General features: G+C 62.9%; 55 protein-coding genes (2 of these 55 only partly in view). 32 read left to right on the plus strand and 23 right to left on the minus strand.

All coding sequences use genetic code 11. From position 1 onward, the window contains the following. The 3 genes from EN859_RS06505 to EN859_RS06515 form a co-directional block, all read left to right on the plus strand. A protein-coding gene (locus EN859_RS06505) for a sugar phosphate isomerase/epimerase (RefSeq protein ID WP_127852376.1) crosses the window boundary here: on the plus strand, positions 1–40 show its end. The gene continues 1,016 nt to the left of window position 1, outside the view; the window shows 40 of its 1,056 coding nt (coding positions 1,017–1,056); its start codon lies off the left edge, out of view; the stop codon is at positions 38–40. Positions 41–195: 155 nt separating this feature from the next. Then, positions 196–1,383, plus strand: a complete 1,188-nt coding sequence (locus EN859_RS06510) for a Gfo/Idh/MocA family oxidoreductase (protein WP_127852375.1) — start codon at positions 196–198, stop codon at positions 1,381–1,383. A 34-nt stretch (positions 1,384–1,417) separates the two neighbouring features. Continuing rightward, a complete protein-coding gene (locus tag EN859_RS06515; protein ID WP_127852374.1) occupies positions 1,418–2,269 on the plus strand; it encodes a sugar phosphate isomerase/epimerase in 852 nt (283 codons plus the stop codon). A gap of 13 nt (positions 2,270–2,282) precedes the next feature. Here the strand turns inward: EN859_RS06515 and phnE (EN859_RS06520) are convergent, their stop codons facing one another. From phnE (EN859_RS06520) to phnG, 12 genes are all read right to left on the minus strand, one after another. Next, on the minus strand, positions 2,283–3,653 hold the full coding sequence (gene phnE / locus EN859_RS06520) for a phosphonate ABC transporter, permease protein PhnE (RefSeq protein ID WP_127852373.1): 1,371 nt from the start codon (positions 3,651–3,653) through the stop codon (positions 2,283–2,285). Positions 3,654–3,655: 2 nt separating this feature from the next. Further along, a complete protein-coding gene (gene phnE / locus EN859_RS06525) occupies positions 3,656–4,612 on the minus strand; it encodes a phosphonate ABC transporter, permease protein PhnE (protein ID WP_127852372.1) in 957 nt (318 codons plus the stop codon). Between the two features lie 68 nt (positions 4,613–4,680). Continuing rightward, positions 4,681–5,589 carry a phosphonate ABC transporter substrate-binding protein gene (gene phnD / locus EN859_RS06530; protein WP_127852371.1) on the minus strand — a complete coding sequence of 303 codons (909 nt, stop codon included), beginning with the start codon at positions 5,587–5,589 and terminating at the stop codon, positions 4,681–4,683. Between the two features lie 90 nt (positions 5,590–5,679). Further along, positions 5,680–6,540, minus strand: a complete 861-nt coding sequence (gene phnC, locus EN859_RS06535) for a phosphonate ABC transporter ATP-binding protein (RefSeq protein WP_127852370.1) — start codon at positions 6,538–6,540, stop codon at positions 5,680–5,682. Between the two features lie 180 nt (positions 6,541–6,720). Beyond that, on the minus strand, positions 6,721–7,431 hold the full coding sequence (locus EN859_RS06540) for a DUF1868 domain-containing protein (protein WP_127852369.1): 711 nt from the start codon (positions 7,429–7,431) through the stop codon (positions 6,721–6,723). Between the two features lie 77 nt (positions 7,432–7,508). Then, positions 7,509–8,123, minus strand: a complete 615-nt coding sequence (locus tag EN859_RS06545; protein ID WP_127852368.1) for a DapH/DapD/GlmU-related protein — start codon at positions 8,121–8,123, stop codon at positions 7,509–7,511. Beyond that, the gene (phnL, locus tag EN859_RS06550) at positions 8,120–8,827 is read right to left on the minus strand and encodes a phosphonate C-P lyase system protein PhnL (protein ID WP_127852367.1); all 708 of its coding nucleotides are present in this window, start codon (positions 8,825–8,827) and stop codon (positions 8,120–8,122) included. Before phnL ends, EN859_RS06545 begins: the two co-directional genes overlap by 4 nt. Before the next feature lie 211 nt (positions 8,828–9,038). Then, a complete protein-coding gene (phnK, locus tag EN859_RS06560) occupies positions 9,039–9,818 on the minus strand; it encodes a phosphonate C-P lyase system protein PhnK (RefSeq protein WP_127852366.1) in 780 nt (259 codons plus the stop codon). After that, the gene (locus EN859_RS06565; RefSeq protein WP_127852365.1) at positions 9,815–10,708 is read right to left on the minus strand and encodes an alpha-D-ribose 1-methylphosphonate 5-phosphate C-P-lyase PhnJ; all 894 of its coding nucleotides are present in this window, start codon (positions 10,706–10,708) and stop codon (positions 9,815–9,817) included. Before EN859_RS06565 ends, phnK begins: the two co-directional genes overlap by 4 nt. Continuing rightward, positions 10,705–11,817, minus strand: a complete 1,113-nt coding sequence (locus EN859_RS06570) for a carbon-phosphorus lyase complex subunit PhnI (RefSeq protein WP_127852364.1) — start codon at positions 11,815–11,817, stop codon at positions 10,705–10,707. The genes EN859_RS06565 and EN859_RS06570 overlap by 4 nt, the downstream gene beginning before the upstream one ends. Position 11,818: 1 nt before the next feature. Next, entirely contained in the window at positions 11,819–12,430 is a 612-nt protein-coding gene (gene phnH, locus EN859_RS06575) for a phosphonate C-P lyase system protein PhnH (RefSeq protein WP_127852363.1), read from the minus strand. Beyond that, a complete protein-coding gene (phnG, locus tag EN859_RS06580) occupies positions 12,430–12,891 on the minus strand; it encodes a phosphonate C-P lyase system protein PhnG (protein ID WP_127852362.1) in 462 nt (153 codons plus the stop codon). The genes phnH and phnG overlap by 1 nt, the downstream gene beginning before the upstream one ends. 131 nt (positions 12,892–13,022) lie before the next feature. On the opposite strand from phnG, the gene phnF reads away from it, so the two are divergent. Then, positions 13,023–13,772 (plus strand): phosphonate metabolism transcriptional regulator PhnF, encoded by a 750-nt coding sequence (gene phnF, locus EN859_RS06585; protein WP_127852361.1) that lies wholly within the window; start codon positions 13,023–13,025, stop codon positions 13,770–13,772. A gap of 49 nt (positions 13,773–13,821) precedes the next feature. Here phnF and EN859_RS06590 read toward each other — a convergent pair whose 3' ends face one another. The 6 genes from EN859_RS06590 to EN859_RS06615 form a co-directional block, all read right to left on the minus strand. Next, positions 13,822–14,841 carry a zinc-binding alcohol dehydrogenase family protein gene (locus EN859_RS06590; protein ID WP_127852360.1) on the minus strand — a complete coding sequence of 340 codons (1,020 nt, stop codon included), beginning with the start codon at positions 14,839–14,841 and terminating at the stop codon, positions 13,822–13,824. 69 nt (positions 14,842–14,910) lie between these two features. Then, entirely contained in the window at positions 14,911–15,876 is a 966-nt protein-coding gene (locus EN859_RS06595) for an ABC transporter permease (protein WP_127852359.1), read from the minus strand. Further along, complete coding sequence (locus tag EN859_RS06600) at positions 15,873–17,426, minus strand: sugar ABC transporter ATP-binding protein (protein WP_127852358.1); 1,554 nt, start codon at positions 17,424–17,426, stop codon at positions 15,873–15,875. Before EN859_RS06600 ends, EN859_RS06595 begins: the two co-directional genes overlap by 4 nt. A gap of 149 nt (positions 17,427–17,575) precedes the next feature. Beyond that, entirely contained in the window at positions 17,576–18,571 is a 996-nt protein-coding gene (locus tag EN859_RS06605; RefSeq protein ID WP_127852357.1) for an ABC transporter substrate-binding protein, read from the minus strand. Positions 18,572–18,912: 341 nt separating this feature from the next. After that, positions 18,913–19,911, minus strand: coding sequence for an aldo/keto reductase (locus tag EN859_RS06610; protein ID WP_127852356.1), 999 nt, complete (start codon positions 19,909–19,911; stop codon positions 18,913–18,915). 61 nt (positions 19,912–19,972) lie between these two features. Continuing rightward, positions 19,973–21,478, minus strand: a complete 1,506-nt coding sequence (locus EN859_RS06615) for an altronate dehydratase family protein (RefSeq protein WP_127852355.1) — start codon at positions 21,476–21,478, stop codon at positions 19,973–19,975. 276 nt (positions 21,479–21,754) lie between these two features. Here EN859_RS06615 and EN859_RS06620 point away from each other — a divergent pair, with 276 nt between their 5' ends. The 6 genes from EN859_RS06620 (at position 21,755) to gndA (ending at position 27,713) form a co-directional block, all read left to right on the plus strand. Next, positions 21,755–22,657 (plus strand): GntR family transcriptional regulator, encoded by a 903-nt coding sequence (locus EN859_RS06620; protein WP_127852354.1) that lies wholly within the window; start codon positions 21,755–21,757, stop codon positions 22,655–22,657. Between the two features lie 221 nt (positions 22,658–22,878). Further along, on the plus strand, positions 22,879–23,229 hold the full coding sequence (locus EN859_RS06625) for a hypothetical protein (protein WP_127852353.1): 351 nt from the start codon (positions 22,879–22,881) through the stop codon (positions 23,227–23,229). A gap of 104 nt (positions 23,230–23,333) precedes the next feature. Continuing rightward, positions 23,334–23,873 carry a copper chaperone PCu(A)C gene (locus EN859_RS06630; RefSeq protein WP_127852352.1) on the plus strand — a complete coding sequence of 180 codons (540 nt, stop codon included), beginning with the start codon at positions 23,334–23,336 and terminating at the stop codon, positions 23,871–23,873. Between the two features lie 31 nt (positions 23,874–23,904). Next, complete coding sequence (locus EN859_RS06635) at positions 23,905–24,423, plus strand: YcnI family protein (protein WP_127852351.1); 519 nt, start codon at positions 23,905–23,907, stop codon at positions 24,421–24,423. A 59-nt stretch (positions 24,424–24,482) separates the two neighbouring features. Then, entirely contained in the window at positions 24,483–26,117 is a 1,635-nt protein-coding gene (locus EN859_RS06640) for a copper resistance CopC/CopD family protein (protein WP_127852350.1), read from the plus strand. 168 nt (positions 26,118–26,285) lie between these two features. Further along, complete coding sequence (gndA, locus tag EN859_RS06645; protein ID WP_127852349.1) at positions 26,286–27,713, plus strand: NADP-dependent phosphogluconate dehydrogenase; 1,428 nt, start codon at positions 26,286–26,288, stop codon at positions 27,711–27,713. Here gndA and EN859_RS06650 read toward each other — a convergent pair. Next, entirely contained in the window at positions 27,710–28,750 is a 1,041-nt protein-coding gene (locus EN859_RS06650) for a LacI family transcriptional regulator (RefSeq protein ID WP_127852348.1), read from the minus strand. The genes gndA and EN859_RS06650 overlap by 4 nt on opposite strands. A 418-nt stretch (positions 28,751–29,168) precedes the next feature. Between EN859_RS06650 and EN859_RS06655 the strand changes: the two genes are divergently transcribed. The 8 genes from EN859_RS06655 to EN859_RS06690 all read left to right on the plus strand — a co-directional run bounded on the left by EN859_RS06655 (position 29,169) and on the right by EN859_RS06690 (position 37,200). After that, complete coding sequence (locus tag EN859_RS06655; RefSeq protein WP_127852347.1) at positions 29,169–30,407, plus strand: ABC transporter substrate-binding protein; 1,239 nt, start codon at positions 29,169–29,171, stop codon at positions 30,405–30,407. 85 nt (positions 30,408–30,492) lie between these two features. Next, positions 30,493–31,386, plus strand: a complete 894-nt coding sequence (locus EN859_RS06660) for a sugar ABC transporter permease (protein WP_127852346.1) — start codon at positions 30,493–30,495, stop codon at positions 31,384–31,386. Next, positions 31,379–32,314: a carbohydrate ABC transporter permease gene (locus tag EN859_RS06665; protein ID WP_127852345.1), complete on the plus strand. Its 936-nt coding sequence runs from the start codon at positions 31,379–31,381 to the stop codon at positions 32,312–32,314. Before EN859_RS06660 ends, EN859_RS06665 begins: the two co-directional genes overlap by 8 nt. Positions 32,315–32,316: 2 nt before the next feature. Continuing rightward, positions 32,317–33,417: an ABC transporter ATP-binding protein gene (locus EN859_RS06670; protein WP_127852344.1), complete on the plus strand. Its 1,101-nt coding sequence runs from the start codon at positions 32,317–32,319 to the stop codon at positions 33,415–33,417. Between the two features lie 42 nt (positions 33,418–33,459). Next, positions 33,460–34,206: a sugar phosphate isomerase/epimerase gene (locus EN859_RS06675; RefSeq protein ID WP_127852343.1), complete on the plus strand. Its 747-nt coding sequence runs from the start codon at positions 33,460–33,462 to the stop codon at positions 34,204–34,206. 11 nt (positions 34,207–34,217) lie between these two features. Continuing rightward, positions 34,218–35,369 (plus strand): Gfo/Idh/MocA family oxidoreductase, encoded by a 1,152-nt coding sequence (locus EN859_RS06680; protein ID WP_127852342.1) that lies wholly within the window; start codon positions 34,218–34,220, stop codon positions 35,367–35,369. Positions 35,370–35,526: 157 nt separating this feature from the next. Beyond that, a complete protein-coding gene (gene mgrA / locus EN859_RS06685) occupies positions 35,527–36,573 on the plus strand; it encodes an L-glyceraldehyde 3-phosphate reductase (protein ID WP_127852341.1) in 1,047 nt (348 codons plus the stop codon). Positions 36,574–36,795: 222 nt separating this feature from the next. Continuing rightward, on the plus strand, positions 36,796–37,200 hold the full coding sequence (locus EN859_RS06690; RefSeq protein ID WP_127852340.1) for a Fur family transcriptional regulator: 405 nt from the start codon (positions 36,796–36,798) through the stop codon (positions 37,198–37,200). 165 nt (positions 37,201–37,365) lie between these two features. Here EN859_RS06690 and polA read toward each other — a convergent pair whose 3' ends face one another. After that, positions 37,366–40,317: a DNA polymerase I gene (polA, locus tag EN859_RS06695; protein ID WP_127852638.1), complete on the minus strand. Its 2,952-nt coding sequence runs from the start codon at positions 40,315–40,317 to the stop codon at positions 37,366–37,368. Positions 40,318–40,724: 407 nt separating this feature from the next. Between polA and EN859_RS06700 the strand changes: the two genes are divergently transcribed. From EN859_RS06700 to EN859_RS06735, 8 genes are all read left to right on the plus strand, one after another. After that, on the plus strand, positions 40,725–42,110 hold the full coding sequence (locus EN859_RS06700; RefSeq protein ID WP_127852339.1) for a M20/M25/M40 family metallo-hydrolase: 1,386 nt from the start codon (positions 40,725–40,727) through the stop codon (positions 42,108–42,110). Between the two features lie 80 nt (positions 42,111–42,190). Further along, the gene (locus EN859_RS06705; protein ID WP_127852338.1) at positions 42,191–42,811 is read left to right on the plus strand and encodes a ribonuclease D; all 621 of its coding nucleotides are present in this window, start codon (positions 42,191–42,193) and stop codon (positions 42,809–42,811) included. 101 nt (positions 42,812–42,912) lie between these two features. Then, positions 42,913–43,161, plus strand: coding sequence for a hypothetical protein (locus EN859_RS06710; protein WP_127852337.1), 249 nt, complete (start codon positions 42,913–42,915; stop codon positions 43,159–43,161). Between the two features lie 150 nt (positions 43,162–43,311). Further along, positions 43,312–43,566: a GlsB/YeaQ/YmgE family stress response membrane protein gene (locus tag EN859_RS06715; RefSeq protein ID WP_127852336.1), complete on the plus strand. Its 255-nt coding sequence runs from the start codon at positions 43,312–43,314 to the stop codon at positions 43,564–43,566. Between the two features lie 126 nt (positions 43,567–43,692). Next, complete coding sequence (locus tag EN859_RS06720; RefSeq protein ID WP_127852335.1) at positions 43,693–43,839, plus strand: hypothetical protein; 147 nt, start codon at positions 43,693–43,695, stop codon at positions 43,837–43,839. A gap of 226 nt (positions 43,840–44,065) precedes the next feature. Continuing rightward, complete coding sequence (locus tag EN859_RS06725; protein ID WP_127852334.1) at positions 44,066–44,452, plus strand: hypothetical protein; 387 nt, start codon at positions 44,066–44,068, stop codon at positions 44,450–44,452. Between the two features lie 465 nt (positions 44,453–44,917). After that, on the plus strand, positions 44,918–47,170 hold the full coding sequence (locus EN859_RS06730; RefSeq protein ID WP_127852333.1) for a transglycosylase domain-containing protein: 2,253 nt from the start codon (positions 44,918–44,920) through the stop codon (positions 47,168–47,170). 53 nt (positions 47,171–47,223) lie between these two features. Continuing rightward, positions 47,224–47,976: an SDR family oxidoreductase gene (locus EN859_RS06735; RefSeq protein WP_127852332.1), complete on the plus strand. Its 753-nt coding sequence runs from the start codon at positions 47,224–47,226 to the stop codon at positions 47,974–47,976. Between the two features lie 67 nt (positions 47,977–48,043). Here EN859_RS06735 and EN859_RS06740 read toward each other — a convergent pair whose 3' ends face one another. Next, on the minus strand, positions 48,044–48,493 hold the full coding sequence (locus EN859_RS06740; protein ID WP_127852331.1) for a host attachment family protein: 450 nt from the start codon (positions 48,491–48,493) through the stop codon (positions 48,044–48,046). A 419-nt stretch (positions 48,494–48,912) separates the two neighbouring features. Between EN859_RS06740 and cysG the strand changes: the two genes are divergently transcribed. The 6 genes from cysG (at position 48,913) to EN859_RS06770 (ending at position 54,597) form a co-directional block, all read left to right on the plus strand. Continuing rightward, entirely contained in the window at positions 48,913–50,364 is a 1,452-nt protein-coding gene (gene cysG, locus EN859_RS06745; protein ID WP_127852330.1) for a siroheme synthase CysG, read from the plus strand. Then, entirely contained in the window at positions 50,361–50,666 is a 306-nt protein-coding gene (locus EN859_RS06750; RefSeq protein WP_127852329.1) for a DUF2849 domain-containing protein, read from the plus strand. Before cysG ends, EN859_RS06750 begins: the two co-directional genes overlap by 4 nt. A 47-nt stretch (positions 50,667–50,713) precedes the next feature. Beyond that, positions 50,714–52,384 carry a nitrite/sulfite reductase gene (locus tag EN859_RS06755; protein WP_127852328.1) on the plus strand — a complete coding sequence of 557 codons (1,671 nt, stop codon included), beginning with the start codon at positions 50,714–50,716 and terminating at the stop codon, positions 52,382–52,384. Continuing rightward, positions 52,359–53,123, plus strand: coding sequence for a phosphoadenylyl-sulfate reductase (locus EN859_RS06760; protein WP_127852327.1), 765 nt, complete (start codon positions 52,359–52,361; stop codon positions 53,121–53,123). Before EN859_RS06755 ends, EN859_RS06760 begins: the two co-directional genes overlap by 26 nt. Before the next feature lie 173 nt (positions 53,124–53,296). Then, positions 53,297–53,833 carry a DUF934 domain-containing protein gene (locus tag EN859_RS06765; RefSeq protein WP_127852326.1) on the plus strand — a complete coding sequence of 179 codons (537 nt, stop codon included), beginning with the start codon at positions 53,297–53,299 and terminating at the stop codon, positions 53,831–53,833. A 143-nt stretch (positions 53,834–53,976) separates the two neighbouring features. Continuing rightward, on the plus strand, positions 53,977–54,597 hold the full coding sequence (locus tag EN859_RS06770; protein ID WP_127852325.1) for a DJ-1/PfpI family protein: 621 nt from the start codon (positions 53,977–53,979) through the stop codon (positions 54,595–54,597). Between the two features lie 47 nt (positions 54,598–54,644). Here EN859_RS06770 and EN859_RS06775 read toward each other — a convergent pair whose 3' ends face one another. Together EN859_RS06775 and EN859_RS06780 are read right to left on the minus strand one after the other, a co-directional pair. Continuing rightward, the gene (locus EN859_RS06775) at positions 54,645–55,667 is read right to left on the minus strand and encodes a fatty acid desaturase (RefSeq protein WP_127852324.1); all 1,023 of its coding nucleotides are present in this window, start codon (positions 55,665–55,667) and stop codon (positions 54,645–54,647) included. 140 nt (positions 55,668–55,807) lie between these two features. Beyond that, positions 55,808–55,851, minus strand: the end of a protein-coding gene (locus tag EN859_RS06780; RefSeq protein ID WP_127852323.1) for a hypothetical protein. It continues 169 nt past the right edge of the window; the window shows 44 of its 213 coding nt (coding positions 170–213); its start codon lies beyond the right edge, outside the window; it ends in the stop codon at positions 55,808–55,810.

Genomic DNA, 55,851 nt, shown 5'->3' on the forward strand with positions numbered 1-55,851 from the left:
GACCGACAAGAAGGTGCTGCGGCGCATGATGGGGATCTAGCACCGCTTTCCCTCCCCTTGAGGGAAGGGTGGCCCGAAGGGCCGGTGGGGTCGGTTCATGCCGAGCTCTATCTCCGCAACCCCACCCGGATCCGCTCCGCGGATCGACCCTCCCCTCAAGGGGGAGGGAAATCTCAGCTAACGAGGGAGAAAAGCATGGTCGGCGCATCAAAGTCGGAAACGGGAGGCGGCCCGATCCGCTATGGCATGGTCGGCGGCGGGCAAGGCGCCTTCATCGGTGCGGTGCACCGGATCGCGGCACGCATGGACAACGAGTTCGTGCTGGTCGCCGGCGCATTGTCCTCGGATCCGGCGCGTGCAACAGCCTCGGCCGCCGAGCTTGGGCTCGATCCAGCGCGCAGCTACGGCTCCTTTGCCGAGATGGCCAAGGCGGAGGCCAAGCGGCCGGACGGCATCGAGGCGGTGGCCATCGTCACACCCAACAATGTGCACGTGCCGGCGGCGAAGGCTTTCCTCGAAGCCGGCATCCACGTCATCTGCGACAAGCCGCTGGCGACAACGCTGGCCGAGGCGAAGAGACTGGCGGCACTGGTCGAAAAGACCGGCAAGGTGTTCGTGCTCACCCACAACTACACCGCCTATCCGATGGTGCGGCAGGCGCGCGAGATGGTGGCAAAGGGGCAACTCGGCGACATCCGCATCGTGCAGTCGGAATATCCGCAGGACTGGCTGACCGAAGACCTTGCCGCCACCGGCCAGAAGCAGGCGGCCTGGCGCTCCGACCCCAAGCAGGCCGGCGCCGGCGGTGCGCTGGGCGACATCGGCACGCATGCCTACAATCTCGCCCGTTTCGTCTCCGGGCTGGAACTCGATTCGCTGTCGGCCGATCTCGACGCGTTCGTGCCGGGGCGGCAGCTCGACGACAATGTCAACGTGCTGCTACGCTTCAAGACGGCCGGCAAGTCGCATCCGGCCAAAGGCATGATCTGGGCAAGCCAGGTGGCGCCCGGCCACGAAAACGGGCTCAAGCTGCGCATCTACGGCTCGAAGGGCGGGCTTGAATGGGTGCAGGCCGACCCGAACTATCTCTGGTACACGCCATTCGGCCAGCCGAAGCAGTTGATCACCCGAAATGGCGCCGGCGCGCTGCCGGTCGCGGGACGTGTCAGCCGCGTGCCATCGGGCCATCCGGAAGGTTATCTCGAAGGCTTTGCCAACATCTACCAGGAAGCGGCGCGCGCCATCCGCGCGGCGCGCCGGAAAGGCGGCAAGCCGGCTAAGGATGTGGTCTTCCCGACCGTGCAGGACGGCGTCGAAGGCATGGCCTTCATTGAGGCCTGTGTGAAATCGTCGAAGAAGAACGGGGCCTGGACGAAGCTCTGACAAAAACGCCGGGGAACTGGCGGGGGAGGTGTCGATGAAAATCGGCATGTGCATGTTGTTGTGGACGACAGCTGTGTCAAAAAAACACGAGCCGCTGCTTCGGGATATCAGGGCCACCGGCTTCGACGGCGTCGAGGTACCGATCTTTGCCGGCACGCCTGACGATTACGAGAAACTCGGCGCGCTGCTCGACCGCATCGGGTTGCAGCGCACCGCCGTCTCGGCGATGGGCGATCCGGCGGTGAATCTGATCTCGGCGGAAGTCAGCGTGCGCCGGGCCGGTATCGACTACATGAAATGGGCGATCGACTGCGCTGCTGCACTCGGCGCGAGCACATTGAGCGGTCCGCTGCATTCGACGCTGGGCGCCTTCTCCGGCAACGGCCCGACCGCAGCCGAGAAAAAGCGCTCGGTCGCCTCGCAACGTGCCATCGGCGACCATGCCGGCAAGAGGAACGTCACCATCGGGCTTGAGGCGCTCAACCGCTTCGAATGCTACCTGTTCAACACGATGGACGATCTGTCGGAGCACATCGATGCGATCGACCGGCCGCACATCAAGGCGATGTATGACACCTTCCATGCCAATATCGAGGAAGCAGACCCGATCGGCGCCTATACGCGTAACCGCAAGAACGTCGTCCATATCCATATTTCGGAAAACGATCGCGGCGTGCCGGGGCGCGGCCACGTCCCATGGCAGGAGACGTTCTCAGCCATCCGCAACAGCGGCTATGACGGTTGGCTGACGATCGAGGCTTTTGGCCGCTCGCTGAAGGATCTTGCGGCGGCAACCAAGGTCTGGCGCGATTTTTCGGAAAGCCCGGAAGCCGTCTATCGCGACGGCTACAAGCACATCAAAAACGGGTGGAAAAAGGCGGCATAACTTACTGCCGCTGTCATTGGTTTTGAGCCGCCTGGATCCTGTTGTAGTCATGAATCGTGCGGCTCAGCCGGCGGCGCAGGAAATTGGAAATATTGTCGAAGATGAAGACGACGAGCAGGATCAGCAGAACCATATAGAAGACGTTGGCCCAATTGGAATTGGTGCGCATCGCTTCCCACAGCTTCAGGCCGATACCGCCGGCGCCGACGGCGCCGATGATGGTCGCGCCCCTGGTGTTGGATTCCCATTGGTAGAGTGTCTGGCTGATGAAAACGGGAATCACCTCCGGCAGCACGCCGTAGCGTTGCACCAATAAGCCGTTGGCGCCGGTCGATTTGATCCCCTCGCGCGGCTTGTCGTCGATGTTCTCGAGGCCCTCCGAATAGACTTTGCCGAGTGTGCCGATCTCGGTAAAGAAGATCGCGGCGCTGCCGGCCAGCGGACCGGGGCCGAAGGCGCGGGTGAAGAACAGCGCCCAGATCAGCATATCGACCGAGCGCATGAAATCGAAGAAGCGCTTGAGCACCTGGCTGAGCAGCCCGCTGGGGGTGATGTTGCGGGCGGCGAAGAAGGCGAGCGGGAACGCGACGACGCCGCCGAGCAAGGTGCCGAGAAACGCCATGACGATGGTCTGCAAAAGCTTCGTCCACACGTCGCCATGCTGCCATTGGGCGTTGTTCCAGACGTTGTCGGCAGCCAGCGCAATGTTGGATGTGCCCGGCTTGAGCTCGGGTCCAGAGACCAGCAGCGAGGCGACCTCGCCCGGCGACTTGCCGAAGAAGGGCGAGCGCGTGTCGAAAACGAAGTTCGCCCAGCCGAGGAAGCGCTTGCGGACCTTGACGCGGTCGACGGTTATGCGGACCTCGCCGGCAAAGCCCATCCTGGCGACGACCTCGTCGTCATGCGCGGAGATCCAGTCGGGCACCGGGCCCGATATCACGGGCTTGCCGCTGATCAGCGATACCGGCACCGTCTGGCCATTGGCGACCAGCGTCGCCTCGGCCTTGTCGAAGGTGACGGATTTGGCAGGGCCATCGACCAGGATTGTGAAGGAGCCGTCCGCATTGGTGATGACCCAGTCGGGGTGAGGGTCGTCGCCAAGGGCGGAGAAACGCGGGTATTTGGGCGTGATTTCGGGCTGGTCGAGGCGGAATTCGGGCTGCAGGTCGTAGCTGATCCACTGCGTCAGGAAGAGCGGCAGGCGTTCCCAATGAGATTCCCTCAGCACTTGCGGCAGGCTGAAGAACCACAAGGCATAGACGAGGTAGAGCAGCGTGCCGGCGAACAGGAACAGTGGGCCGAAGCGCTTGTAGAGCGGGCGCCGGAACACATCCGGATAGCGCTTCTCGATCGACTGCATCTCGTCGGCGGTCATCGCAGCCATGGTCAGGCGCTCATCAGGAATGCCTGCTCGCCGACCAGCTTGCGGCGAAGCCAGGCGGAGAACTGGTCGACGAGGAAGATCGTCGTGAACAGGAGCAGGACCAGCGCCAGCGTCTTGGCGCCGAAGCCGCGCGAGATCGAAAGCTTCAACTCCTCGCCGATGCCACCGCCCCCGACAGCGCCGATGATGGTCGAGATGCGGACATTGATCTCGATTCGGAGCAGCGTATAGGACATGAAATTGGGTAGCACCTGCGGCAAGCCGGCGAAGCGTACCCGCTCGAACCAGTTGGCGCCGACCGCCCTTAGTCCTTCCTCGGCGCGCATGTCGATGTTCTCGTTGACTTCGTAGAAGAGCTTGCCGAGCGCGCCGATCGAATGCAGGCCGATGGCGATGATGGCGGCGACCGGGCCGATCGAGACAATCGCCGCGAACAGGCCGGCAATGACGATCTCGGGGAAGGCGCGCAGCAGCTCCATGAAGCGCTTAACGACGAGCCTGAGTGCGGGGCTGGGCGTCAAATTGCGCGCCGCAATGAAGGAGAACGGCACGGCAAAGATGAAGCCGATGAAGGTGGAGACCAGCGCGACGTTGAGGGTAGTGAGCATCAGCTCGAAATATTCGGGTATGTAAAAACCACCCCAGACATGGACCCGGCCGAGCGGAAAATTGAATTCCTGGGTGCCGGTGTCATGCGGCGACGCCACGTCGAACAGCGCTCGCCAGACATCGTTCCAGTCCTTGGGGACGAGCCAGCTCAGGAAATCGAGAATATGCGGAAGCCGGTCGAAAAAATGGCCAGCATTTGCTTCGTCGGCAAACCACATGGTGCCGCACAGCGTTGCAAGCAGCAGACCGATGCCGATTGCGGTATAGAGCCGGCGCAAGGACGACTGGCGCCGCCAGGCGTCCGCCGCCTGGCCAGCCGCGTCAGACTGGATTGTTGCTGACAATGTCATGATTGGGGTCATGATCGGGACATGAAAAAAGGGCGGCGCTGGAAACGCCGCCCTTTTTTCAATTGCCGTCAGCCACCGATTGCGGCTTTGCGGGCTTCAACGATGACGTTGTAGAAGTCTGGCTTGACCGGAACGTAGCCAGTGAAATCGCCGCCCTCAATGCCCTCGAAGCAAGCCTTGTCCTTGGTCGGCAGGCTGGTGAAGAAGTTGGCGAGCTTGGCGGTCGTGTCGGCGCCGAGCGCGGTACGCACGACCAGCGGACCATTCGGGATCAGGCCGGAGCGCCAGACTTCGACGAAGTCGTTGGGGTCGACGGCGCCCTTGGCGACTTCCTTGTGGAAAGTGCCGGAGGTGTAGCCGTTCTTGAAGTCGCCGATGCCGGAGGAATCGTCCACCGCGACGTCGACCTTGCCGTCGCGGACGGCGAGGACGTTGTTTTCATGGCCGCCATTGAACTGGGTCGAGGCGAAGAAGGCTTCGTTCGAGGCGCCGGTGTCCTTTGGGATCTGGGTCAGCGGGATCAGATAGCCCGAGGTCGAGTCCGGGTCGGCATAACCGAGCTTCTTGCCCTTGGCCGACTTGATGTCGGTAATGCCGGAAGACTTGAGCGCCAGGCCGATCGAGTAATAGCCGGTAGCGCCGTCGGTCTGCTGGGTGGTGAGGATCGGAGTAACCGCGTTCGGGTCCTTGAGATAGACGCTGGCATAGCCGGAAGCGCCAAGCTCGGCGAAGTCGAGCGTGCCGCCGAGCAGGCCCTGGATGACGCCGTCATAGTCAGCGGCCGGGAACAGCGATACCTTCTCGAAGCCGAATTCGGTCTTCAGATGATCGGCGAGGCACTGCCAGTTGCGCAGCCGATCGGCCTCGTTCTCGCCGCCAAGGATGCCGACGCGGAATTCCTTGATATCCTGGGCGTGAGCGGCACTTGCGGCTATGGCGAGCAACGAAACGGCGCCAAAAACCATCTTTCTAAACATTGATCTCTCTCCTGTTGGTTCCGGCTTCGCGCCGGTAGCATTCGAATTTTTGACAGATGCCTTTGACGCGGGCGGGCGATCCGAGCGCTCTCAGTACCCAGGAAAAGCTGGCTCGAGCGGTCCGGCGGATGCAGCGATCTTGGGTTTTCTCACGTTGACACTGGTCGAGGTGATGGCCTCGGAGATTTCGCCGCCATTGCTGTCGGCGCCATAGACCATGCGCACGGCTTCGCGGTTGAGGTCTTCGGGCGGGCCGTCGAACACAACCTTGCCGGCGGCCATGCCGATGATGCGGTTGCAATAGGTGCGCGCGGTGTCCAGCGTGTGCAGATTGGTAACGACGGTGATGCCTTGGCGCAGGTTGATGTCCTGCAGCGAATCCATCACCACCTTGGCGTTGAGCGGATCGAGCGAAGCAATCGGCTCGTCGGCGAGCAGCACTTTCGGCTGCTGCATCATGGCACGGGCAATGGCAACGCGCTGCTGCTGGCCGCCGGAAAGCGTGCCGGCTGGCTGCAGCGCCGTGCGGGCGATGTCGAGGCGCTCGAGTGCCGCGACCGCCTCGGCACATTCGGTGCGGGAGAACACGCCGAACAGGTTGGACAGGGTCGAGCGGTGGTTGAGCCGTCCGAGCAGCACATTGGTCAGCACGTCGAGGCGCGGCACCAGGTTGAACTGCTGGAAAATCATGGCGCAGTCGCGCTGCCAGCGCCGGAGCGGCGAGCCGCGCAACTGGGAGACTTCGGCACCGTCGAAGAAGATCGATCCCTGGCTGGGATCGATGAGGCGATTGATCATGCGCAGAAGGGTCGATTTGCCGGCGCCGGAGCGACCGATGATGCCGACCATCTGGCCTTGCGGGATCGAGATATCGACATTGCTGACGGCGGTGTTCTTGCCAAACCGGCGGCTAATGCCGCGGATTTCGAGCGTGGCTGACATTACTGACATGGGCAGGTTCCAGTCCAGTCGCAGTTGAAGGTCTGTTAACCCTCGCTAGCGCAGCCGCGTGAACCTGCGGTGTCGGATTGATGTCAGTTTTGTTACCGCCCACAGGCGCGGGAAAAAGTCCTTTGCTTATGCATGTCGTTGTCCCAAAACCGCGCGCACTTTTGGGCGGCATGCATAGGATCACCCGAGGACCAGCAGCTCCTCGAATTGCCTCATGTCCCTGAAGCCGCAGAATGCCGGAGGCCGCAGATCGATAACCGGAGCCTGACGAGCGAGCAGCGACAGGCAGTCGTCGAACAGGTCCTGCCATTGCGGCGCCCTGTCGTCGTCAAGACGCCAGATCTGATAGGCGAAGGTGATGTGGAACGCATAGTTGTCGTGGTCGGGGTGCCGATATCCGAACGGCACCGACAGAGCATCGCGCCATGCGCGCATGATGCGCTCATCCTCGTCCGAGGCGCCGGCAACGGTCAGGCCAGTCGGCACGACATCGATAACCCTGATCTTGAACGCGCCGCGGCCTTTGAAGCCGTTCAGGCGCTCCAGATAGAGGCGGGTCATGTCGTCGATGCTGGTGTCGAGAGGCACGTCCTGCGGCCAGTAGGGAAACCGGCGGCGATATTCGATGATGCCCTGGAACAGCGTCATATGCAGGCTGGAGACCGGGGTGAAAGCCAGACGGTCGGCATCCGGCATCGCGCGCATCCGTTCGCGCACGTCGAGGACCACCGCTTCGGACGCCGAGCCGCCGACGAGATGGCAGACGACCGTGTTGCCGGGCTCGATAAGAAAATCGCCCGTGGCATCATAGCGCGTGCCGAGATGCACGTGAGGGCTCGGATTCGAGCCCGTGAAGAATCCGGCGAGCGACGATTTGGCGGAGTGAAGCATTGCGATCTCCAGTGAAAGACCGCGTCCTGTCCGAGTCATGCGTCAGGGGCATGAAACGAGCGTGCTCGCCGTAGCGTTCAACCGTATTTTTCCAGAAACGCCTCGGCAGAAAGCTCGCGGAAATCGTCGAGCGCGGCGCGCAGCCGGGCATGGTCCCAATCCCACCAGGCGAGCGCCTGATAGCGCTCGGCGGTGCGGCGGTCGAAGCGCTCGCGGATCGGCTTTGCCGGCACGCCGCCGACGATGGTGTAAGGCGCGACATCCTTCGACACGACCGCGCCGGCACCGACCGCGGCGCCATCCCCGACGGTGACGCCGGGCAGGATGGTCGAGCCGTGGCCGAGCCAGGTGTCGTGGCCGATGGTGACGCGCTTGGCGCGACGCTGGGCGAAGAATTCTGTTTCGTGCTCGGCGTCGTCCCAATAGTCCGAGGCGCGATAGGTGAAATGGTGCAGCGTCGGCCGCCAGGTCGGGTGGTTGGTGGCGTTGACGCGCACGCTGGCGGCAATGTTGGCGAACTTGCCGATCGTCGCACACCAGACGGCGCAGTCCTGCATCATGTAGGAATAGTCGCCGAGGCTGCTTTCCGAAACTCGGCAGCGCTCAGCGATCTCGGTCCAGCGGCCGAGCGTCGAGTCCTCGACTTCCGCCGTCGCGTGGACCAGCGGCGCTTCCGACAGTTTCCTGGTCATGCAGCGATTTTTCCAGCGGCGAAGGCGGTTACGTCGATGATGCGGCCGGCAACTGCCTCGCGCACGTCGTGATCGTGGAAGATACCGAGCAAGGCGACGCCCGCAGCTTTCTTGGCGGCGATCAGTGCAATCACCACATCGCGGTTCCTGGCATCGAGCGAGGCGGTCGGCTCGTCGAGCAGCAGGATCGGATGTTCGGTGATGAAGCCGCGCGCGATGTTGACACGTTGCTGCTCGCCGCCGGAAAACGTAGCCGGCGGCAGCGCCCAGAGTTTTTCCGGCAGGTTTAGCTGCGCCAGGAGGGCGCGTGCCTTGCCGCGCGCATTTTCGCGCTCCTCGCCGCGTTCGACCAGCGGTTCGGCGACGACATCGAGGGCGGAGACACGCGGCACGGTGCGCAGGAACTGGCTGACATAACCGATCGTTTGCCGGCGCACGGCAAGCACGGTGCACGGGGTGGCCGAGGCAAGGTCGATCAGCCCGTCCTCGTGCTGGACGATGATCTGGCCCTCGTCGACGGCATAGTTGCCGTAGAGCATCTTCAGGATCGAGCTCTTGCCGGCGCCGGAAGGGCCGCCGAGCACGGCGCATTCGCCGGCCCTGATCGAGAACGACACACCGGCGACCACCGGCAGCTTGATGCTGTCGCGCAGATGCATGGTGAAGCTCTTGGCGACATCGGAGACAACGAGCGGGGTGGCCATCAGAAAATACTCCAATCGTCATTCGTTTGCGGGCCAACACCCCCCTCCGGCGTGCCGGCCATCTCCCTCTCAAGGGGGGAGATCGGCTGTCGCATTCGGTTTCGCCTTTCTCCTACGTCACAAAACGGGCGGGACATAAAAGCTGCCAATCTCTCCCCTTGAGAGGGAGATGGCCGGCACGCCAGAGGGGGGTACGCCGGAGCAAACATCGTCAAACCTGTAGTATCGAGGATACAAGCAACTGCGTGTAGGGCGCGCGCGGATCGTCGAGCACGCGGTCTGTGAGGCCGCTTTCGACGACGCGGCCGTCCTTCATCACCATCATGCGCTGCGACAGCAGGCGCGCCACCGCAAGGTCGTGGGTGACGACGATGGCCGACAGGCCGAGATCGGTGACAAGGCCGCGCAGCAAGTCGAGCAGGCGCGCCTGCACCGAGACATCGAGACCGCCGGTCGGCTCGTCCATGAACACCAGCCGCGGCCCGGTTACGAGATTGCGGGCGATCTGCAGGCGCTGGCGCATGCCGCCGGAAAAGGCGCGCGGCTCGTCGTCGATGCGGTCCTCGTCGATCTCAACCCGTGACAGCCAGTCGACTGCGGTGGCGCGGATTTTTCCATAGTGGCGGTCGCCCACCGCCATCAGCCGCTCGCCGACATTGGCACCGGCCGAAACCGTCATGCGCAATCCATCGGCGGGGTTCTGGTGGACAAAACCCCAGTCGGTGCGCATCAGGAAGCGGCGCTCGGCCTCGCTCATGCGGTAAAGCTCGCGGAACTGTCCGTCGCGCATGCGGTAACTGGCGGTGCCGGAGCTTGGCAGCAGCCGGGTCGACAGGCAATTGAGAAGCGTCGTCTTGCCGGAACCGGACTCGCCGACCACCGCCAGCACCTCGCCCGGCCACAGGTCGAAGGTGACGTTCTCGCAGCCGACGCGCGAGCCGTAGAATTTCGACAGCGCGGAAACGCGCAGCAGCGGTTCGTCGTCAGTCATTGCGCCGGCTCCATCGTCTCGGGCGCAAGGTGGCCGCGATGGCCTTCCGCCCTCCGCTTCTCGCAATGATCTGTGTCGGAGCAGACGAACATGTGACCGCCAAGGTCGTCGAGGATGACCTCGTCGAGATAGACGTTCTCGGCCGCGCACAGAGCACAGGGCTGGTCGAAGGTCTGCACCTCGAATGGATGGTCCTCGAAGTCGAGGCTGACCACCTCGGTGAACGGCGGCACAGCATAGATGCGCTTTTCGCGGCCGGCGCCGAACAACTGCAAAGCCGGCGAGCGGTGCATCTTCGGATTATCGAATTTCGGCGTCGGCGACGGGTCCATCACGTAGCGGCCCTCGACCTTGACCGGATAGGCATAGGTGGTGGCGATGCGGCCGTGCCTGGCGATGTCCTCATAGAGCTTGACATGCATGAGGCCGTATTCCTCCAGCGCATGCATTTTGCGCGTTTCGGTCTCGCGCGGCTCGAGGAAGCGCAGCGGCTCGGGGATCGGCACCTGGTAGACCAGCACCTGGCCCGCTGTCAGCGGATGTTCGGGAATGCGGTGGCGAGTCTGGATGATGGTCGCTTTTGCCGTCTCGGTGGTCACGGCGACATTGGCGACCTTCTTGAAGAAGGCGCGGATCGAGACCGCATTGGTGGTGTCGTCGGCGCCCTGATCGATGACCTTCAGCACGTCGTCAGGCCCGATGATCGAAGCGGTGACCTGGACGCCGCCGGTGCCCCAGCCATAGGGCATCGGCATCTCGCGCGAGGCGAACGGCACCTGATAGCCAGGAATGGCTATGCCCTTGAGGATCGCGCGGCGGATCATCCGCTTGGTCTGCTCGTCGAGATAGGCGAAGTTGTAGGCGGCGATGTCGGTTGGTTGTGCGGTCATTCCGCGGCCTCCCTTTTTTCTTCGGCCCTACCGGCGCGTTCGCGGGCGTCGTGCTCGGCGCGCATGCGGCGCACCAGGTCGAGCTCGGCCTGGAAGTCGACATAGTGCGGCAGCTTCAAATGCTCGACGAAGCCGGTCGCCTGGACATTGTCTGAATGCGAGATGACGAACTCCTCGTCCTGCGCGGCGGCGACGACATCTTCGCCGAATTCCGAGGCGCGCAGTGCGCGGTCGCACAGCGCCATGGCCATCGCCTTGCGCTCACTCTGGCCGAAGACGAGACCGTAGCCGCGGGTGAATTGCGGTGGCGCCTTGGCCGAACCCTTGAACTGATTGACCATCTGGCATTCGGTGACGCGGATTGAGCCGAGCGGCACGGCGAAAGGCAGCTCCGGCACTTCCAGTTCCAGCTCGACCTCGCCGATGCGGACTTCGCCGACAAAGGGGTGGTTGCGGGCATAGCCGCGCTGGGTGGAGTAGCCGAGCGCCAGCAGAAAGCCCTCATCGCCGCGCGACAGCGCCTGCAGGCGGATGTCGCGCGCCATCGGAAATTCCAGCGGCTCGCGGGTGATGTCGCCGGGGACATGATCCTGCGGCATGTCGCCGTCGGGCTCGATCAGGCCTTCGCGGGCGAGGATCGCTGAAACGCGCGGCATGACTTCGGAATCGCCAGCGCGCTGCAGCGGCTCTGCGACATTGCCGCCGGCGGCAAGCTCAGGATCGAGCAGGCGGTGGGTGTAGTCAAAGGTCGGGCCGAGCAACTGGCCGCCGGGCAGGTCCTTGTAGGTCGCCGAAACGCGCCGCTCGGCCAACATCGCGCCGGTGTCGATCGCCCTGGTGTAGCCGAAGCGTGGCAGCGTTGTGCGATAGGCGCGGACCAGGAAGATCGCCTCTATCATGTCGCCGCGTGCCTGGACGATGGCGAGTGCCGCCAATTCGCGGTCATAGAGCGAGCCTTCGCTCATCACCCGGTCGACGCCGAGTGCCAGCTGCTCGACGATCTGGTCGAGGCGAAGCGCCGGCACGGAACGATCGCCGCGCCGGCGATCGGCGAGCAGTCTGTGGGCATTGGCGATGGCAGCTTCGCCGCCTTTTACCGCGACATACATTCTACGTCTCCATCGTCTTGATGTGCGTCGTGCGCGGTAGGCAGGCGACGCCGTCAGGGCCGGCAAGGATGATGTCGACGCCGCGCGGAAAGCGCTGGTTGTTCTGCTTCCACTGTTCGACGAAATGACGCGGCATCTGAGCCGGCGCGATCGTCATTGTCAGTTCAATGCCGGGGCCTTCGAGCAACAGAGGCGTGCCAGAGACGAAATCGCTGACCTGCAGGATCAGTGTGGTGGAACGGTCGGGATAATCCTGGGTGCCTTGCGAAAAGCCGTCGAGCGCCATCATTTCGGCCGGCGAGGCAATCAACGCGAAATGGGCATCGGCCGGCGTATTGGCCAATGGCGCACCGGTGTGGAAACCAAGCCAGGATTTGACCGCAGGGGAGGCCTGCAAAGCAGGGTCGAGCCAGTGCGGCGTGTCGTTGTCGCAAAGCGCCAGCACGATAGCGCCGGTGGTGGCCGACAGCGGCGCCGGCGGGCGGGCAAACACCGGCAGGGGCTGCAGCGTTCCGGGCCGCGCCATTGCATCCATGACGGCGCGAAACACCATCTGCGCATTGAACACCGGATCGGCGAAGCCGCCTTCGATCGATTGCGTTGCGATGTCCATCAGTCTTCTCCGCGCACCATGGTGAAGAAATCAACCTTCGTTGCCGCCGTCTCGGCCCGACGCTGCTCACGCGCCTTGGCCTGTGCCGCCTGCAACGGCGCGACGATCCTGGTCTCGATCTCGCTGCGATGAGCTGGATCCTGCCAGAGCGCGTCGGCGATCGCCGCCAGCCCCGCTTTTTGCTTGTCGCGGCCGAGTGTGTAGCAGTGGCCGACCTGCCCGGACGGAAGCCGCACCGTGGCGCGGGTGACGGTTGCCTCGCCGACATTGAACGGTGCGCCGCCGCCGCCGACGCGGCCGCGCACGGTGACCAGGCCGGTCTCGGGACCGCGCAAGAATTCCGCCTCCGAAGGCAGGCCGGCCTCGTTCCAGAGGCGGACGATGTCATCGCCGGTCGACTGCGCCAGCGTCGCCATGACGGCCTTGCGCTCGGCCTGATCCCGCGCTTGCTGTCCTCGCATGACCGGAGCTCCTTCTCGATCAAAATTTGTCTATTGATATAGACAACTATACAAATTATATCTACTATCTAGCGTGTGTCCATGACGGGTGGATGACATGGGCGAAAAGATTGGGGAGATTGGGGGCGAAAATGATCGGGCGGCAGATGGCAAACAGCATCGAACGGCGCAGCGGCGTTTCGCTGTGGCGGCAGATCGCCGACCAGATCCTGCATTCGATCGCCGTTGGCGATTTCGCGGAGCATGCTGCGCTGCCGCCAGAGGTTGCGCTGGCCGAACGTTATGGCGTCAACCGCCATACTGTGCGCAGCGCCATCGCCGCGCTGGTGCAGGAGGGCGTGCTCAGGGCTGAGCAGGGGCGTGGCACCTTCGTGCTGTCGCGCAAGCGCCTATCCTATCCGATCGGCACGCGAACACGCTTTTCGACAGGCCTGCAAGGGCAAGCATCCGAACGCCTTAGCATTTTGCTTGAGTCGGCCGTCGAGCCGGCCAGCCGGCGCGTCGCCGAGGGGCTTGGTCTTGCCAAAGGCTCGAACGTCATACGCCTGGAAACACGCGGCGAGGCCGACGGACAGCCGGTGTCGCGCGCCACCGGCTGGTTCGACGCGAAACGCTTCGCCGGCATCGATGCCGCGATGGCGGAAACCGGTTCGGTCACCGCTTCGCTGGCGCGTTTCGGGGTCAGCGATTATCTCAGGCAATCGACAGTGCTGTCGGCGCGCCATGCGGATGCCGCCGATCTCGCCGATCTCGATCTGCGGCCGGGCGCCATCGTGCTGGTCACGCTCGCCGTCAACGTCACGCCGGACGGCCAACCGATCCAGTTCGCCGAGACACGGTTCCCGGCTGAGCGGGTCGAGCTCAAACTGTCGGCGCTTTAGCCAACGTCGCAGGCCATCTGCAGGTGGCGCAGGAGCGCCTATCCCTGTCTCATCCGACCTGGATGACAGCCTTGATCAGGCCAGATTTTTCATGCGCCCAGCGGGCGAGGTCGCGCGGTGTGTCCGCAAGCGTCGTGTGATGGGTGACGAGCTTTGCCAGCGGCACCGCGCCATTGCGGATCGAGGCGGCAACGTGTTCGAAGTCGGCGCGCAGCGCGTTGCGGCTGCCGATCAACGTCATCTCGCGCTTGTGGAATTCGGGGTCGGAAAAGGCGATGTCGTCCTTGACGACGCTGACCAGGACCAGCGTTCCGCCATGCGCGACATGGGCGAAGGCCGACTGGACCGACTGGGTGTTGCCGGTGGCATCGAATACCACGTCGAAACCGTCGCCTTCGGTCGCGTCTCGCACCAGATCGGTGGCCGAGCCGCGTGAGCCGTCGAGGATCGAAAAGCCGAGTTCACCTTCGGCAAAACCCAGTCGTTCCGTGCTCATGTCGAGCAGCGTCACGTCGAACCCGGTGATGCGGGCAAACAGCGCCGTGCCGAGCCCGATCGGCCCGGCGCCGATGACCAGCGTGCGTGCGCCGGGATGGCCCAGCGAACGCCGCACGGCGTGCGCGCCGATCGCCAGAAACTCGACGGCGGCGGCATCCGCCAGCGACAGGCCGTTTGCCGGATAAAGGTTTTGCGCCGGCACCAGAGTCTGCCCGCACATGGCGCCGTCGCGGTGAACGCCGAGCACTTCGATCTTGACGCAACAGTTGGGTTTGCCTTGCCGGCAGGCGATGCATTTGCCGCAGGCGAGATAGGGGTTGATGACGACCGGTTCGCCGACGGCAAGGTCGTCGACGCCTTCGCCAACCTCCAGCACGGTTCCCGATACTTCATGGCCCATGATGCGGGGATAGGCGAGGAAGGGATGCTTGCCCTCGAAGATGTGGTAATCGGTGCCGCAGATGCCGACATGGCTGACCGCGACCAGCGCCCAGCCGGAAGGCGGTGCACCCGGCGCCGGGCGGTCTTCCAGGACAAGGTCGCCGGGCGACCGGCAGACTACGGCTTTCATGCTTCAATCCAGTCTGTTCATGGCACCGCCGGACCCGCGATGCCGGGCCGGCGGTTGTTAAAGGTAAGCCTACTTGCCGCGGCGGCGCAGGCCGTCGAAATAGACAATGACGATGATCAGCACGCCGGTGATGATGCGCTGCCAGAAGGCGTTGACGTTCAAGAGATTGGCGCCGTTATTGATGGTGGCGAGAATGAAGGCGCCGAGCAGCGGTCCGTGCACAGAGCCGACGGCGCCGAACAGCGAGGTGCCGCCGATCACCGACGAGGCGATTGCCTGCAACTCCCAGCCCTCGGCCTGGGTGGGATTGCCGATGCCGATGCGCGATGCGAGCAGCACGCCGACAAAAGCCGCGCACAGGCCAGACAGCGTATAGGCCATGTAAATGGTGCGCTGGACGTTGACGCCGGAAAGCCGCGAGGCCTCGGCATTGGAGCCGACCGAGAACAGGTAGCGGCCCCAGCGGCTGTGATGCAGGAAGATGTAGGCGGGGATGCCGACCAGGATCACCATCCAGAACAGGTTGGGGACGCCGAGGGAGGAGCTGCGCGAGAACAGCTGGAAGGCGTCGTTGTTGATCGAGATCGAGTTGCCGTTGGTCATCAAAAGGCCGATGCCGCGCAGCGAGGTCAGGGTCGCCAGCGTGATGATGAACGGCGGCAGACCCATCTTGACGATGCCGAAGCCATGGAACAGGCCGATGGCGACGCCGACTAAAAGTGTGATCAGGATGGCGAGGATAACCGGCACCCCGGCGTTGATCAGCATCGCTGCGATGACGGTGGCGAAGCCGACCACGGCGCCGACGGAAAGGTCGATGCCGCCGGTGATGATGACGAAGGTCTGGCCAACGGCCAGGATGGCGATCATCGAACCCTGCCGCAGCAGGTTCGAAATGTTGTTGGCGGAGGCGAAGCTCGGCGTCGCCACCGACAGGATGACCCACAACAGCACCAGCAGCGCCAGCAGTGTCAGCCCGAACAGGGCGTTATAGTTCCGCTTCGGTTTTTCGGCAGGAATCGCCTCGGTGCTCATATCTGTCCTCCCAGCTTTTCTTGTTTCTCGGCGAGCGCCTGAGTGAGAATGTCCTCGTGATTGGCGGTGCGGAAGCCGTGCGTGGCCACCAGCTTGCCGCGCCGGAACACATGCAGCGTGTCGGCGAGCTCGTAGACCTCCGGCAGATAGGACGAGATCAGGATGATGCCGGCGCCTTTAGACAAAAGCGCGCCGAACAGGCGGTAGATCTCGGCCTTGGTGCCGACATCGACGCCGACCGTCGGCTCGTCGAAGATGAACAGCTTGGCGCCGTGCGCCAGCCATTTGCCGATGACGATCTTTTGCTGGTTGCCGCCGGACAGGCTGGAGGCGAGCGCATGACGCGTCGGCGTCTTGATCCTGAGGTTGGCGATCTGGCGATCCGCCTCGGCCTTCTCCTGCGTGCTGGAGATCAGCAGATTGCTCGATATGCGCTTGTAGATCGGCAGGTTGAGGTTGAGGCCGACCGGCAGGTTGAGGCAGAGGCCCTGGTCACGGCGGCTTTCCGGCGCCAGCGCCATGCCGAGCCGGATCGCGTCGTGCTCGGAGTTGACCTGAACCTCGTTACCTTGCCAGAAAATCTGGCCGGCCGACTTGCGATGGCGGCCGTAGAGCGTGGTGACGAACTCGCTGCGCCCGGCGCCGATCAGGCCGTAGAGCCCGACGATCTCGCCTGCGCGGACGGACATCGAGACATTTTCGAAGCCCTTTCCCGACAGGTTTCTCGCTTCGACAAGCGTCGCACCTGGTGTGAAATGCTCCTTGTGGTAGACCTGCTCGATCGAGCGGTTGATCATCATCTTGACCAGCTCGGCGTCGTTGGTTTCGGCGATGTTCCGGGTGCCGACCAGCGTGCCGTCGCGCAGCACCGAGACGCGGTCGGCGAGCTCGAACACCTCTTCCATGCGATGGCTGATGTAGATGATGGTGACGCCTTCGCCCTTCAGCCGGCGGATCAGCGTGAACAGCTGGTCGGCCTCCTTGCGGGTGAGATAGGCAGTCGGTTCGTCGAAGATCAGGAATTTGGTGCCGCGCACGGTGGCGCGCGCGGCGGCGATCAGTTGCTGCTGGCCGATGGTCAGGTCGCCCAGCACGACATGCGCCGGCAGGTCGAAGCCGAGATCGTCGATGATCTTCTGCGCTTCCCTGACCATCGCCCGCTGCTGCAGGATGCCGAAGCGGGAATCCTCCTCGCCGAGGAACATGTTGGCGGCGACTGTGAGATGGCGGCACAGAACGACTTCCTGATGCACGGCATTGATGCCGAGCGCCATCGCCTCGTGCGGCGTCGCCAGTGCCTCCGGCTTGCCCTCCCAGATGACCTCTCCGGAAGTGCGCGGCATAACGCCGGTCAAAAGCTTGATCAGAGTGGATTTGCCGGCGCCGTTCTCACCGACGATGGCGTGGATTTCAGCGGCCTTGAAGGCGAGGTCAACCGGCTTCAGTGCGTGCGTGCCGGGATATCGCTTTTCCAGCCCTTTGAGTTCGAGGATCGTCCTGCCGGGTTCCAGCACGGGGGCCGGGTGCAATTCTTGCGCCGTCGACGTCATGACAGTCCTCCCAGAACTCGCCTCTCGATTGGCACGCGGCGAGGCCGGTCGCATCGCCAAGATAATTAAGCCGGCTAATTTCCAAGCTGCTTACGCGACAGTGCTTCCGGGGCAACGAGGCCCCGGAAACGGTGCGCCTATACCGGTGCTCAGTCGAGCTTCGGATTGAGCAGCGCGTCGATCTTCGGATCCTTCATGTTGGCTTTGGTGACGAGGTTGGCGCCGGTATCGACATTGGCCTCGACCTTCTCGCCCTTCGAAGCGGCGAGCGCGGTCTTGATGCCGTCATAGCCCATCCGGTACGGATCCTGGACGACGAGGCCGGAAATGACGCCGTCGTTGAGGAACTTGACCAGCTTCTCGTCGCTGTCGAAGCCGATCAGTCCGACCTTGCCGGCAAGGCTGTTCTCGGCGATCGCCTGACCGACGCCTTGCGCCATGATCAGGTTGGAGGCGAAGATGCCCTTGAGGTTCGGGTTGGCGGTGATCAGGTCGGTCGCGATGTTGAGGCCGGTGGTGGCTTGGCCGTCGGCGTATTTGTCGGCGACCAGCTTGAGGCCCGGATATTTGGCGGCGAGCTGCTCCTTGAAGCCCTGGGCACGCTGTTCGAGCGATCCGGCGCCGGGAAGCGCGGTGATCAGGGCGACCTCGCCCTCGATCTTGCCGCCATTGGCTTCGCCGATAGCCGCCGCGAGGCCGTCAGCGGCGACGCGGCCGCCCTGGATGTTGTCGGTGGTCAGGAATGAGGTGAAGGCCTTGGAGTCGGCGCCGGAGTCGATGCCGATGATCTTGACCTTGGTGGCAGCCTCGTCGATCGGCTTGCCGAGCGCCTTGGCTTCGGTCGGTGCAATGACGACGGCGGCCGGGTTGCCTGCGACGGCGTTTTCAAGGATCGAGATCTGGCCGTTGACGTCGGTCTCGGCCTGGGCGCCGAGTTCCGGCACGTTGACGCCGAGGTCCTTGCCGGCCTTGCGGGCGCCGGCCAGAACGATCTGCCAGTAGAAAGAGGTGGTGTCCTTGACGATGATCGGAATGGTTGCGTCCGCCGCCGAAACCGGCGCCGAATGCATCACGCCGGCAAGCATCGAGGCGGCTGCGAGTGCCACGAATGCGCGGCGGTTGAGAATGCTGGTCACGAATTTCATAAGATTCCTCCCTAAGTCGCCCGGTGAACGTTACGGAAGCTCCATTCGGGCAGGCGTGGTCCAAACGGAACTTTATCAATAAAAAACAGTTACCGCTTTTTGATAGTGCATCGGTTCGGTCGACGCAAGCGGTGTTTCGTACCGGTCTCCGTATAGCTAGGCGGGACGGGAGCCCTCCTTGCCGATCCTCATTGCCACGCTCAAACCTGCAGATCCTCTCTGATAGCCATGGAATATTAATTCCATTCCATAGTCAATATGGAATATTCATTCTTTTTTGAGATGCTTCCAGATCACATAGTTGGGCGTTTAGCCGCAGAGCGGATGCAGACCGCAGCGAATTAGCCGAGTTTCTGCACGATCGTGTAAGGACTGTACTTGGTGAATTCCGTTTCCGGCACCTGGATTTCGAGCAGCTCGAGATTTCGCGCGAGGTTGGCGGGCTTGCCGGTGCCTGTCAGCACGCTGGCCACCACAGGCTCGTGCAGTGGGAACTGGAACGCCGCAGCGGCAAGCGGATAACCCCCCTCGTCGGCGATTTTTTCCATGGCGCCGACACGGTCGAGAATGTCCGCGGTGGCCGGCAGGTAGTCGAAATGCGCGCCTGGCACCGGACCGGTGGCCAGGATGCCGGAATTGAAGACGCCGCCGATGATCAGCGAGGTCTGCCGTTGCTGGCAAAGCGGCAGCAGTTCGGCTTCGGCGGTGCGGTCAAGCAGCGAATAGCGGCTGGCCAGCAGGATGCAGTCGAGCGGCGCCTGGCGCAGGACGTCGAGACAGACCTGCACCTCGTTGACACCCAGGCCGTAGGCCGAAATGACCCTGGACGACTTCAGCTCTTCCAGCGCCTTCAGCCCGCCATCCATCAATTGGCGAAAATGCTGCTTCGTCTTCTCGACGCCATGCGTATAGACACCGATGTCGTGGACGAACAGGATGTCGATCCGGTTGAGGCCAAGCCGCGCATAGCTGAACTCCACCGAGCGCATGATGCCGTCATAGGAATAGTCATAGTCGAGCGCGAAGGGCAGCGGATCGACATAGGAGTGGTCCGGAACCTGGTCTTCCGGCACCGGGTGAAACAGGCGGCCGACCTTGGTGGACAGCACGTAGGATGAGCGCGGCTTGTCACGCAGGAAATCGCCGAAGCGGCGTTCCGAGAGGCCGAAGCCGTAGAAGGGCGCGGTATCGAAATAGCGCAAGCCGGCATCCCAGGCGCCCTGCAGCGTTTCCATCGCCGCCTCGCGCGGGCAGCCCCGGTAGAGGCCGCCGACCGCCGCGCCGCCGAAGCTGACCTCGGTTATTTCTAGCGAGGTACTGCCGACACGGCGTTTCTTCATGCAAAGCCTCCCACCGGCCATTGTCCGGCCCGTCTATTGTCTTCGGCGGTTAATGGTAGGGCTAGAGGGTCGCCCCGAGGTGCCACGGCACGAACTCGTTGTCGCCGTAGCCGAATACCTCGCTCTTGGTCTTGCGCCCGGAAGCCGTCTCTACGATCAGTTCGAAAATCTCGCGGCCCATACCGGCGATGGTCTTTTCACCGGAGGCGATGACGCCGCAGTTCACGTCCATGTCCTCTTCCATGGCGTGATACATGGTCGAGTTGGTGGCGACCTTGATCGACGGCGTCGGCCGGCAGCCGAAGCAGGAGCCGCGGCCGGTGGTGAAGACGATGACGTTGGCGCCGCCGGCAACCTGGCCGGTGGCGGAGACCGGGTCGTAACCGGGGGTATCCATGAACACCAGCCCGTGGCCCGTGACCTTCTCGGCATAGCCGAAGACGCCGTTGAGCGGCGTCTGGCCGCCCTTGGCCACCGCGCCCAGCGACTTTTCCAGGATGGTGGTCAGACCGCCGCGCTTGTTGCCGGGCGAGGGATTGTTGTCGATGGAGGCGCCATGCTTGGCGACATGGTCTTCCCACCACTTCACATAGCCGTCGAGTTTGGCGGCGATCTCCGGGGATGCCGCGCGATAGGCGAGCAGGTGCTCGGCACCGTAGATTTCGGTGGTCTCGGAAAGGATACCGATGCCGCCGACGCCGGCGAGGATGTCGACGGCGGCTCCCAGCGCCGGATTGGCGGTGATGCCGGACATGCCGTCGGAGCCGCCGCACTGCAGGCCGACGACGATCTCGCTGACCGGGATCGGCTCACGCTGCAGCTTGCCGACTTCTTCAGCGATCTCGGCGAGCACGCCCATCGCCTTCTCGACCGATTTGCGCGAGCCGCCGGCTTCCTGGATGTTGAAATGGCGTTTTCCGGCAGCGGCGCCTTTTTGGCCGTAGAGGGTGAGCTGGTTGACCTCGCAACCGAGCCCGACCATCAGCACGCCGCCGAAATTCGGATGGCGGGCATAGCCGGCCAGCGTGCGATGCAGCACCATCATGCCGTCGCCGGTGGCACTCATGCCGCAGCCCTGGCCGTGGACGATCGGAACGAAGCCGTCGATACCCGGATATTTTGGCAAAAGCCTGCGGTTCGCCTCGTCGGCGATGGCGTGGCAGACGGTGGCCGAGCAATTGACGCTGGCGATGATGCCGATGAAGTTGCGTGTGCCGGCACGGCCGTCGGCGCGGCGGTAGCCCATGAAGGTGCGGGCGCGGTCGGCCTCCGTCGCGTGCACCGCCTCGCTCGGCGGCACCACAGGCAAGCGCCCGGACTCGAAAACCAGATTGTGCGAGTGAACATGCTCGCCAGGCGCAATATCCTGCGTGGCGCGACCGATCGCCTGGGCGTATTTAACAACGGCATCGCCGGCACGGATCGGCTTGATCGCCACCTTGTGGCCGGGCTCGATCAGTGCCGTGGCGACGGCGCCGCCCGGCAGCACGGAGCCGATCTCGATGCGGCCATTGGCAACTACGACATTGTCGGCGGGGGACAGAAGAATGCTGTTTGCGGCGTTCACGGGCAGTTTCCTGGGTGAGTTCCTGGGACGCGCGCGGATTGACACGCGCCTATTAATGGATAATGTCTTTTATCGTGAAAAAACATTTTTGCGTCAATGTTTTTTTCGTGAGAGTGTTGCGCGTTCTTTTGGACGCAAAGGACGCTCTACAACTAAAGCTAGAATTGCGCATGATGCTTTCCGAAAGCGATTCGCTTTTTGGGATCATGCTAGCAGCATCTGTCATATCGCGCTTCAAGCCAGCTGCTGCAAGCGCCGGCGCGCAACGGGGCAGGGATGTCGAAGAGCAACAACGTCTACAAGGACGCCTATAATCGAGGTCTCCGGCTGCTCGATGAAACGAAGAGCCTGCCGTCCGAGCCCGAACTCGGCACGCTGCTCGGCGTCAGCCGCACGACGGTGCGCACCATCCTTGCCCGCATGGAAGAGACGGGACTGATCGACTGGAACAAGCGCAGCAAGACGGTTCTGCGTACGCCGCGACCGGACGATTTCTTCCCCGAGGAAGAGACCGATACGCTGGCGCAGATCATCGAGCGCTCGTTCATGCGGCGGCTGCTTGTCGGCGGCGCCGAGGCCGGCATGCAGATCAACGAACTCGAACTGGCGCGCGAGATCGGCGTCGGCACCACCAGCGTGCGCGAGTTCCTGATCCGCTTTTCCCGCTTCGGCCTGATCGAGAAGCGCCGCAACAGCCACTGGGTGCTGAAAGGCTTCACCCGCGCCTTCGCGCTGGAGCTGACGGAAATACGCGAAATGTTCGAGTTGCGCTCGGCCGCCGCCTTTGCCGCCTTGCCGGAGGACAGTCCGGTCTGGGCCGACCTCGATCGGCTGGAAGAGGAGCATCGCATGCTGGCGCGCGAGATCGCCATCCGCTTCAACGAATTCTCCGAGCTGGACGAGCGCTTTCACCGCCTGATCCATCGCGCATCGCACAACCGCTTCATCGTCGACTTCTACGACGTCATCGCCATGATCTTCCACTACCACTATCAATGGAACAAGGCACAGGAACGCGAACGCAACGAAGTCGCGGTGGCCGAGCATCTGGCCTACATCGCGGCGCTCAAATCGCGCGATCTCGGCAAGGTCGACGCCGCCTGCCGCAAGCATCTGAAGTCGGCGCGAAATACGCTGCTGACCTCGATCCCCGAAGGCCGGCAGCAGCAACGGGCTTAAGCGCGCCGCGTCTGGATTCATGCGACGCGCTTTCGTTTTCCCAAAATCGCTGCGCCGCCCTCGGGTCAGGCCCGAGGGGAGCTTTTGGGCGACATGCATCAATCGCGCCGCGTTGCCGCAGCAGTAATTTGGCAATTTTCCGCACGACGGCGTCGTGCTAGGTATCTGCGGTTGCTGCGTGAAGAGGCAGGTTCTTGAACATCCGGCGGAGACGATGGAGCATGCCGGCCGCATTCGCCGCGGCCTGTTTGCTGTTGCTTCAGTCTATGCTGGGCGCATCTGCCTTCGGCACGGGGCCGAATGCCTCGCAACTTGACGCGTTCGGCAACGTCATCTGCACCCATGAAGGTGCCGCCCAGCTTCCTAGCGGCGATCCGCACCAGCACCTGCCGACCTGCTGCGTTCTTGGCTGCGGCATGCTTTCGCCGGCCTATGTGCCGCCAGGTGCCGGCACATTGCTCGGCAGCCTTTCTTCAGAAGCCGTCGCCTTCGTGCTTCCGGCGTTCCGGCACCCCGATTTTGCCCGCAACCGCTCCCCGTCGAACCCGCGCGCGCCGCCGGCTGCGGCCTGAGCCGCATCCGTTCGTCTCGCGGAACTTTTCGTGGGCGTATTCATCCAACAATCGAAACTGTGCGCGACCGGCCAACGGCGCGATCTCACTTTCATGGAGCAATCATGTCTTACTCTTTCCGTGCGCGGCTTGGGCGCTACAGTCCCTTCCCGCGCAGCTTCGAGGAACCCCTCGGCATCACCGTGTTGGTTCTCGCCCTCTTGTTTATCAGTGCCCAGGCCGTCTTTGCGCATGAGTTCAAGGTCGGCGACCTCGAGATCGGACATCCCTGGTCGCGCGCCACACCGGCCGGCGCCAAGGTGGCCGGCGGCTATTTCACCATCACCAATACCGGCAGTTCGCCAGACCGATTGCTGTCGATTTCGTCCGACATTTCGGCCAAGGCCGAACTGCATGCGATGGGTGTGAGCAATGGCGTCATGACCATGCGGCCGGTCACCGGTGGCCTCGAGATTCCAGCTGGCGGCAAGGTGGCGCTAGCGCCCGGCGGCTATCATCTGATGTTCGTCGATTTGAAGCGGCAGCCGAAGCAAGGCGAAAAATTCTCCGCCACGCTGACCTTCGAGAAGGCTGGCACTGTCACCGTCGAGTTTGCGGTGGAAGGCATCGGCGCAACGGGCGGCATGGACGATCATGCTGATTGATCCGGTCAGAAATCGAGATTTGAGGGATATCATGAAAAAGTATCTTCTGGCCGCCGGGACGCTTGTCGTTCTCGGCACGAGCGGGGCCTTCGCCCACGTCACGCTCGAAACCCAGGAGGCAGCAGTCGGCTCGACCTACAAGGCTGTTCTGCGTGTGCCGCATGGCTGTGACGGCAAGGCGACGACCGCCGTGCGCGTGCAAATCCCGGAAGGTGTGATTTCGGTGAAGCCGATGCCGAAGCCGGGCTGGACGTTGCAGGTCAAGAAAGGCAAATACGAGAAATCCTATCAGCTTTACGGCCAGGCGGTGGCCAGTGGTGTCAAGGAGGTCGACTGGAGCGGCGGCAGCCTGCCGGACGAGTTCTACGACGAGTTCGTCTTCCGCGGGACACTGGCAGCAGACCTGCCGGCCGGTGAAAAGCTCTACTTCCCGGTGGTGCAGGAATGCGACGGTGCCGCCGACCGCTGGATCGAGATTCCGGCGGCAGGCCAGGATGAGGATGCACTGGAGTATCCGGCGCCCGGCATCAAGCTCTTGCCGAAGAAGTGATCTCCTGGTGGCGCTCATTTTTCGGATGGTCGAGCGCGCTGCTGTTTTGTGGTGGTGACATGAGCGCGGCATTCTTCCTACAAAAGGCTTGCATGCCGGGTAAGCACGTCAATCGGCTTGCCGTTGGCCTGTTGGCCATGCTGGTGTTGCTTGCCGTCATTGCCGTGCCTGGCGCCGCCTTTGCCCATGCGGCGCTGATCACAACCGATCCGGGCGACGGCGCGGTGCTGGCACAAAGCCCGACGCAATTCTCGCTGACCTTCAGCGAACCGGTGTCGCCGCTGGTGCTGACCCTGGTGCAGCCCGACGGCACGCCGCTTCAACTGACTGCCTTTCGCCTCAGCGATCGGATGGTCGAGATCGATAATCCGCAAACGCTGAAGTCCGGCACGCATGTGCTGAGCTGGCGGGTGATTTCCGCCGATGGCCATCCGGTCGGCGGCGCCGTGCTGTTTTCTGTCGGCGCGCCCAGTGCGCGGCCAGCTGTGAACGAAGCCGTCGACTGGGACCTCAGGTCGGCGATCTGGATCGGCAAAGTGTTTCTCTATATCGGGCTCTTTCTCGGCGGCGGCGGCGCCTTTGCGCTGGCTTGGCTGGCGCAGGGCGGGCATTCCGGCCAGCGCTTCGTCATCGCTGCGATCCTGTGCGGGCTGGTCGCGACACCCCTGTCGCTTGGCTTGCAAGGGTTGGATGCGCTTGGCGCGCCGCTCGCCCGGCTGGCGCAGCCGGTCGTCTGGCAGACCGCGCTCGACACAAGCTTCGGCTGGACGGTGCTGATCGCGCTGGTGGCGCTGGGGCTTGGGCTGCTGTCGCTGGCCGGGCGCAGCGGTGCAAAACTGTTCGCTCTTGCCGGGCTGACCGGTGCCGGCGCTGCACTCGCCGCCAGCGGACACGCAAGTGCTGCCGAACCGCAGTGGCTGACCAGGCCGATGGTGTTCCTGCACGGCGCCGGGATTGCCTTCTGGGCCGGGGCCTTGGTGCCGCTTGGTCTCGCAGTGCGGCGTCAGCCGGCCAAAGCTGGGTCCTTCCTGCGCCGGTTTTCGCGGGCGATCCCTTTTGTCGCGGCCGTGCTCGCTGCCGCCGGCATCGTGCTGGCCGTCATCCAGGTGCAGACGCCGGCAGCGCTGGTCGGGACCGCCTATGGGCAATTGCTGCTGGTCAAGCTGGTGCTGCTCGTTTTTCTGTTCACGCTTGCCGCCGTCAATCGCTGGAAGCTCACGGCTCCAGCCGAAGCGGGAGAGACCGAAGTGCAGAGGAGGTTGGTCCGCTCGATCGGCATCGAGACGCTGATCGTGCTGGCAATATTCGGCGTTGCCGCCGGCTGGCGCTTCACGCCGCCGCCGCGCGCGCTGGCGATCGCCGCTGCACAACCGGCATCGGTGCATATCCACGCGCTAAAGGCGATGGCCGACCTCAGCATCACGCCCGGCCATGCCGGGCCAGTTGCCGCCTCGATGGTCATCATGACCGGCGACTTCGGGCCGCTCGACGCCAGAGAAGTGACACTGGTGCTGTCGAAACCCGATTCCGGCATCGGGCCCATAAAGCGTTCGGCGACGAAGCCCGGCGACGGCAGCTGGCGCGTCGAGGGTCTCATCATTCCAGTTCCCGGCCGGTGGATGGCACGGATCGACATTCTCGTCTCGGATTTCGAGATGGTGAAGATCCAGGCGCCGATCGACATCAGGCCGTAACGGGGACGGTACCCCTTCTCGGGTGCGAGGCTGCGACAAGCACAATATTGAGCGACACAATTCGGCGAGGCGGTTGACGCCGCCGCGAAGGCCCGTCAATCATCACGGGAAGAATGGGCATCGGCGCAAATCGCCGCCTCAACAAGATCCGGAAACAGGGAAGAAACGATGGAAAAAGCCGAAATCGGCCTGATCGGCCTTGGCACGATGGGCTCCAACCTGGCGCTCAACATCGCCGAGAAGGGGAACCGGATCGCCGTTTTCAACCGCACCGCGGCGCGAACCGACGCTTTCATCGAAAATGCCGGCGCGCTGAGGGACAGGGTGGTGCCCTGCTACAGCCTGGAGGAACTCGCCGCCGCCATCCGGCCGCCGCGCCCGATCATCATCATGGTGCTCGCCGGCAAGCCGGTCGACGAACAGATTGCGGCGCTGCGCGGCGTGCTGTCGGCCAACGACATCGTCATCGACGCCGGCAACGCCAATTTCCGCGACACGATGCGGCGCTTCTCCGAGCTTTCCGGCTCGGGTCTCACCTTTATCGGCATGGGCGTGTCCGGCGGCGAGGAGGGCGCGCGCCATGGTCCCTCGATCATGGTCGGCGGCACCGAAGAGTCCTGGAAGCGGGTCGAAAAGGTGCTGACAGCGATTTCGGCCAAGTTCAGGGATGAGCCTTGTGCGGCGTGGCTCGGCACCGACGGCGCCGGGCATTTCGTCAAGACAATCCACAACGGCATCGAATATGCCGACATGCAGATGATCGGCGAGATCTACGGCATCCTGCGCGATGGGCTCGGCATGGGGCCGAAGGAAATCGGCACAGTGTTTTCCGGCTGGAACAAGGGTCGGCTCAACTCCTATCTGATCGAGATCACCGCCAAGGTGCTGGCTGCTGACGATCCGAAGACCGGCAAGCCGGTGGTCGACATCATCCTCGACCGCGCCGGCCAGAAAGGCACCGGCAAATGGTCGGTCATCGAGGCGCAGCAGCTCGGCATCCCGGCCACCGCGATCGAGGCGGCGGTGGCGGCGCGTGTGCTGTCGTCGATCAAGGATGAGCGGCTGGCGGCGGAAAAGGCCTATGGCAATGGCGGGGTGACCAAGATCTCCGGGGACAAGGACGCACTCCTCAAGGATCTCGAGCTGGCGCTGTTTGCCGGCAAGATCGCCGCCTACGCGCAAGGCTTCGCGGTGATGAGCGGCGCATCGAAGGAATTCAACTGGAACCTGCCGATGCCGACCATCGCCAAGATCTGGCGGGCCGGCTGCATCATCCGCTCGCAATTGCTGGACACCATGGCGGAAGCCTTCGGCGCTGGCGGCGCAGCCACCAATCTTTTGATGGCGCCGGCCTTCATCGCCATGATGCAGGAGGCACATCCCTCGCTTCGGCGCATCGTGGCAAGGGCATCGGAAGCGGGCTCGCCGGTGCCGGCATTGTCTTCCGCGCTTGCCTATTTCGACAGCTATCGGCAAGGCCGCGGCACCTCGAACCTGATCCAGGCGCAGCGCGATTTCTTCGGCGCGCATGGCTTCGAGCGCATCGACGGACCGGGCGCCTTCCATGGACCATGGGGAAGCGGAGCTGCCGGCTAGTTGGGGTGGCGATAGGCCTGCACTTTGCTCGGCACGCTCAGGCTCTGTAGGGTGCCTGGGGCGGCGCCGCCGATCCAGCCCAGCACGGAGCGGGCGAGTTCGGCGCCGGCCAGCCGGAAGTTCTCGTTGACGACCAGCAATTCCCTGCGGAACAGATGCAGCAGTTCCGACGACTGCTTGGACACCACATCGACATCGCGGCCGAGCTTGAGGCCGGCGTCCTCGATGCCGGCGACGATGGCGAGCGTCGCGGCGGCGGCGCTGCTGATGAAACCATCCGGCCTGACGTCACGGCGCATGACCTGCGCGGTCCTCATTCTGATCTGCTCGATCGAATGGTCGATCGAAACCGTGTTGAACGGGATTTCGCTGGCGCCGACCTCGCTCAGCGCATCGGTAAAGCCGTTCAGCGTGTGGCGGTAATAGGTGAGTTCGACAGGCGGTGCCAGCAGAGCGAGCCTGCGGCGGCCGATGCCGGCCAGATGGCGAACCGCCTCGGCCGCGAAAGCGTAATTGTCGAAGTCGTGGTAGGGGTGGATCAGCCCCATATCGGTGCGGCCATGCGTGGCAAAGGGAATGCCGCGCTCCAGCATGTAACGGGCCCTCGGGTCGTTCGGTTGCGTGCGCGAAATGATGACGCCGTCGGCGGAACCGGTTTCCACCAGGTAGCGTATCGGATCCAGGGGATCCTGCGAGCGCGAATAGGGCGTGACGATCAGATGATAGGGCGTATCGGCGATGACTTCCGAGACACCGTAGATGATGTCCGAGACAAAGCTCATGATCTCGTGCTCGGTGTTGAGCACCAGGCTGATGACGTTGGTCTTGCCGGTCCTGAGGCGCACGCCGGCACGGTTCGGCCGGTAGCCGATCTGCTTGGCGACGAGCTGGACGCGCCGCCTGGTCTCGGCGCCGATTTCGGGCGCGTCCTTCAGCGCACGTGAGACAGTGGTGACGCCCAGCCCGGTCATGAAGGCGAGCGTCTTCAGCGTCGGCCGGCCCGTCGCCTCGTCGTCCTTGCTCCGACCTCTGTCCATTCGTCCCGCCCCGTCAGGCGCATAGCAGTTGCCGGGCTACCGGCAATCGGTGGGTTGCGGCGCACCGCAACTCTCTGTCTGATGAAAAACCCCTATATACTGAAACGTTACAGATTGTCACGGCCACTGCACAATGATTGGTAGCAGGACCCAAAAACGAGGGGCCGCTCCATCGCTTTAAAAACAGTTTGGAATCAGCGAGGGATCGTGCGCGGAACGCATCTTGCCGGCCTTCATGCGCTGCAGCATCATTTTTTGCAGCGCAACCTTTCTGTTGCGGCGCAGCAGGCGGCATCCGACCAAGGAATTTGTTCGTGTCTCGAAAAAATTTCGACCTGCTTCTATCCGAGGGGTTGCGCAGTCGGTGCAATTGCCGTATCGAAAATCTGTAACGTTTCAGATTCTGGGAGGAACCGAAATGCGCTATAAACTCATAACTGCTGCGCTGGCAGCGACGGCCGCGCTGCAGTTTGCCGGCCCGGCGGCCGCGGCGGATCTGGAAGTCACCCATTGGTGGACCTCCGGCGGCGAAGCGGCAGCAGTCGCCGAATTCGCCAAGGCTTTCGACGCGACTGGTAATCATTGGGTCGACGGCGCCATCGCCGGCTCCGGAGGCACGGCGCGTCCGATCATGATCAGCCGCATCACTGGCGGCGACCCGATGGGAGCGACCCAGTTCAATCACGGCCGGCAGGCGGAAGAATTGGTGCAGGCTGGGCTGATGCGTGACCTCACCGATCTCGCCACCAAGGACAAGTGGACGGAAATCGTGCGGCCGAAGAGCCTGCTCGACAGCTGCACCATCGACGGCAAGATCTATTGCGTGCCGGTCAACATCCATTCCTGGCAGTGGCTGTGGCTATCGAATGCGGCCTTCGAAAAAGCCGGCGTGCCGGTACCGAAGAACTGGAATGAATATGTCGCAGCCGCTCCCGCGCTGGAGAAGGCAGGCATCCTGCCGCTCGCGGTCGGCGGGCAACCTTGGCAGGCTTCCGGCGCCTTCGATGTGCTGCTTGCGGCGGTGGGCGGCACGGACACGTTCCTCAAAGTCTATAAGGACAAGGACGCAGAATTCGCCGCTGGGCCCGAGGTCGCCAAGGTCTTCAAGGCCGCGGACGATGCCCGCAAAATGGCGAAGAACACCAATGTGCAGGACTGGAACCAGGCAACCAATCTCGTCATTACCGGTAAGGCCGGTGGCCAGATCATGGGTGACTGGGCACAGGGCGAGTTCCAGGTTGCCGGTCAGACCGCCGGCAAGGACTATACTTGCCTTCCGGGCCTCGGTCTGAACGAGGTTATCGCCACCGGCGGTGACGCTTTCTACTTCCCGCTGCTGAAGGACGCCGAAAAGTCCAAGGCGCAGGAAGTGCTGGCCGAGACGCTGCTCGATCCCAAGACGCAGGTCGCCTTCAACCTCAAGAAAGGTTCGCTGCCAGTGCGCGGCGATGTCGACCTCAAGGCGGCGAACGACTGCATGAAGAAGGGACTCGACATCCTGGCCAAGGGCAGCGTCATGCCCTGGACGGACCAGCTGCTTTCGCAGGATAGCCAGAAGCAGAAGGAGGATCTTTTCTCCGAGTTCTTCGCCAAACCGGACATGACCGTGGAAGAGGCGCAGAAGCGCTTCGCCGACATCGTCGCTTCGGCCGACTGAAGATCGACGAACCGCCTCACTCCCGACCCTGCGAGCGCAAGGTCGGGAGTGTACCGCCCTTACCCGATCCCGCGCGGCTGTTGAGATGAGCAAGAGCGAACGCCCTAACCAACTCTTCCGCAACCTCAATGCGAAGATCGCCTCGATCCCGATGATCCTCACCGCCCTGGTGGTCTTCGTCGGCGGTACTGTGTGGACGGTGTTCTATTCCTTCACGAATTCGAAGCTCCTGCCGCGGCTGCACTTCATCGGGCTCGACCAGTACCACCGGCTGTGGTCGACGCCGCGCTGGCTGGTCTCGATCGAGAACCTGCTGATCTACGGCGTGCTGTCGCTGGTGTTCTCGCTGGTGATCGGCTTCCTCCTCGCTGCCCTGCTCGACCAGAAGATCCGGTTCGAGGACACGTTCCGAACCATTTTCCTCTATCCCTTCGCCCTCTCCTTCATCGTCACTGGTCTTGTCTGGCAGTGGCTGCTCAACCCCGAATTCGGGGTCCAGGGGGTGGTGCGCAGCCTGGGCTGGGAGAGCTTCAGCTTCGATCCGCTCTATAATTCCAGCATCGTCATCTACGGCATATTGATCGCCGCTCTCTGGCAAGGCACCGGGCTCATCATGTGCCTGATGCTGGCAGGTCTGCGCGGCATCGATGAGGATATCTGGAAGGCCGCGCGGGTGGATGGGATACCGACCTGGAAGACCTATCTCTTCATCATCATACCGATGATGCGGCCGGTCTTCATCACCACGCTCGTCATCATCGCCTCCAACATCGTTCGCGTCTACGATCTTGTCGTCGCCCAGACCAGCGGCGGGCCCGGCATCGCCTCCGAAGTCCCGGCCAAATATGTCTATGACTACATGTTCTTCGCCCAGAACCTCGGTCAGGGCTTTGCCGCCTCGACCATGATGCTGCTGTCCGTAGTGATCGTGATCGTGCCGTGGGCCTATCTCGAATTTGGAGGCAAGAAGCGTGTCTGACCAAACCGTTTCCCTGCCTGCAGGTGTGGACACCATCGGGCTCGAAGCGTACGGGCCGAGCGGACCGAAGCCGCGGCATACGTTCTCGCGCCGCAACATTTTCCTCTATGGCACGCTCATCGTGGTGGCGCTTTACTATCTCTTGCCGCTCTACGTGATGGTGGTGACATCGCTCAAAGGCATGCCGGAGATACGCCTCGGCAACATCTTCTCGCCGCCGCTCGAGATCACGTTCGAGCCTTGGGTCAAGGCCTGGTCGACCGCCTGCACGGGGCTCAACTGCGACGGGCTCTCGCGTGGCTTCTGGAATTCGGTGCGCATCACCATTCCGTCGGTGATCCTGTCGATCGCGATCGCTTCCGTGAACGGTTATGCGCTTGCCAACTGGCGCTTCAAAGGGGCCGATACTTTCTTCATCATCCTGATCGTCGGCGCCTTCATTCCCTATCAGGTGATGATCTATCCAATCGTCATCATCCTGCGCGAGATCGGCCTCTACGGCAGCCTCAAAGGCCTGGTGATCGTCCATTCCATTTTCGGCATGCCGATCCTGACGCTGTTGTTCCGCAATTATTTCTCGTCGATGCCGGAAGAGCTGTTCCGGGCAGCGCGCGTCGACGGCGCCGGCTTCTGGGGCATCTATTTCCGCATCATGCTGCCGATGTCGCTGCCGATTTTCGTCGTCGCCATCATCCTGCAGGTGACCGGCATCTGGAACGACTTCCTGTTCGGCGTCGTCTACACCCGCCCCGACACCTATCCGATGACGGTGCAGCTCAACAACATCGTCAACTCGGTGCAAGGCGTGAAGGAATACAACGTCAACATGGCCGCCACCATCCTGACGGGCCTCGTACCGCTCGTCGTCTACTTCGTTTCCGGCAAGCTCTTCGTGCGTGGCATTGCCGCCGGCGCAGTGAAAGGATGATGATGACAAGAATCGAAAATCCCAGTGTCTCAATCCGGGATCTGTCGCTGAATTTCGGCGCAATTTCGGTGCTGGAGACGCTCAATCTCGACGTCGCCGAGGGCGAGTTCATCGTGCTGCTCGGTCCGTCGGGCTGCGGCAAGTCGACCTTGCTCAACTGCATTGCCGGCCTGCTCGACGTCTCGGAAGGCCGCATCTTCATCAAGGGCAAGAACGTCACCTGGGAAGAGCCGAAGGACCGCGGCATCGGCATGGTATTCCAGTCCTATGCGCTCTATCCGCAGATGACGGTGGAGAGGAACCTGTCCTTCGGGCTGCGTGTTGCTGGCATCCCCAAGGACGACATCGCCAAGCGCATCGCGCGGGCTGCCGAAATCCTGCAGATCGAGCCACTGCTGCAGCGCAAGCCGTCAGCGCTTTCGGGCGGCCAGCGCCAGCGCGTCGCGATCGGGCGGGCGCTGGTGCGCGATGTCGATGTCTTCCTGTTCGACGAGCCGCTCTCCAATCTCGACGCCAAGCTGCGCTCGGAGCTGCGCGTTGAAATCAAGCTGCTGCACAGCAAGCTGCAAAACACCATGATCTATGTCACCCACGACCAGATCGAGGCGATGACGCTGGCCGACCGCATCGCGGTGATGAAGGGCGGCGTCATCCAGCAGCTCGATGCGCCGCAGACGATCTACAACCGGCCGGTCAACCGCTTCGTTGCCGGGTTCCTCGGCTCGCCAGCTATGAATTTTCTCGAGGGACAACTGGAAACCGGCGCCGGCCCGATATTCAAGACCGACGGTGTCTCGGTGCCGCTCGAGCGCTACGCCTTCGACAGCACAGGCCCCGCCGCCGGCGCCTGCGTGCTCGGGATCAGGCCCGAACACATCGCCTTCGGCGAGGCGGCAAGGTCAATGCCCTTCACCACCGACGGGGCCGTCGAGATCGTCGAGCCGATGGGCTCGGACACGCTGGTGTGGACGAAGCTCGGCGGCCACATTCTTTCCTTCCGCGTCGAGGCGGAAAGGACACTCCGCAACGGCGACCCGATCCGGATCGGTTTCGATCCCGCCCGCGCCTCGCTGTTCGACGCCGCAACCGGCAACCGCATGTAGCCTCCCAAGAACCACCTATCCCCAAGAGAACGGACAGAGACTATGAACTGGTCATTCCAACTTTACAGTGCGCGCAATTTCCAGCCTTGGGAGGACGTGCTCAAGACGCTCGGCAAGCTCGGCTACAGCGAAGTCGAAGGGTTCGGCGGCGTCTATGACGACCCGAAGGCATTCCGCGCCGAGCTCGACAAGAACGGGCTCGCCATGCCGACCGGGCATTTCTCGATCGACGCGCTCGAAAAGGATTTCGACGGCGTGCGCAAAATCGCCGACGCGCTTGGCATCACGCTGCTCATCTGCCCGTTTCTGATGGCCGATGCCAGGCCGACCGACGCAGCCGGCTGGAGCAGCTTCGGCGCCCGCCTGGCCAAGGTCGGCGAGACGGCTGACAAGGCCGGCTACGGCTTTGCCTGGCACAACCATGATTTCGAGTTCAAGACACTCGCAGATGGCTCGGTGCCGCAAGACCATATCCTGTCTTCGGCGCCCGACATTGGTTGGGAGATGGACGTCGCCTGGGTAGTGCGCGGCAGCGTCGATCCGCTGCCCTGGATCGAGAAGCACGGCAGGCGCATCGTCGCCGTCCATGTCAAGGACATGGCCAAGCCCGGCGAGGGCCTCGACGAGGACGGCTGGTCGGACGTCGGCCACGGCACCATCGACTGGGCCGGCCTGATCAAGGCCTTGCGCGCCAAAAGCGCCGCCAAGTACTACGTCATGGAACAGGACAACCCCAATGACATCGAGCGTTTTGCCCGCCGCTCGATCGCAGCCGCCAAGACCTATTAGGAGCAATCAGCATGGCAAGAAAACTTGGTATCGGCGTCATCGGCTGCGGCAACATCTCAAAGGCGTATTTTTCGCTGGCGCCGCTGTTTCGCGGCATCGAGATGCGCGCCTGCGCAGACATCAACATGGCGGCGGCAAAGGTTCGGGCGCTGGAGTTCAAGCTGCGCGCAGAGACCGTCGACGGGCTGCTCAAGGCCGATGACATCGACATCATCGTCAACCTCACCATTCCGGCGGTGCACTATGAAGTGTCGAAGCAGATCCTCGATGCCGGCAAGCATGTCTATTCGGAAAAGCCGTTCGTGCTGTCGGTCAAGGAAGGACTCGACCTGAAGCAGCGGGCGGAGAAAAAGGGGCTACGCATCGGCTCGGCGCCAGACACGTTCTTCGGCGGTGCGCACCAGCTTGTACGCAACCTGATCGACACCGGCAAGCTCGGCAAGATCACCAGCGGCACATGCCATGTGATGAGCCATGGCATGGAGCATTGGCATCCCAATCCCGACTTCTTCTTCCTGCCGGGCGCGGGTCCAGTGCTCGACATCGGGCCCTATTACATCACCAACCTGATCCAGCTTATCGGGCCAGTAAAGCAGGTGGCGGCCTTCGCTTCTATCCCGGCAAAGGAACGCACCATCAGCTCGAAACCGCGCGCGGGCGAAAAAATCCCGGTCGCTACGCCAACGACGATCCACGGCGTGATGGAGTTCGAGAATGGCGCCGTAGTGACGCTCAATACCAGCTGGGACGTGTGGAGCCATGGCCATGCGCCGATGGAACTCTATGGCGAGGCGGGCACGGTGTTCGTGCCGGATCCGAATTTCTTCGGCGGCGACGTGCGCTTCACCGAGGGGGCCAAGCCGGTCAAGAAGCTGCCGAAATGGAAGCATCCGTTTGGCGTGCCCAACGAGATGCATTCGCAGGGCATGATGGCCAATTACCGCACCGCCGGTCTGGCCGACATGGCATTGGCGATTGCGGAAGGCCGGCCGCACCGCTGCTCGATGGAACTGGCGCTGCATGCCGTCGACGTGATGACCGGCCTGTTGCGGTCCGGCGAGACTGCGAAGGTCGTCGCCATGCAGACCACCTGCGAACGGCCTGCAGCACTGGGCGTCAAGGAAGCGAAAGAGCTGCTGGCGAAGAAGAACAAGAACAAGTAGGCGGGTGGCGCGCCTCACGGGAGAAGCGGACAAGCTCCAACGTTTGCGATCCCCTCTCCCCGTTTTTGCGGGGTAAGGGTAAGGGTAAGGGGCAGAGCCGACTCGCCGCGTTGTCGCGGCGGCAGTTGTCGGGCACGTTTTGATTTGAGGATTTTCCATGCCCTATGCCCCCGCCGAAAACCGTTATGAGAAAATGATCTACAATCGCTGCGGGCGGTCCGGCCTGAAGTTGCCGGCGATCTCGCTCGGGCTGTGGCACAATTTCGGTAACGACACGCCGCATAGAACCAAGCAGGCGATTGTGCGCAAGGCCTTCGATCTTGGCATCACGCATTTCGACCTCGCCAACAATTACGGCCCGCCGCCAGGCTCCGCGGAGACGGCTTTCGGCGAAATTCTCAGGACGGACTTCGCCGCCTATCGCGACGAACTGATCATCTCGACCAAGGCCGGTTACGAAATGTGGCCGGGACCTTATGGTGAATGGGGTGGGCGCAAATATGTGCTGGCCAGCCTCGATCAGAGCCTGAAGCGGATGGGTCTCGACTATGTCGACATCTTCTATTCGCACCGCTTCGATCCCGACACACCGCTGGAAGAAACGATGGGCGCGCTCGACCACGCGGTGCGCTCCGGCAAGGCGCTCTATGCCGGCATCTCCTCCTACAATTCGCAGCGCACGCGCGAAGCCGCCGATATCTTGAAGCAGCTCGGCACGCCTTGCGTCATCCATCAGCCGAGCTACTCGATGCTCAACCGTTGGGTAGAGGAAGACGGCCTGCTCGACACGCTGGAAGGGCTCGGCGTCGGCTCGATCGTGTTCTCGCCGCTTGCGCAAGGCATGCTGACCGACAAATATCTTGGCGGCATCCCTGAGGGCAGCCGCGCCAACCAAGGCAAGTCGCTGCGCCCGTCGTTCATCAACGACAAGACCATCACCAATATCAAGGCGCTGAACGCGATCGCCTGTCGCCGCGGCCAGACGCTGGCACAGATGGCGCTGGCCTGGGTGCTGCGCAAGGGCCGAGTGACCTCGGCGCTGATTGGTGCCAGCCGGCCGGAACAGGTCGAGGATTGCGTCGGCGCGCTGAACGTGCTCGGCTTCAGCGATGCTGAACTGGGCGAGATCGACACCTATGCGCGCGAAGCCGACATCAACCTGTGGGCGGCCTCGGCTGAGCGCAAGGGTCCGCCGAGGAAGTAGCGCGCCACACAAGCCGGCAACTTGTCCGACCAAGACGGCGGGACCTGTTCTCGCCTTCTTTTTTCAGGTGCCAAATACCAGTTTCCGAGTTTGGCTGGCTAGTGCGCCGCGCTGGCGCAGAAACAGTAGCAAAAATGCCTGTTCGTCGCTATCTGGATAGGATTGGAACCGCTTGCATGCGGAAATGACGTGCAAGGGCGCAAGCGGGTTGAAAGCAGGATCATGGCAGCAAGGGATGTGCTGACGAAGAACCAGTTGTGCGTGCTCGAGAAACTCGAGGCCGCCAGCGGGCCGCTCAGCGCCTATACATTGCTCGACCAACTTCGGGAACGCGGCTTTCGCGCGCCGCTGCAGGTCTATCGCGCGCTCGACACGCTGGTGAAGTCCGGTTTCGTGCACAGGCTCGAAAGCCTCAATTCCTTCGTCGCCTGCGCCGAGCCGCACGACCACAGCCATTCGATGACCGCCTTCGCCATTTGCGACACATGCGGGCAGGTGACGGAAATGTCCGACCACGATATCGGCCACCGGCTCGACGAATGGGTACGCTCGACGGGCTTTGCCGCCAAAAAAGCGGTGATCGAATTCCGCGGCACCTGCGCCAAGTGCCGGGCCGAGGCGGCTTAAGGTATGTTGCTATTCAGGTGATGCCGGCCTGCAAATGGTGGCTTCCTGCGCTTCCGCTGCTCACATACCAAAGTACGCTCCGCTCCGGTTCTCGGAAACCACCTGTTTGGTCGCTTGCGCGACTCCGGCTCGGCCTGACCTGAATCTCAATACACGTTTCGCGTGTTAATGCGCCTCGTCCCAGTTGTTGGCGGCGCGGGCGTCGACATGCAGCGGCACCGACATCGAGACCGCCGGCATCGGCGCGTTCTCCATCACATGGCGCACGACAGGGATCGTCGCTTCGACCTCCGGTTCCACGGTTTCGAAGATCAACTCGTCGTGCACCTGCAGCAGCATGCGAGCCGAAAGCCCGGCTTTTTCCAGCGCGTCATCCATGCGTATCATGGCGCGGCGGATGATGTCGGCAGCGGTGCCCTGCAGCCTTGCGTTGATCGAGGCGCGTTCGTTGAACGCGCGGATGGAGGGGTTGGAGGATCTTATCTCCGGATAGTGGATGCGGCGGCCGAAGATGGTTTCGACGTAGCCGTATTCGCGGGCATAGGCCTTGGTCGCTTCGATATAGTCGCGGATGCCGGGGAAGCGCTCGAAATACTTCTTGATGTAGGCACCCGCTTCCTCGCGCGGGATCGACAGCTGATTGGCGAGGCCGAAGGCAGAGATGCCGTAGATGATGCCGAAATTGATCGCCTTGGCGCGGCGGCGCACCTCTGACGGCATGCCTTCGACCGGCACGTTGAACATTTCCGATGCGGTGATGGCGTGGATGTCGGCGCCGTCGGCAAAAGCCTGCTTGAGCTGCGGGATTTCAGCGACATGGGCGAGCACGCGCAGCTCGATCTGGCTATAGTCGGCGGACACCAGCTTGTGGCCCTTATCGGCGATGAAGGCCGCCCTGATCTTTCGCCCTTCGGCGGTGCGGACCGGGATGTTCTGCAAATTGGGGTCGGAGGACGACAGCCGGCCGGTCGTCGTCGCGGCGAGCGCGTATGACGTATGCACGCGCTTGGTGTCCGGATGGATGAAGCCAGGCAGCGCGTCGGTATAGGTCGACTTCAGCTTGGTGAGCTGGCGCCAGTCGACGATCTTGCGCGGCAGCTCATGGCCTTCGGCGGCGAGATCCTCCAGAAGCTGCGCCGAGGTCGACCATTGTCCGGTCCTGGTCTTCGATCCGCCCGGCAGGCCCATCCGTCCGAACAGGATGTCGCCGAGCTGTTTCGGCGAACCGATGTTGATGCGCTCGCCGACGAGCTGGTAGATTTCCTCCTCCAGCCGCGCGGCGCCCTGCGCCAGCTCGCCGGAGAGCCGCGACAGGATCTGCCGGTCGATGGAGATGCCGCGTTGCTCCATCCTTGCCAGCACCGGCACCAGCGGCCGCTCCAGCCGCTCATAGACCGAGACCAGGCCCTTGGCGGCGAGCCGCGGCTTCAGCACTCGCCAGAGCCTCAGCGTTATGTCGGCGTGCGTTGCACCGTAAGCGGTTGCCTTGTCGATATCGACTTGGTCGAAGCCGACGAAGCTCTTTCCCGAGCCGGCCAGCGCCTTGAGGGGGGTGGGCGAATGCCCAAGCCACTTCTCCGACAGGGCTGCCAAGCCGTGGCCGCCGGACGTGCCGGCGTCCAGCACGTAGGAAATCAGCATGGTGTCGTCGAAAGGCGCGACGTCGATGCCGTGGCGGCTCATGACGACAAGGTGGTATTTCAACTCCTGCACGATCTTGAGGACAGACCTGTCTTCAAGCAATGGCTTCAGCACGGCGAGCGCCTCGCGGACCGGAATCTGGTTGTCGGTCAATCCGCCGCCGAGCAGGTCGCCGTTTCCGCTTTTGTGCGCGAGCGGCACATAGGCGGCGCGACCCGGCGCGGTGGCCATCGAGACGCCGATAAGCTCCGCCCGCATCGGGTCGAGCGAGGTGGTCTCGGTGGCGAAGGCAACGACACCGGTCTCCATGGCCTCGGCCACCCAGGCCTTCAGCGTGGCGGCATCGCGGATCGAGACATAGGCGCTGGTGTCGATCTTGCTTGCGGTGGCGGCCTCCAGGCGAAGCGCCGAGAGCAGGGAAGGCGTGTCGCCTTCCTTGGGCACTTCGGTCCTGGATGTAGCCGGTGCCGCTTCTGTGGCTTCGTCCGTCTTAGCGCCGGCCGGCGCTCCGGCGCCGACGTCGGGACCATGCGCCGTGTCGGCGCGCTCGATCACGACGGCGGTAGCCGGAACATCGCCGGCCTCCGTTCCGGTTGCTTCTGCCACCCGGCGGGTCAGCGAGGAAAACTCCATGGTCTTGAGGAAACCGATCAGCTTCGGTCCGTCGGGCGCATGCAGCACGAAATCGTCGAGCCCCTCGGTGACCGGCACGTCGTTCTTCAGCGTTACCAGATGGCGTGAGATGCGCGCCTTGTCGGCGTTGGCGATGATCGATTCCCGCCGCTTGTCCTGCTTGATCTCGCCGGCGCGCGCCAGCAGCCCATCAAGGTCGCCGAACTGTTCGAGCAATTGTGCCGCCGTCTTCGGCCCGATGCCGGGCACTCCGGGCACGTTGTCGACAGAGTCGCCGGTCAGCGCCTGCAGGTCGATCATCTTTTCCGGCGGCACGCCCCATTTCTCGATGACTTCGGGAACGCCGATCTGGCGGTCTTTCATCGGGTCGTACATGCTGACCGTGGCGCCGACCAGCTGCATCAGATCCTTGTCGGAAGAGATGATGGTAGTGTCGCCGCCGGCTTCGCAGGCAAGCCGGCAATAGGTGGCGATAAGGTCGTCGGCCTCGAATCCTTCCATCTCGATGCAGGGCAGGTTGAAGGCCCTGGTCGCCTGGCGTATCAGGCCGAATTGCGGGATCAGGTCTTCCGGCGGCGCCGAGCGGTTGGCCTTGTATTCGGGGTAGAAATCGTTGCGGAAGGTTTTCGACGAATAGTCGAAGATCACGGCGAAATGCGTCGGCACGATGCCGACATCGGTGTTGCGGGCGTCCTGCGTCAGCTTCCAGACCATATTGCAGAAACCGAGCACGGCACTGGTCGGCAGCCCATCGGATTTGCGGGTCAGCGGCGGCAGCGCATGGTAGGCGCGAAAGATGTAGCCGGAGCCGTCGACAAGGAAGAGATGATCGCCTTTTTTCATGTCGGCAGGGATAGCGCGGCACAGCGCTGCGGTCCATGGCAAAGGCGATCTCAACCACGGTTTCGGCAACACCCCTGACAAGTCGATCCGATCACGGGTATGTTACAAAACTGTAATTTTCGTGCCCTTGAATCGCCACGTTCGGAGACACAGATAATTGTCATCGGCAGTTTTCGCCGAAGTCCGGAGTAAGGCCCGTCCCCCGCCTATCCCGGACATGTGCGGCAGCCTATCCCCCCTCTCCGGGCTGCCGCATCGTTTCGAGTAAAAGCCGCCGTGGTTCCCCCTCCACCACGGCGGCATTTTTTTTGCCGTTCGACAGGCGGCTCGTGGTCCAACGATCGCGGGCTTTTTGTTTCTGCCCAGCAGCTTTAGGGTTGTTGCTCAGATTCGAAAGGCCCGACAAAATGTCCAGAATTTCTCCCGTCCTCGACCGCCTCGACAACAACCTCGACCAGAGCCTGGAAAGCCTGTTCGGCCTGCTCAGGATCAAGTCGATCTCCACCGATCCTGACTACGCCGCCGACTGCCGCAAGGCTGCGGAGTGGCTGGTGGCGGAGCTCCAGCTGATCGGCTTCGACGCCAGTGTGCGCGACACGCCGGGCCATCCGATGGTGGTGGCGCACCATGAAGGGCCAGTGGGCGCGCCGCATGTGCTGTTCTACGGCCATTACGACGTGCAGCCTGTCGATCCGATCGAGCTCTGGGAAAGCGATCCATTCGCTCCTGCGGTGAAGGAGATCGAGCCCGGCCACAAGGTGATCACCGGGCGCGGTTCGGCCGACGACAAGGGGCAGTTGATGACCTTCGTCGAGGCATGCCGCGCCTGGAAGCAGGTGCATGGCGGCCTGCCGTGCCGCATCACGATATTGTTCGAGGGCGAGGAAGAGTCCGGCTCGCCGTCGCTGAAGCCGTTCCTCGAGGCAAACGCGGCCGAACTCAAGGCCGACTTTGCGCTGGTCTGCGATACCGGCATGTGGGACCGTGATACGCCGTCGATCTGCGTCGCGCTGCGTGGCCTGGTCGGCGAGGAGATCACGGTCAAGGCGGCCGACCGCGACCTGCATTCCGGGCTTTACGGTGGTGCTGCCGCCAATCCGATCCGCATCCTGGCCAAGGTCCTTGCCGACATTCACGACAAGGACGGCCATGTCACCATTCCAGGCTTCTATGACGGCGTCGAGGAAACGCCTTCCCAGGTCCTGAAGTCTTGGGAGACGCTTGGTGAGACGGCCGAGACCTTCCTCGGGCCAGTCGGCCTGTTAATTCCGTCCGGCGAAAAGGGCCGCTCGGTGCTGGAACTTACCTGGGCGCGGCCAACGGCCGAGTTCAACGGCATCACCGGCGGCTATACCGGCAAGGGTTTCAAGACGGTGATCGCGGCGGAAGCCTCGGTGAAGGTGTCGTTCCGCCTCGTCCACAAGCAGGACCCGGAGAAGATCCGCGCCGCTTTCCAGGCATTTGTCAGGGAACGCATTCCGGCCGACTGCTCGGTCGAATTCCACCCGCATGGCGGCTCGCCGGCGATCCAGCTTTCCTACGACTCGCCGTTCCTCGCCAAAGCCAAGGACGCGCTGTCGGATGAATGGCCGAAGCCCGCGGTAACGACCGGAAGCGGCGGCTCGATCCCGGTCGTCGGCGATTTCCAGACCTATCTCGGCATCGAGTCGCTGCTGGTCGGTTTTGGCCTTGACGACGACCGTATCCATTCTCCCAACGAGAAATACGAGCTGAGCTCCTTCCATAAGGGGCAGCGCTCCTGGGCCCGCATTCTCGACGCGTTGACGCGCTGAACGGGCGTGGAAATCAAGTTTCTGTTGATTTTTCCGTGGATCGCGGCGAGGACGGGTCACGCCGCGACCCGGAGAAGACGATGAGCGATATTCGCTTCCACAAGAACGACCTGCCCGACCTGTCGCATTACGATGTCGGGACGGTGGCCATCGACACCGAGACGCTGGGGCTGAAACCGCATCGCGACCGGCTTTGCGTGGTGCAGATCTCGCCAGGCGACGGCTCCGCCGACGTCATCCAGATCGCACCCGGCCAAAAGAGGGCACCGAACCTCGTCAGCCTGCTCAGGAACCGCAGCGTGACCAAGCTTTTCCATTATGGCCGTTTCGATCTCGCGGTGCTCTACAATGCCTTCGGCGTCATGCCGGAGCCGGTGTTCTGCACCAAGATCGCATCGCGGCTGACCCGCACCTACACCGACCGACACGGGCTGAAGGACATCTGCAGCGAACTTCTCGGCATCGGCCTGTCGAAGGCGCAGCAATCGTCGGACTGGGCGGCCGAGACGCTGTCGGCGGAGCAGCTCGAATATGCCGCCTCCGACGTACTCTATCTGCACCAGCTGCGCGATGTGCTGGGCGCGCGGCTGGCGCGTGAAAACCGGACGAAGGAAGCCGACGCCTGTTTCCGCTTCCTGCCGACGCGTGCGAAACTCGATCTGATGGGCTGGGGTGAAGAGGACATCTTCGCGCATAGCTGATAGCCTAATCTCGAAAACCAACTCCATATGTCTCGCCGGAGCGGGTTTTCGGGAACCGGACGTTTGCCGCGGCGTTCTGCCGGTCCATGGAGAGGGATGAGATGGCTGCCCGAAAACCAATCGAAACAGCGCCGAAAGACGGTTCCAAGGTCGCCGTCTACTGGCAGGACAGCGATGGCGTCATGAACGAATCCATCGCGCAATACCGTTCGCTCGCCCGACTTAAGGCTGCTGGCGGTGACTGGGACGAAAGCGATGCCGGCTGGTGGGCGTACACGGACAGTCATACGCAAAAGAAGATCGAACCGACCAGCTGGCGGCCCGCGTCCGAGGATGACGATGACCAATGATGCCGCTGGCGGGGGACGAATGATGCCGCAGGCGGGCACGAATGACGTGCTGGCGAGGCTGGCTGCTTTCGCATAGCGTGAAATCTTTGATAACGAGGCCGATTCGGGCCCTGCGCGCCTGCGTTCGCCTCTTGCTCTCAGGAACTCGCCATGGGAATCGAAAGCCTGCTCGTCTTTATCATCATCGGGGCCATTGCCGGCTGGCTCGCCGGCCTCATCGTCTCAGGCTTCGGCTTCGGCCTGATCGGCAACATCATCGTCGGCATCATTGGTGCGTTCATCGCCGGCTGGCTCTTCCCAAGGATAGGGTTCGCTATCGGGCGCGGCATTCTCGCCTCCATCTTCCACGCTACGATCGGCGCCATCATCCTTCTGTTGCTGATCAAGCTGGTAAAACGAGCTTGAGGCTAGCGCATGGCCCGAAAATCGGATTCGACTTTCGGGTCATGCGTAAAAAACTAAAGTGTTACAGCGCCCTTTGCGCGTCCAAAAAGGACGCGGCGCTGTAGTGGGTCGAATGAAGGGCGCGCCATGAAACAGAACACGCTCTACCTCATCATCGGCGCGCTCGTGGTCGTGGTCATCGGGCTCGGCATCTACGTCTATCGCGAGCAAGCCAGGCCGAAGGGCGTGGAGCTGAAGATCGATGATAAGGGTATTTCGATCCAGCAGAACTGAACGTGTCGGCTTGGCGCGACTTAGGCGCCTGCGAGACTGAGGTAAATCGTTGATTTTGCTGGTACCCCGTTATCGGCAGCGCGGAAAATGAGGGCTGGCCCATAGTCAATGCATTCATGGCGAGCAGCCAATCCGGACATCGAATTGGGGTGACGTATCGACACTTCCGCGCTATGATACTGCTCAGGGCGCTTGGGGCCAAACCACCTATTTTTAGGAGGTTGCCATGAGGCACCAGACACTGGACCAATTGCACACGGTAGCTGAGGTCCACAGAGAGCCAAAACATCCAGTAATGGACCGAACCCAACGCCTCGAACGTTGGTCGGACCTTCTTGAACGGCACCCCAACCGGTCCCTTACCGCACTTACCGGGACCGAGTACCGCCCGTCGGTAGAACGCAATGCAATGCGGGGCGACGGATCGCCAATATCGGTTGCCTTCGACGATCCCATTCTGCGCGATGAGGGACTAAAGAACGACAGCTATGGCGAAGCAAAGCGTTTCTTCGAATTGACCGACAATCAACTCCACGAAATCGTCTGCTACTGCCACGTTGGCGTATCGATGCTGTCGTCCAGGGCGGCGCTTTCCGTTCGCGCTGCGATCTGAGGATGGGGGTTCTCGCTGCATTGCGGGAATCCTTTTGCTAATGCCTGATCCGCCAGGTCGAATGACTTGGCGAGAGGATCATGCACAAAAATTCAGCGGCTTAGAGCGCGGTCGAACCGACAGGCCTTTGCTGATCGCGCTCTAACGATCTTATGAAAAGTGTATCTTGCGGCGACCTGCCATAGGTCCGTCCGCGTGCCGAATGACGGCCGGCGGGCAGTTGATGCACGGAACGCAAATCCCCACCGACTCATGAAAGACGCCCCGGCCTTCACGGAGGCTGACGAAAGTTTGCGGCTGGCAGAAACAGGCGTCGCGAACAGAGCAGTGGCGTCCAGTGACGAACAACTCCCCCAAGGCGTTGAAAACGCATTGAATTGTTTTTGAGCCGCTTAACGCGCCCTTAAATCGCCGTATCTACTCTGCAACCCGAGCGCCACGGCATCGGGACAGACAGCACAGCGCATGGCGAACCGCAGAGACAATCGCATCGAACCCAGCTTCGAGGGATCGCCGCGAGCGAATTCCTCGGCCGGGTTTTCGGTGAGCGAGAAGGATCGCGTCGTGCCAGGCAATCGCAAGTCCTCCGCAAGACGAAAGCCGGCCAAGGCGAAATCGCGCCGCGGACGTGGCCGGAACCGGCGTGGCCTGTTTGGTGTGCTTGGCCGGTTGTTCTACTGGTGCTTCGTGCTGGCTATCTGGGGCGGCATCGCCGCCGCCAGCATAATCGTCTATTACGGCGCGAAGATGCCGGCGGCCACGACCTGGGCCATCCCCGACCGCGCCCCCAACATCAAGATCGTCTCGGTCGATGGAAAGCTGCTCGCCAACCGCGGCATGAGCGGCGGCGAGGCTGTCGGCCTGCACGAAATGTCGCCCTATATTCCCGAGGCCGTGATCGCCATCGAGGACCGCCGCTTCTATTCGCATTTCGGCATCGACCCGATCGGTCTTTCTCGCGCCATGGTGGCCAATGTTCTTGGCGGGCATTTTTCGCAAGGCGGCTCGACGCTGACCCAGCAGCTTGCCAAGAACCTGTTCCTGACCCCGGACCGCACGGTCGAACGCAAGGTGCAGGAAGTGCTTCTGGCGCTGTGGCTCGAGCACAAGCACACCAAGGACCAGATCCTTGAAATGTACCTCAACCGGGTCTATTTCGGCTCCGGCGCCTTTGGCGTCGAGGCGGCTTCGCGCCGCTATTTCGGCAAGAGCGCGCGCGACGTCACATTGTCGGAGGCCGCCCTTCTCGCCGGCCTTTTGAAGGCGCCGTCGCGATTGTCGCCGGCACGCGACCCGAAGGCGGCCGAGGAGCGCTCCCAGCTCGTGCTCGCCGCCATGCGCAACGAAGGCAAGATCAGCGCCAAGGAACTGACCATGGCGATGAGCGCGCCGGCGACGCGCGCGCCATCCTACTGGACCGGCTCGGAAAACTATGTCGCCGACACCATCATGGAAGAGCTGCCTGACCTGATCGGCGATGTGCGCGGCGATATCATCGTCGACACCACCGTTGACCTGACGCTACAGAAGCTCGCCGAGCAATCGATCCGGCGCCTGGTCGACGAGAGCGGCAAGAAGCTCAATGTCAGCCAAGGCGCGCTGGTGTCGATCGACAATTCCGGCGCTGTGCGCGCCATGGTCGGCGGCTATGATTATTCGACCAGCCAGTTCGACCGTGCCTCGGAAGCGCGCCGCCAGCCGGGCTCGGCGTTCAAGCCGTTCGTTTATACGGCGGCGCTTGAAGCCGGCCGTACGCCTGACAGTGTGCGCAACGATGCGCCGATCAAGATCGGCAAATGGACGCCCGACAATTACCACGGCAAGTATTTCGGCAAGGTGACCCTGGCGACGGCGCTGGCGAAATCGTTGAACTCGGTGGCTGCCCAACTGACCATGGAAGTCGGACCCGACGCGGTGGTCGAAGCGGCGCACCGCATGGGCATCCAGTCCGATCTGACGGCCAACACGTCGATTGCGCTCGGCACCTCCGAAGTGACGCCGCTGGAACTGACGTCGGCCTATGTGCCCTTCGCCAATGGCGGCTACCGCCCGGAGGTCCATTTCATCCGCCGGGTGACGACAACCGACGGCAAGGTGCTCTACGACAACAATGGCGGCAGCGCGCCACGCGTCGTCAAACCGGAGATCATCGGCATGATGAACTCGATGATGACCGGCACTGTCGAAATCGGTACGGCCAGGAAGGCGGCTTTCGCTTGGCCGTCCGCCGGCAAGACCGGCACCAGCCAGAATTCGCGCGACGCCTGGTTCGTAGGCTATACCGCCAACCTCACCACCGGCGTGTGGTTCGGCAATGACGACGGCAGCCCGATGAAGAAGGTCACCGGCGGTGCGCTGCCGGCACAGGCCTGGCACGAGTTCATGGTCGCCGCGCATGAGGGCGTGCCGGTGCGGCCGCTGCCCGGAACGTGGAAGTCGACCCCGGCGGACACGATCGTTCAGGACGAAATACCGTCCGACACAGCGCAGCCGGCGCCGGTTCCGCAGGCTCCGGTTGGCCAATCCGCGCCCACCGCCCAAGCGCCTGCGCCGGCCCGCGCCGCGCGTCCCGCCGAAACGGTCGATGCCGACGGCTCCGGCATGCCGGGTGACGGTGGCACCACCGCATCGATCAGGCATCCGGTGCCGCCCGGCAATGTCGGCGGTCCGGTCAAGAAGCGGCAGACTTCGATCCTCGACATCCTCACCGGCGGCTGACCCCTCGCCACCGCAGTCGCGTTCCGCTACATGTCCGGCTTGGAGACCGCGACATGACCGAACTGGACACCAGAAAGACGATCGTGCTGACCGGCGCCAGCCGCGGCATCGGCCACGCCACGGTCAAGCGTTTTTCGCGCGAGAGTTGGCGCGTCATCACCTGCTCGCGCCAGGCTTTTGCGGAGGACTGTCCGTGGCCTGCCGGCCCGGAGGACCATATCAAGGTCGATCTCGCCGATCAGGAAGATGTCGGCATCGCCGTTTCGGAGATCCGCCGTCGGCTGGAAGCGCATGGCGGTCAGCTGCATGCGCTGGTCAACAATGCCGGCATCTCGCCGAAGCTGAAGGACGGCAACAGCCGCATGAACTCGATCGATACGCCGATGCATGTCTGGCGCGACGTGTTCCAGGTCAATTTCTTCGCGCCGATCATGCTGGCACGCGGACTGTTCAGGGAATTGGCCGCGGCCAAGGGCTCGATCGTCAACGTCACCTCGATCGCCGGCACCCGCGTGCATCCTTTTGCCGGCACCGCCTATGCGACATCGAAGGCGGCACTCGGCTCGCTGACGCGCGAGATGGCGCATGATTTCGGCCCGCACGGCATCCGCGTCAATGCGATTGCGCCCGGCGAGATTGACACTGCGATCCTGTCGCCCGGAACGGACAAGATCGTCGAGACCATCCCGCTCAGGCGGCTGGGCACGACGGCAGAGGTCGCGGACATCATATTCTTCCTGTGCTCGCAGCAAGCCTCCTACGTGACGGGTTCGGAGATCCACATCAACGGCGGCCAGCATGTGTGAGCGAGCGCCTTTCTAATTGAGCCATTTCTAATTGAGCGGTTGTCGGCGCCGCTCGCCAATGGCTCTGTCAGGCCGCCTGCAGCAGGCTCTCGATCTCGTCTATGGTGTGGTTGGTCAGCGTCTTCGGAATTTCTGCCTTTATCCTTTCCTCGACCTCCTTGTGCAGTTTCCTGCGCATCTCGCCAAGCACCTGCGGTGGTGCGATCAGGACGATCTCCTTGAACGCGCCGCGATGCGCGAGCTTGTAGAGTCGCTCGGCAATTTTTTCGGCAAAACGCTCCTTGCCGAGACGGTGCCAGTCGGTGTCCTCGACCGCACTGCGGTGGACAGAGGGGCCGTCGCTATAGCGGCCGGGGCGGTCGCTGCCCTGATGGCGGGTGGCAGGATTTTCCTGTTCCATTTCCTGTACGACCTCAAGGTTCGGATTCAGCGCGCCGCCCTCGTTGCGAAGGAACAGCGCTTTCTCGCCGTCGGCCACTACGATCCACAGTCCATGTTTCAGAACGACGTTGCTCATCGAGCGCTCCTCCTTTCCTGATTTGGAACCTGCGGGTAGACCATCGCGGCGGTGGCAGGCTTCGGACCCGCTGGGCAAACGCATGCCGAGGCGAGAATGTTCCGGTACCGGAAAGGGACAATCGAGCAGCTAGCCGACGATTTCTCCATCGAGAGTGTGGCGACTTTAATCTACTAAATTGATAGAATTTAGAAAAAACTGCTTTGTGAAAACGGCCGATTTGCCGCTAGACGGCCGCAGGACAGGGCTCTCAATAGCAGCCCGAATCCGCGTCACATTCGGATGTGGAATATTTTTCTCTTGCCTGTCATGCTTGCGGAAAAGCGATTGCCTCCCACGAAGCGATGCGCGAGTGGGTTCCTTCTGGTTTTTCGCGCCCGCGCGTAAAACTGCCAAATTGTTCAGGAATTTCGCTCGCCATGCCGCAGGCCAACCTCAAGCTCAACGCCTTTCCCGTCTTCATGCGGGTCGAGGGCGAAGCTGTCGCCATCGTCGGCGGCGGCGGGGAGGCTCTCGCCAAGGCGCGGCTGATCAGCCAGTCGAGCGCGTTGCTGCGCATCATCACCGATGCCGCCGAAGCCGAGCTGCTGGCCTTCATTGCTGCGACCGGCGCTGTCCACATCGCTGCTGCCTACGATGCCGCGCATCTCGAAGGCGCGGCCATGGTGTTTGCCGCCAGTGGGCGCGAAGCGCTTGACCGCCAGGTTGTGGAGGACGCGCGCCGGCTGGGCATACCGGTCAATGCCGTCGACCGGCCGGAGCTTTGCGATTTCTTCACCCCGGCTCTGGTCAACCGCGCGCCGGTCGCCATCGCCATAGGCACCGAAGGCGCGGGCCCGGTGCTTGCCCAGATGCTGCGCAGCCGCATCGACCGCATGCTGTCGCCGTCACTCGGGCCACTCGCTTCGCTTGCCGCTTCGTTTCGCGGCGCAGCCGAGAGATTGCTGCCGAAAGGCAATGCCCGTCGCCGTTTCTGGAGTGATTTTTTTGCTGGCGCACCGGCACGTGCGGTGGAGGAAGGTCAGCTTTCACAGGCGCATGATGCCGCCGTCGACCTATTGCTCTCGAACGCACCGGCTTCGGGCCATGTTGCTTTGGTGGGCGCAGGACCTGGTGCCGAGGACCTGCTGACGCTGCGCGCCCACCGCCTGCTGATGGAAGCCGACGTGATCGTCTATGACGCGCTGGTGCCAGAGGCGATCGTCGCCATGGGCCGCCGCGACGCCGAGCGCCTGCCGGTCGGCAAGCGCAAGGGCTGCCACTCCAAGAGCCAGGCCGAGATCAACGAGCTGCTGGTCGAACTCGGCCGCGCCGGCAAGCGCGTGGTACGGCTGAAATCCGGCGACCCGCTGGTGTTCGGCCGGGCCGGCGAGGAAATGGCGGCGCTGCGCGACGCCGGCGTCGCCTATGATCTGGTTCCAGGCGTCACCGCTGCATTTGCCGCCGCCGCCGACTTCGAATTGCCACTGACGCTGCGCGGCGTGTCGTCGTCGATGGTGTTCACTACCGGCCACGACCTCAAGGGCAATTCGCTGCCCGACTGGGCAAAGCTTGCCATCTCCGGCGCCACGGTCGCCGTCTATATGGGCCGCTCGGTCGCGGCAGAGGTTGCCGGCCGGCTGATCGAAGCCGGCCTGTCGCCGGATACGGCGGTCGCCGTGGTCGAGAACGCCAGCCTGGCCAGCCGCCGCCGTTTCCATGGCACGCTCGCCGATCTGCCGTCGCTGGAGGTGCGCGCCGACCTGACCGGCCCGGTCATGACCATCATCGGCGATGCCGTCGCCGGCGCCAATTTCGAACGTTCCGAGCCGCTCTCGGCACACAGGCATGAAGGCATGGCCAGCGCGGCCGCCGAAGGAGTTGAAGAATGAAGGTTCTGACCGCGAACCGCCTCACCGACGGCGAAGCCGTCTGGTATGCCAATGGCGGATGGGCCGAGACGATCGGCAATGCCGAAGTCGCCCATGACAAGGCGGCCGAGGACCGGCTCGAGGTGATCGGCGCCAAGGCCTACGCCGATAACGAAGTGGTCGACGTCAACCTGATCGACGTGAGCGTCGTCAACGGTATCGTCGAACCGGTTCGGCTGCGTGAAAAGATCCGCGCCGCCGGCCCCACCAACCGCAACGATCTGGGCAAGCAGGCTCGTCCGACAGCTGCCCGGGCGGCATGAGCCAGCACATTTGACGAAGCGGGCGGACGCGCCCGGAAAGACCAGACATGTACCGTTACGATGAGTTCGACCAAGATTTCGTCCAGGCTCGCGTCGCCGAGTTCAGCGACCAGGTCGCACGGCGGCTTGCCGGCGAGATCACCGAGGATCAGTTCCGGCCGCTGCGGCTGATGAACGGCGTCTACCTGCAGCTTCACGCCTACATGCTGCGCATCGCGGTGCCCTACGGCACGCTGAACAGCAAGCAGCTGCGCATGCTCGGCCACATCGCCCGCAAATACGACAAGGGCTACGGCCATTTCACGACGCGCCAGAACATCCAGTTCAACTGGCCGGCGCTGTCGGACATTCCGGCGATCCTGGCCGATCTGGCAAGCGTCGAGATGCACGCTATCCAGACCAGCGGCAATTGCATCCGCAATGTCACTGCCGACCACTTCGCCGGTGCTGCGGCCGACGAGGTCGCCGATCCGCGCCCCTACGCCGAAATCCTGCGCCAGTGGTCGTCGGTGCATCCAGAGTTTTCGTTCCTGCCGAGGAAATTCAAGATCGCGGTAACCGGCGCCGAGCGCGACCGGGCCGCTATCCAGACGCATGACATCGGCCTGCACCTGAAGAAGAATGCGGCCGGCGAACTCGGTTTCGCGGTCTATGTCGGCGGCGGTCAGGGCCGCACGCCGATGGTGGCCAAGAAGATCCGCGACTTCCTGCCCGAGGCGGATCTGTTGTCCTACTGCACGGCGATCCTGCGCGTTTACAACCTCTACGGCCGCCGCGACAACAAATACAAGGCGCGGATCAAGATCCTCGTCCACGAGACCGGCGTCGAGGAGATCACCCGTCAGGTCGAGGCCGAATGGCAGGAGCTGAAGGACCAGGATCTGAAGCTGCCGGAAGCCGACATCCGCGCCATCGATGCCTATTTCGCGCCGCCGGCGCTGATCGAGCGGCCGGAAGGCGACGAAGCGGTCAAGCTTGCCCGGCTCGATTCGAAGAGTTTCTCGGAATGGCTCGACCAGAACGTGGTGACCCATCGCCATCCCGACTACGCGGCGGTGACCATCTCGCTCAAGGGCATCGGCGAAGCGCCGGGCGATGCCTCGGACAGCCAGATGGAAGCGGTCGCCGACATCGCAGAGAAATACTCTTTCGACGAGTTGCGTGTCAGCCATGAGCAGAACCTGATCCTGCCGCATGTGGCGCGCGCCGACCTCAAGGCGGTCTACGATGCGCTGGTCGGTGTCGGACTGGCGACGGCCAACTCCAACCTGATCACCGACATCATCTCGTGCCCGGGGCTCGACTATTGCGCGTTGGCCACGGCGCGTTCGATTCCGGTGGCGCAGGAAATCTCGCGCCGCTTCGCCTCGCTCGAACGTCAGCGTGACATCGGCGAACTGAAGCTGAAGATTTCCGGCTGCATCAATGCCTGCGGCCACCATCATGTCGGCCATATCGGCATCCTCGGCGTCGAGAAGAAAGGCGCCGAACTCTATCAGGTCACGCTTGGCGGTTCGGCCGATGAGAATACCTCTGTCGGCGAGATCATAGGTCGCGGCTTCAGCTCGGAAGAGATCACCGACGCCATCGAGCGGATCGTCGAAACCTATCTCGGACTTCGGCTCGACCCCAAGGAAACATTCATCGACGCCTACCGCCGTGTCGGTCCCGCGCCGTTCAAGGAGGCGCTCTATGCTGGCGAAGCCAAGGCCGCTTGACCGGATCGTCGACGTCGAGGCCGGCATCGCTGCCGAAGCGGCCGGGCTCGACGCACTCCATGGTCATCTAGGCCCGCTAGAGATCATCGAGCGGGCGGCCAGCGAATTCTTTCATGGTGAGATCGCCGCCGTTTCATCCTTCGGCGCCGATTCAGCCGTGCTGCTGCACATGATCGCCAAGATCGACCGCACCCTGCCGGTGATCTTCCTCGACACCGGCAAGCATTTCGAGGAGACGCTCGGCTATCGTGACGCGCTCGTCGCCGATTTCGGGCTGACCGATGTCAGGGTGATGAGGCCTGATCAGGCGGCGCTCGAAAGAATCGATCCAACCGGCAATCTGCACCAGACCAATACCGACGCCTGCTGCGATGTCCGCAAGGTCGAGCCTTTGGCGCGCGGCGTCGAGCCGTTCCGTGCCTGGTTCACGGGCCGCAAGCGCTTCCAGGCCTCGACGCGCGCGGCGCTTCCCGTCTTCGAGGCGGTCGGTTCGCGTATCCGTATCAATCCGCTGGCGCACTGGACGACCGCCGACCAGGCCGATTACATGCGCTCGCATGCGCTGCGGGAAAACCCGCTGGTCGCCTATGGTTATCTGTCGATCGGCTGTTTCCCATGCACGCAGCCGGTGCAGCCGGGCGAGGACGCGCGCAGCGGTCGTTGGGCGGGACACGCCAAGACCGAGTGCGGCATCCATTTGTCGGGCCTGGAGAAGTCGCTGACCGACGCATCGCTTTAGGGTATGTTGATATTCAGGTGATGCCGGCCTGCAAACGGCGGTTTCCTGCGCTTCCGGTGCTCACGTACCCAGAAGTACGCTCCGCTCCGGATCTCGGAAGCCACCATTTTCGGCTCGGCCTGACCTGAATCTCAACACACCCGAGAATTCTTTTTGGCCTTAGGAACTTCTTGATGACCGAACCGAAACCGGAGACCGCCATCCGCCTCTGGACCCCGACGGGTTTCCGCGAGGACGAGTGGGCTCATGCCGAGAGTGCCGATGCACTGTCAGGCAACGGTCGTTTCATCCTGCCGCTGCAGGCGTTTCTCGAGCTCGACCCGCAGTTGCGGCGGTCGGCCAAGGAACGCATTGGCGTGCTGCTCCAGCCCGGCGACGAGCTCGACAAGATCGCCGGCCTGCTGGACCAGCTGTCGCTGGTGGCGCTAGCTTTTCCGGCCTTCAATGACGGACGCTCGTTCTCCAAGGGTGAGTTGCTGCGCAGCCGCCACCATTTCGAGGGCCCTGTCCGCGCCACCGGGCAGGTTCTCGTCGACCAGCTGCCGCATATGCTGCGCCTCGGCTTCGACGAGTTCGAGGTCTCGCACCCGGTGTTGCTGAAACGGCTCGAAGAAGGCCGCATCGGCGGACTGCCGTTGTCCTATCAGCCGACCGCCAAGCCGGAAGCGAAGGGGCCAAAATATTCGTGGCGGCGCGAGCGCACTGTCTGATCACAATCTCCGGCGTATCCCCGGCCAAATCAATCTGGTCCGACCAATTGTGCGATTCGCACTTTTCCTTCGGTCATCTTCCCCTTAGGATAGGTCCATTATTTCGCGCTCCGAAATAAGTTGCCACCAAGGGAGGAACCGGAATGGCAGGCAAAAAGATATTGATGCTCGTTGGCGAGTTCAGCGAGGAATACGAGATTTTCGTCTTTGAACAGGCCATGCATGCGGTTGGCCACACGGTCCATGTCGTCTGTCCCGACAAGAAGGCGGGCGACATATTGAAGACGTCGCTGCACGACTTCGAAGGCCACCAGACCTATACGGAAAAGCTCGGCCACGATTACATCCTCAACAAGACGTTTTCCGAGGTCAACCCGGCCGAATACGATGCCGTTTATGCGGCGGGCGGACGGGGGCCGGAATACATCCGCATCGACAAGCGCGTGCAGGCGCTGGTGCGGCATTTCCATGAGACCGGCAAGCCGATCTTCACCATCTGCCACGGCGTGCAGATCCTGATCGCCGTCGACGGCGTGGTGCGCGGCCGGGAAGTCGCGGCGCTGCAATATTGCGAGCCGGAAGTCACACTGGCCGGCGGCATCTATATCGACGTAACGCCGACCGGCGCTCATGTCGACGGCAATCTGGTGTCGGCCAAGGGCTGGCCTGGGCTGGCCGCCTTCATGCGCGAATGCCTGAAGGTTCTCGGCACCGAAATCCGCGACGGCAAGATGCTGATGCGCGACGAGCGCAAGGCCGCTTGATCTGAGTCTTGGATAAAACCGCCGCACTGGAGGGAGGTGCGGCGGTTTTATGCAGCCATCCGTGCTTCGCGGAACGACACCAGCTTCCTGCGGCTCTCATCCCACAGCGCCAGCTTGACGCAGCGCAGGCTGTCGAGAAGCGTGACGCGGCCGATGTCGCGCAGTTCCGGATGATCCCTCAACACCTCTTGAAGCCGGTAGCATGGCACCTTGGCGGAGAGGTGGTGCACGTGGTGGACGCCGATATTGCCGGTGAACCAGTTCAGCACCGGCGGCAGGTCGTAGTAGGACGAGCCGTGCAGCGCAGCATGCTGGAATTCCCATTCGGTGTCGTTTACCCACTCCGTCTCCTCGAACTGGTGCTGGACATAGAACAGCCAGACACCAGCCGAGCCGGCGAGGATGACGATCGGCAAGTGGACGACCAGGAACGCGCCGAGGCCGACGAACCAGATAAGCGCCGCAGCCGCGAGTGCGATGGCGAGATTGGTGGCCATGGACGACACCCAGGGCGTGAGGCCGCCCCGCATCATGCCGAGCGGCAGCCTTTGCTCGAAAATGAAGATCCATGTCGGGCCGAGCCCGAACATGACCAGAGGGTGGCGATAAAGACGATAGGCAAGGCGGCCACGCCAAGGCATTTGCCGGTATTCGGCGACGGTCAATGTCGTGATGTCGCCCGTGCCGCGCTGGTCGAGATTGCCGGCGCTGGCGTGATGGGTGGCGTGGGCGCGCCGCCAGCAATCATAGGGCGTCAGCGTCAGGACGCCGAGGCCGCGGCCGATCCAGTCGTCGGCGTAACGATTGGCAAAGAAGGAGCCATGGCCGCAATCGTGCTGGATCATGAAAATCCGCACCAGAAAGCCGGCTGCCGGGACGATGAGGATCAGACCCCACCAATGGCCGTAGGAATAGGCGGCCGAAGAGAGCGCCCAGAGCGTGACGAAAGGAATGAGCGTGATGGCGAGTTCGATGGCGCTGCGCCGCCTGTCAGGCTTCTTGTAGCGAGCCAGAACCTTCAACCACGCACGCTTGCTGTTGGCAGCGGCCTCGGGGGAAATCATATTCATCAGAAACCATAGTCAGGGTGTCGGGCTGCCGCAAGGCACAGTTCACGCAGAATTACTGCGCGTATTGTCGCGCGACGACCATTGCGATACGAAAAGGCAGCCTGGCGCCATAACGGCCCGTGCCGTTTATCGGCGGGTTTTTACTGCCGGCGCTTTCTGGCGGGGTTCGCTCCAGCCGTGCTTG

Source organism: Mesorhizobium sp. M00.F.Ca.ET.216.01.1.1 (assembly GCF_004010325.2).
In the GTDB taxonomy this organism is placed as follows: domain Bacteria; phylum Pseudomonadota; class Alphaproteobacteria; order Rhizobiales; family Rhizobiaceae; genus Mesorhizobium.

Excerpts from the sequence above, each read along its gene's own strand:
- EN859_RS06510 (WP_127852375.1), top strand. The coding sequence starts at position 196 with ATGGTCGGCGCATCAAAGTCGGAAACGGGAGGCGGCCCGATCCGCTAT.
- EN859_RS06515 (WP_127852374.1), top strand. The coding sequence starts at position 1,418 with ATGAAAATCGGCATGTGCATGTTGTTGTGGACGACAGCTGTGTCAAAA.
- phnE (WP_127852373.1), bottom strand. The coding sequence starts at position 3,653 with ATGGCTGCGATGACCGCCGACGAGATGCAGTCGATCGAGAAGCGCTAT.
- phnE (WP_127852372.1), bottom strand. The coding sequence starts at position 4,612 with ATGACATTGTCAGCAACAATCCAGTCTGACGCGGCTGGCCAGGCGGCG.
- phnD (WP_127852371.1), bottom strand. The coding sequence starts at position 5,589 with ATGTTTAGAAAGATGGTTTTTGGCGCCGTTTCGTTGCTCGCCATAGCC.
- phnC (WP_127852370.1), bottom strand. The coding sequence starts at position 6,540 with ATGTCAGTAATGTCAGCCACGCTCGAAATCCGCGGCATTAGCCGCCGG.
- EN859_RS06540 (WP_127852369.1), bottom strand. The coding sequence starts at position 7,431 with ATGCTTCACTCCGCCAAATCGTCGCTCGCCGGATTCTTCACGGGCTCG.
- EN859_RS06545 (WP_127852368.1), bottom strand. The coding sequence starts at position 8,123 with ATGACCAGGAAACTGTCGGAAGCGCCGCTGGTCCACGCGACGGCGGAA.
- phnL (WP_127852367.1), bottom strand. The coding sequence starts at position 8,827 with ATGGCCACCCCGCTCGTTGTCTCCGATGTCGCCAAGAGCTTCACCATG.
- phnK (WP_127852366.1), bottom strand. The coding sequence starts at position 9,818 with ATGACTGACGACGAACCGCTGCTGCGCGTTTCCGCGCTGTCGAAATTC.
- EN859_RS06565 (WP_127852365.1), bottom strand. The coding sequence starts at position 10,708 with ATGACCGCACAACCAACCGACATCGCCGCCTACAACTTCGCCTATCTC.
- EN859_RS06570 (WP_127852364.1), bottom strand. The coding sequence starts at position 11,817 with ATGTATGTCGCGGTAAAAGGCGGCGAAGCTGCCATCGCCAATGCCCAC.
- phnH (WP_127852363.1), bottom strand. The coding sequence starts at position 12,430 with ATGGACATCGCAACGCAATCGATCGAAGGCGGCTTCGCCGATCCGGTG.
- phnG (WP_127852362.1), bottom strand. The coding sequence starts at position 12,891 with ATGCGAGGACAGCAAGCGCGGGATCAGGCCGAGCGCAAGGCCGTCATG.
- phnF (WP_127852361.1), top strand. The coding sequence starts at position 13,023 with ATGATCGGGCGGCAGATGGCAAACAGCATCGAACGGCGCAGCGGCGTT.
- EN859_RS06590 (WP_127852360.1), bottom strand. The coding sequence starts at position 14,841 with ATGAAAGCCGTAGTCTGCCGGTCGCCCGGCGACCTTGTCCTGGAAGAC.
- EN859_RS06595 (WP_127852359.1), bottom strand. The coding sequence starts at position 15,876 with ATGAGCACCGAGGCGATTCCTGCCGAAAAACCGAAGCGGAACTATAAC.
- EN859_RS06600 (WP_127852358.1), bottom strand. The coding sequence starts at position 17,426 with ATGACGTCGACGGCGCAAGAATTGCACCCGGCCCCCGTGCTGGAACCC.
- EN859_RS06605 (WP_127852357.1), bottom strand. The coding sequence starts at position 18,571 with ATGAAATTCGTGACCAGCATTCTCAACCGCCGCGCATTCGTGGCACTC.
- EN859_RS06610 (WP_127852356.1), bottom strand. The coding sequence starts at position 19,911 with ATGAAGAAACGCCGTGTCGGCAGTACCTCGCTAGAAATAACCGAGGTC.
- EN859_RS06620 (WP_127852354.1), top strand. The coding sequence starts at position 21,755 with ATGTCGAAGAGCAACAACGTCTACAAGGACGCCTATAATCGAGGTCTC.
- EN859_RS06625 (WP_127852353.1), top strand. The coding sequence starts at position 22,879 with ATGCCGGCCGCATTCGCCGCGGCCTGTTTGCTGTTGCTTCAGTCTATG.
- EN859_RS06630 (WP_127852352.1), top strand. The coding sequence starts at position 23,334 with ATGTCTTACTCTTTCCGTGCGCGGCTTGGGCGCTACAGTCCCTTCCCG.
- EN859_RS06635 (WP_127852351.1), top strand. The coding sequence starts at position 23,905 with ATGAAAAAGTATCTTCTGGCCGCCGGGACGCTTGTCGTTCTCGGCACG.
- EN859_RS06640 (WP_127852350.1), top strand. The coding sequence starts at position 24,483 with ATGAGCGCGGCATTCTTCCTACAAAAGGCTTGCATGCCGGGTAAGCAC.
- gndA (WP_127852349.1), top strand. The coding sequence starts at position 26,286 with ATGGAAAAAGCCGAAATCGGCCTGATCGGCCTTGGCACGATGGGCTCC.
- EN859_RS06650 (WP_127852348.1), bottom strand. The coding sequence starts at position 28,750 with ATGGACAGAGGTCGGAGCAAGGACGACGAGGCGACGGGCCGGCCGACG.
- EN859_RS06655 (WP_127852347.1), top strand. The coding sequence starts at position 29,169 with ATGCGCTATAAACTCATAACTGCTGCGCTGGCAGCGACGGCCGCGCTG.
- EN859_RS06660 (WP_127852346.1), top strand. The coding sequence starts at position 30,493 with ATGAGCAAGAGCGAACGCCCTAACCAACTCTTCCGCAACCTCAATGCG.
- EN859_RS06670 (WP_127852344.1), top strand. The coding sequence starts at position 32,317 with ATGACAAGAATCGAAAATCCCAGTGTCTCAATCCGGGATCTGTCGCTG.
- EN859_RS06675 (WP_127852343.1), top strand. The coding sequence starts at position 33,460 with ATGAACTGGTCATTCCAACTTTACAGTGCGCGCAATTTCCAGCCTTGG.
- EN859_RS06680 (WP_127852342.1), top strand. The coding sequence starts at position 34,218 with ATGGCAAGAAAACTTGGTATCGGCGTCATCGGCTGCGGCAACATCTCA.
- mgrA (WP_127852341.1), top strand. The coding sequence starts at position 35,527 with ATGCCCTATGCCCCCGCCGAAAACCGTTATGAGAAAATGATCTACAAT.
- EN859_RS06690 (WP_127852340.1), top strand. The coding sequence starts at position 36,796 with ATGGCAGCAAGGGATGTGCTGACGAAGAACCAGTTGTGCGTGCTCGAG.
- polA (WP_127852638.1), bottom strand. The coding sequence starts at position 40,317 with ATGAAAAAAGGCGATCATCTCTTCCTTGTCGACGGCTCCGGCTACATC.
- EN859_RS06700 (WP_127852339.1), top strand. The coding sequence starts at position 40,725 with ATGTCCAGAATTTCTCCCGTCCTCGACCGCCTCGACAACAACCTCGAC.
- EN859_RS06705 (WP_127852338.1), top strand. The coding sequence starts at position 42,191 with ATGAGCGATATTCGCTTCCACAAGAACGACCTGCCCGACCTGTCGCAT.
- EN859_RS06710 (WP_127852337.1), top strand. The coding sequence starts at position 42,913 with ATGGCTGCCCGAAAACCAATCGAAACAGCGCCGAAAGACGGTTCCAAG.
- EN859_RS06715 (WP_127852336.1), top strand. The coding sequence starts at position 43,312 with ATGGGAATCGAAAGCCTGCTCGTCTTTATCATCATCGGGGCCATTGCC.
- EN859_RS06720 (WP_127852335.1), top strand. The coding sequence starts at position 43,693 with ATGAAACAGAACACGCTCTACCTCATCATCGGCGCGCTCGTGGTCGTG.
- EN859_RS06725 (WP_127852334.1), top strand. The coding sequence starts at position 44,066 with ATGAGGCACCAGACACTGGACCAATTGCACACGGTAGCTGAGGTCCAC.
- EN859_RS06730 (WP_127852333.1), top strand. The coding sequence starts at position 44,918 with ATGGCGAACCGCAGAGACAATCGCATCGAACCCAGCTTCGAGGGATCG.
- EN859_RS06735 (WP_127852332.1), top strand. The coding sequence starts at position 47,224 with ATGACCGAACTGGACACCAGAAAGACGATCGTGCTGACCGGCGCCAGC.
- EN859_RS06740 (WP_127852331.1), bottom strand. The coding sequence starts at position 48,493 with ATGAGCAACGTCGTTCTGAAACATGGACTGTGGATCGTAGTGGCCGAC.
- cysG (WP_127852330.1), top strand. The coding sequence starts at position 48,913 with ATGCCGCAGGCCAACCTCAAGCTCAACGCCTTTCCCGTCTTCATGCGG.
- EN859_RS06750 (WP_127852329.1), top strand. The coding sequence starts at position 50,361 with ATGAAGGTTCTGACCGCGAACCGCCTCACCGACGGCGAAGCCGTCTGG.
- EN859_RS06755 (WP_127852328.1), top strand. The coding sequence starts at position 50,714 with ATGTACCGTTACGATGAGTTCGACCAAGATTTCGTCCAGGCTCGCGTC.
- EN859_RS06760 (WP_127852327.1), top strand. The coding sequence starts at position 52,359 with ATGCTGGCGAAGCCAAGGCCGCTTGACCGGATCGTCGACGTCGAGGCC.
- EN859_RS06765 (WP_127852326.1), top strand. The coding sequence starts at position 53,297 with ATGACCGAACCGAAACCGGAGACCGCCATCCGCCTCTGGACCCCGACG.
- EN859_RS06770 (WP_127852325.1), top strand. The coding sequence starts at position 53,977 with ATGGCAGGCAAAAAGATATTGATGCTCGTTGGCGAGTTCAGCGAGGAA.
- EN859_RS06775 (WP_127852324.1), bottom strand. The coding sequence starts at position 55,667 with ATGAATATGATTTCCCCCGAGGCCGCTGCCAACAGCAAGCGTGCGTGG.